Source organism: Azospirillum oryzae (assembly GCF_008364795.1).
Classification (GTDB): domain Bacteria; phylum Pseudomonadota; class Alphaproteobacteria; order Azospirillales; family Azospirillaceae; genus Azospirillum; species Azospirillum oryzae.
Genome location: NZ_VTTM01000007.1, coordinates 165,022 through 221,442, shown reverse-complemented (window position 1 = coordinate 221,442; position 56,421 = coordinate 165,022). Strand labels below are relative to the sequence as shown.

The following is a 56,421-nucleotide window of genomic DNA, read 5'->3' as shown; positions in this document are numbered from 1 at the left end:
GTGTCGGCCGCCTCCGAACAGGCCAGCGCCAACGCCCAGTCGGTCGCCGCCGCGACGGAGGAGCTGAACTCCGCCGGGCACGAGATCGCCCGTCAGGCGGCGCGCTCCAGCGAGGTGGCGCGGCGCGCGGTGGACAGCGCCCGCAGCTCCGCCACCGCCATCGGCCAGATGGAGGTCGCGACGGAGGAGATCGCCAAGGTCGCCAACCTGATCAACTCCATCGCCGGCCAGACCAATCTGCTGGCGCTGAACGCCACCATCGAGGCGGCGCGGGCGGGAGAGGCCGGCAAGGGCTTCGCCGTCGTCGCCAGCGAGGTCAAGACGCTGGCCAATCAGACGGCGAAGGCGACCGAGGACATCGCCCGCCAGATCGAGCAGCTGAAACAGGCGGTGGGCGGCAGCGTCACCGCGATCCAGACCGTCATCTCGGTGATCGAGGAGATCGACGAGGCCGCCGCCGCCACCGCCGCCGCGGTGGAGGAGCAGTCGGCCGCCAACGCCGAGATCGGGCGCAGCGCCACCAACTCGGCCGGTGGCGCCTCCCAGGTGTCGGGCAGCGTGCTGCACATCCGCGACCAGACCGACGAGATCACCGGCATCGCCACCGACGTCAGCCGCCGCATGACCGATACCCAGGGCGCGGTGGCCGACCTGAAGCGCCGGCTTGTCATCGCGCTGCGCCAGTCGGTGGCGGGCGACCGCCGCGTCTCCGACCGCATCCCGTGCGAGGAGCCGATCGGCCTGGCCGTTGCCGGCGACCACCGCACCGTCACCATGCTCGACCTGTCGCTGGACGGCCTGCTGGTGGAGAGCAAGGGGCTACCGGAACTGGCCGAGCAGACGCGGCTGATCGTGACGCTACGCGACGTCGGCGACCTGCCGGCCATCGTCGCCGGCACCAGCGACCTTGGCCTGCATCTGGCTTTCGACGAGCTGTCGGACGCGCAAACCGACCGGCTGCAGCGTGCCTACACCGCGATGATCGAGGCGGATTCGTCCATCATCCGCACCGTGCAGGACACCGCGGCGGCCTTGGGCAAGGCGCTGGACGGCGCGCTGTCCAACGGCAGCATCGGCGAGGAGGCGCTGTTCTCGACGGAGCTGTCAACCATTCCCGGCACCGAGCCGGAACAGTGCCTCGCCCCCTTCACCGAGCTGACCGACCGGCTGTTCCCGGCGATCCAGGAGCCGGTCCTGGCCTCCAACCCGCGCTTCCAGTTCTGTGCCGCGGTCAACGCCATCGGCTATCTGCCGACCCACAACGCCCGCTATTCCGAGCCGCAGCGGCCGGGTGACGCCGCCTGGAACGCCGCCCATTGCCGCAACCGCCGCGTCTTCGCCGACCGCTCCGGCCTTGCTGCCGCCCGCAACACCCGCCCGTTCCTGCTGCAGGCCTACCGTCGCGACATGGGCGGCGGCCAGATGGTGCGCCTGAAGGAGATCGACGCGCCGATCGTCGTGCGCGGCCGTCACTGGGGCAATCTGCGGCTGGCCTTTATGCCGTAGGCGCCCCAGGGCGCGAGGCAAGTGTCCGGGCGGCCGCGTGGCTGCGGGAATTGACCGAACTTGCGACATTGGGACGCATTTTGGCCGGCAAGATTGCTTTTGACTAACGGGATTGCATTTCGCACCATCCGCAAGTTGCGGAAATAATTGAAGAATAAGTTATGAATTGAGTGGGACCATTCCCGCAGGGTCAGGAGCCGGCCTTGTCCGCCACGGAGGGGGCCTTCCCCTTCAACCGGCCATCCTGCCGCACCCGCCACCCGCTCCCGATTTGACCGGGCCTGTCCCGGAAGGACACGCGATGCCGATCAGCACCGCCGGCCGTGCCGGCATTCTTCTCGCCCTTGCCTGCAGCCTTCCGCTGCTGGCGTCCTGCCAGACCGGCCGCGGCCCCGTCTACCCGAGCAATTTCGTGCCGACGGCCATCTATGCCCAGCAGCGCGGCTGGCTGGTCGAGCGCTACACCCCGACCAATCCCGGCGCCGTGCCCTATTGCGTCGCGTCGAAGCAGTCGCCCGCCCAGGAGCTGGCCTTCATCGCCACCCGGAGCAACACCGGTCTGGCGATGAACAAGACGGGCGTGCCGGTGATGGCGGGGGCGGCCTATCCGATCGAAGTCGTGTTCGACAGCGGCAACATCCATCATGTGCAGGCGAGGCCGGGCGGATTCGGCATGCTGATCGCGCCGCTCGGCGGGCCGGACGTCGGGTCGGTGCTGTCCCGCTTCGCCTCGGCGGACACGGTGGCGCTGGCGGTGCCGGGGCTCGGTATCCGCAAGCTGTACGAGCTGGACGGGTCGAGCTGGGCCATCGGCAAGCTGGCCGAGTGCATCGGCGCGCCGTCGCGGCCCAAGCATGCGCCAAAGCCGACGCCCGGACCGGCGCAGCCCGGCCCCTCCGCGCCGGGCAAGGCGCCATCCGCCGGCCCCGCCCCGCAATTGGAACCCATCGCGCCCCAGACGCCCGCGCCCGCCTACAGCCCGGCCCCGCCCCAGTCGGCGCCCCCGGCTCCGGCAGCCCCGGCCAGCGGCGGCATCGACCTCGACATGCAGATCGACCAGCCCATCGATCTCGACGAACCGAAGCGCTGATCGGTCCGCCCGCCGGACGGCGGCCTTGCCCGAACTCGCGGAAATACGCCTGACCCGGACGCCGCCCCTTCGCGGGCGGCGACGGACATGCAGTGGGGATGTCTCGTGAAACAGCTTTTGATTCCGCCCCTGGCGCTCGGCCTGCTGCTCTCGCTCGCCCCCGCGGCGGGTGCGGCGGAAGACGGCCGGCGCCTTGCCTTCTCCGGAGCCCTGAAGGTCGAGGTCTTCGCCGACGGACCGTCCTGGTGCGCCGACCGCGCCGCGTTGAAGGTGGTGGCGGAAGATAGAGGGTTGTTCGCGACGGACGGTTTCACATCGCTGGTGCGCCGCATCGGTTCCGTGGTTCTGTCGAAGGAATGCCCGGCCGCCGGCCGCGCCGCGCTCGTCGGGGTGGAGAAGGCCAGCGGCGCCGTGGTCTGGCGGGGCGAGGCCGCCGCGGCCAGCGACTGGACGGTGGTCGCCGCCGCCCCGGCCGCCCCCGCGCCGGTGCTGCAGCCGGCGCCCCAATCGGCACCCCAATCGGCATCCCAGCCCGCGCCTGCCCCCGCACCGGCCTCCGTCGCGGCACTTGCTCCGGCTCCGGCTCCGGCACTGGCGCCCACGCCGCCTTCCCAGCCGGTCCTTGAGATCGGCAGGAACTATCCCGGCATGCTTCTGCTTCTGCTGCGCCGGAACGCGGCGCTGGCGGAGGACAACGGAACCCTGGCCTGGTGGGCCGGACATCGGTTCAACCGCGAGTTCCAGCAGGTCCGCTACCAGGAATTCAAGCTCCAGCCCCTGCTGGAACGGGCCAGGGCCGATCTGTTCACAGAGATGAGCCGTGCCGATCCCGACCGGGTGACCATCGTCTACCGCACCGAATTCCAGGCCTACGACTTCGCCACCCAGCGGTTCCCGGTCACGCAGAAGTCCACCTCGCTGTCCGTCCAGCCCAGCTGGTGCTGCACCGACTCCAAGCTGCCGAACAACATCACCGTCGAGATCGACGGGCTCGACGCGATCACCGGCATTCCGATGGACCGGTCGGCGGCCCAGTCCTTCGCCGAGGGCCGCACCCGCTACGGGTCGGTCGACCGCACGCTGATGATCGGGGCGACGCTGAAGATCGACCCGGCCGGCGTCAAGGTCGACAACTGGCGCGGAGCGACGGCCAAGGCGAAGCTGGAGAGCGCCGTCATCTATGCCGACCGCGAGGCCACCAGCGTGCTGTACCGCCTGGACGAGCGGACGCTCGCCGGCCTGTTTGCCGAGCGGGACGCCCGCAAGGCCGCTGCCGCCAAGGCGGAGCAGGAACGCCAGCGCGAACAGGAGCGCCAGCGGATGGCCGCCCAGCGCGAGCAGAACATCAGCATACTGGCCTCCCTGCCGCCCGGCGCCCGCCTTGCCAACCTGATGCAGCCCGGCGGGATCGCGTATGGCGCCCGGCTGGACACCCTGCGCGCCGCGCGCACCGACGCCGTGCTGCAGGGCGGGGCGGTTCCCGTCACCATGCTGATCCAGGCCGGATCGGACGGGCGCAGCGCCGTCGCCACCCGCTGGCCCGGCAAGCTGCAGGTCACCGTGCCGGAGGCGGGACCGGCGCTGAAGGCCGACGGCTGGTACGTGGTCCGCGGCGCGCTGTCGGTCGCCGACGGCGACGACGCGCTGCCGCCGGCCAAGCTGGAGGCTGCTGTCGTCCATGCCTGCGGCAAGGCGGAATGCGCCGATGCGGCCGATCCCGTCTTCATCGTCGACCAGAAGCTCGCCGCAGCGGGCCTGTCCAAGGGAGCCCCGTGATGAAAGTCAGCAACAAGGTCGCCTCGGCGCTCGTCCTCGGCGCCCTGGTCGTAGTCGGCGGCGGCTGGACCCTGGCGAAGCGGCACGCCACCGCCCAGGCCCGCGATCTGGTCGACGGCTTCCTGATCCGTGAGGGGCTGAACGGCCGGATCAACTATGCCGATTTGTCGGCTTCGCCCTTCGGGTCGGTCAGCCTGCAGGGGGTGACGGTCACCCTGTCGCCCGACGCCTTGGTCCGCGCCGCCAGCGTGGACGTGTCCGACATCGCCCTGCAGAACGGCGAGATTCGCAAGGCCCGCCTGTCGGCCAGCGGTGCCGACGTGCCCGTCCTGGCGATGGCGCGGGCCGACCGCTACAACCACGCCCTGCGCGACATGGTCAGCCTCGGCTACACCAGCCTGCGCGGCGACGTCTCGCTGGCGCTGGATTATGACGACCAGCGGCAGTCGCTGTCCCTGGAGACCAGCGGCACCGTGCGGGATGCCGGCGGCTGGAGCGCGCGGCTGCGGATGGAGGGGATCGACCCGGCGATGGTGGCGACCGCCCGCCGACTGGCCTCCGGCAATTTCAACCCGCTGGAGCTGATGGGCGCCGCCGCGCAGAACATGGACATGCTGTTCCGCCTCGCCCTGGCCGAGGCCGACGTTACGGTCGACAACAGCGGCATCCGGCGCCGCGAGCGCGAGATCGTGGCGACCGATGTTCCGCAGAAGCAGGACCCGTCGGCCCGGCAGGCGGCGCCGCTGGACCCCACCGCGCTGATCCGCGCCGGCATGGCGCCGGAAGCGGCGCGGACGTCGGCCGCCGCCGTGGATGCCTGGGCGAAGGACGGCGGCAAGCTGCGGGTGGCGACCGGCCTGACCCGGCCGATGCCGGTGTTCAAGCGGGGCGCGGGCTTCGCGCCGATCCTGCCCGCCTTCGACAGCCCGGAAGGCTTCCTGGCCGTCACCAAGGCGACGATCAGCAACTGACCGAGGCCGGCCGGGCCGGGCGGGAGCGCCCGCCCGGTCAGGCCGCCGGCACCAGCACGTCGGCGCAGATCGCCCGCACCACCTCGGCGCGGTCGGCGGCTGCACCGGGGGCGAGAAGGCCCTGGCCGAAGGCGAAGGCGTAGAACAGGTAGGCGCGGGCGAAAGCCTGGTCGGGGGGCAGGTCCAGTGCCACGAACAGGCCGGCGACGCTGTGCAGGCGCTCGCGGTCGACCTCGGCGATCACGCTTTCCGCCTCGGGATCGCGACGGGCCCAGTCGCGCACCGCCAGTTCTATCGCCATGCCCCGCGGCTTGCTGCCGCCATAGAGCGCCAGCAGGTCGCGCAGCTGTTGCGCCGGCTCGCGGCCGTCCAGCCGGGTCTGTTCCTTGATGGCGGCGATGCGGCCCGTCTTCCAACTGTCCAGCAGGGCGTTCATCAGGTCGGTGCGGTCGCGGAAATGCCAATAGAAGCTGCCCTTGGTCACCTTCAGGGCCTTGGCCAGCACCTCCACCCGCACCTTGTCGACGCCGCCTTCGGCCAGTGCCGCGAAGGCGGCGGCCAGCCAGGATTCGCGGTTCTTCGTCTTGGATTCCATACCCGTCCTTCGCGCTTTCCCGGCTGCCGCATCCTTGGAGGCGATCTATACCCGAAAAGGAGGGCCGCTGACTATTCGCCCTGCTGCATCTGGATCGCGTCGGATGCCCGGCCGCGATAATGGATGTTGCCGTCGGCATCGAGGAAGGCGCGGTCGCCGGTCAGGTAATAGCGCCGGCCGTGGCGGAAGCGCCGGGCGGTGCGTTCCGGGTTGTTGGCGTAGGATTCGAACCAGAACAGCGGGGAATGGTCGACGTCGATGGCGATCTCGCCGGCGCCGCCCACCGGCGCCTCGCGCCCGTCGGGGTCGAGGATGACGACGCGGAAGCCCGGCATCGGCCGGCCGAGCGAGCCGCTGGGCGGCTGGACCGCATCGCCGTCTTCCGGCGCGTCGGAGTCGTAACGGCCGATGCCGTCGGGGTCGTAGCGGTTCACGATGAAGATGCCGGTCTCGCGCTGGCCATACTGGTCGAGCAGCGGGACCTTCACCGTCCGGTTGGCCCAGGCGATCAGGTCGGGCGGCAGCGGCTCGCCCACCACCGACAGGATGCGCAGGGCGAACTGGTGCGAAACGCCGGGGTCGGCGCCGTGCCACGCGCGGATCTGCGAGGGCGCCGCGGTCAGGTTGGTCACGCCGAACTTGGTCAGCATCCGGTAGCCCTGCCGCACGTCGTAGGGACCGTCGCAGAAGATCGTCGTCCGCCCCAGCAGCAGCGGCCCGACCAGACCGTAATAGGCGCCATAGGCCCAGCCGGGATCGGCCATGTTCCAATAGATGTCGTCGTCGCGCAGGTCGAGGCCGATGCGCATGTACTGCTCGATCCCCGACAGCGCCTTGACCGGCAGCGACACGCCGAGCGGAGTCGGTTCCGATTCCGACGTGTAGATCAGGGCGAAGGCGTCGCCCTCGCGGTAGCGCGCCACTTCGGCCAGCGGGGCTGCCTCGTGCAGCGACGACCAGAAGGGCACTGCGTCGGGACCGAAGGCCTCGTCGCCCTCCACCGTCACCACCGGCCGGGTGTTGTCGCGCGGCACCTTGCGACGCAGGAAGCCGTTGGTGACGATGGCGCGCGCGTCGCTGTCGGCCAGCCGGTAGGCGACGGCAGAAGCGGTGTAGGTGGTGAACAGCGGCATATAGACGCCGCCCAACCGCCAGATTGCCAGCGCCGTGATCAACAGCTCCGGCCCCTTGGGCAGCAGCACCGCCACCCGGTCGCCCGGCCCCACCCCCATGCCGGCCAGCACCGCGGCGAAACGCGCCGAATCGCGGGCCAGCCGGGCGAAGCTCAGCTCCGTCGTCTGGCCGGCCACGCTCTCATGCAGCAGCGCCGCCCGCGCGCCGTCGGCGGCGCGGACATGGCGGTCGCACAGCAGCGTCGCCAGCGCGATGGAATCGCCGCGATATTCCGCACGCAGGAAGGCTGACGGCCGCACCATCAGGGCGGGCGGCGAGGGCAGCGCCGGCGGGGGAGATGCCGCCTCCGGCGGCTGGGGCAGGGCGGGGGAGGGGAGCGGGGCGGCAGGGGGAGGCGCAGGGGGGCGGTGGCGCAGCGCCGCCAGATCGCCGAGCGCCACCAGATCGGGACCCAGGTGATAGCGCTTGCTGCGGGCGTCCTGCTCCACCAGCCCCTCGCGTGCCAGCGCCATCAGCAGCCGGTGGGCGGTCGCCTTCGACAGCCCGACCCCCATCATCAGGTCGGCCAGCCGCGCGCCGTCGCTTTCGGCGTCGGCGACCGCGCGCAGCAGGGCGATGGCGCGCTCCAGGCTCTGGGTGCCGCCCGCCGCGTTGGGAGCGGTCGGGGAGGGGGCGATGTCGGCTGGGCTGTTCATGAGGTCCATCATATGGACCGTGCGGCGCCTTATCGCAACAAAAAACATGCATTGGCGGAATGTCAGTGTTGAAAACAGACGGAGGCCCGGTATATAGTGCGGAAGTTGCTCATGAAACGGTCCACAATATGGACCCCGCCGGCCCCCAAGAGCCGGATCGTGACCCCGAGAAGCGGTACCAACAGCAACGGAGGAGGAAATGTCAGGCGCGCCCGTCGCACCACACCCCGGCCCTGCCCAGAATTCGCCGACAACCCAGGCAGAGACCATTTTCGAGGCTCGGGGTGTCAACCTGCGCTTCGGGGGCGTCCATGCGCTGACCGACGTCAGCTTCGGCATCCGCAGGGGCGAGCTGTTCTCGATCATCGGTCCCAACGGGGCCGGCAAGACCTCCATGGTCAACTGCATTTCCGGCCGCTACCGGCCGACCGACGGCAAGGTCTACTTCAAGGGCCGCGACGTAACGGGGATGACCCCGAACCATCGCGCCTCGCTCGGCATCGGCCGCACCTTCCAGAATCTGGCGCTGTTCGGGCACATGACCGTGCTCGACAACATCATGGTCGGCCGCCACCACCTGCTGAAGAACAACTTCCTGACCGGGTCGCTCTATTGGCTGACCGGCGCCAGGAAGGAGGAGCTGTCCCACCGCCGCGAGGTGGAGGAGATCATCGACTTCCTCGAAATCCAGCATGTGCGCAAGGCCACCGCCGGCACGCTGTCCTACGGACTGCGCAAGCGGGTTGAACTGGCCCGCGCCATCGCGCTGAAGCCGGACCTGATTCTGCTGGACGAGCCGATGGCCGGCATGAACCTGGAAGAGAAGGAGGACATGGCCCGCTACATCGTCGACCTGAACGAGGAGTTCGGCATGACGGTGGTCATGATCGAACACGACATGGGCGTGGTCATGGACATCTCGCACCGGGTGATGGTGCTGGAATTCGGCAAGAAGATCGCCGAAGGCAAGCCGGAGGAGGTTCTGGCCGACCCCCGCGTCCGCCGCGCCTATCTGGGCGAGGACGACGAGGAAGAGGCGCCCGCCGCCGCTGTTCCTCCGGCCCGGAAGGAGGTCGCGTGATGTCGAGCCTCAATCTGCCCGATCTGGCCCTTCCTGATCTGGTGGCCAACGACACCTTGCCGAAGCTGCTGGCCCTGCATGCCCGCGACCACGGCGGCGACATCGCCATGCGCGAGAAGGATTTCGGCATCTGGCGCACCTTCACCTGGAGCCAGGTCCATGCCCGCGTCCGCGCCTTCGCGCTGGGCATGACCAAGCTCGGCGTCGTGCCGGGCGAGGTCGTCGGGCTTCTCGGTGACAACCGTCCCGACTGGGTGATGGGCGAGATCGCGACCCACGCGGTGCGCGGCTACAGCCTGGGCATCTACCGCGACGCGCTGGACGAGGAGGTCGCGTACCTCATCACCTATGCCGACGTGAAGGTGGTGTTCGCCGAGGACGAGGAGCAGGTCGACAAGCTGCTGAACCTCGCCGACCGGCTGCCGACGCTGCAGCACATCATCTATTCCGACCCGCGCGGCATGCGCAAATACGACGATCCGCGCCTGATGCCGGTCACCGATCTGGTCCGGATGGGCGAGGAGCTGCACGCGCAGCAACCGGACCTCTACGACCGCATGGTCGCCGCGACGAAGGGGGAAGAGGTCGCCATCCTCTGCACCACCTCGGGCACCACGTCGAACCCGAAGATGGCGATGCTGCCGGCCGGCCGCCTGATCCGCCATGTCGCCAGCTACCTGTCCGCCGATCCGAAGGGACCGGAGGATGAGTATGTCTCGGTCCTGCCGCTGTCCTGGATCATGGAACAGGTCTATGCCGTCGGCATGGGCATGGTGTCGCGGATGCGCGTGAACTTCGTCGAGGAAGCCGAGACGATGATGCACGACTTCCGCGAGATCGGGCCGACATTCGTGCTGTTCGCCCCCCGCCTGTGGGAGCAGATCGCCGCCGACGTGCGCGCCCGCATGATGGACGCCTCGCCTTTCAAGCAGAAGATGTACGATCTCGGCATGAAGCTGGGGCTGGAGGCGCTGACCAAGGGGCAGCGGTCGGCGATGGCCGACGCGATCCTGTTCAAGGCTCTGCGCGACCGGCTGGGCTTCACCAACCTGAAATCGGCGGCGACCGGCGGCGCGGCACTCGGTCCCGACACCTTCAAGTTCTTCCAGGCGCTGGGCGTCCCGCTCCGCCAGATCTACGGCCAGACCGAGACGATGGGCGCCTACACCGTCCATCGCGGCACCGACGTGGATTTCGACACGGTCGGCGTGCCGTTCGACGGCGGCATCGAGGTGAAGGTGATCGACCCCGACCACAACGGCGTCGGCGAGATCGTCACGCGCCATCCCAACATGTTCGCCGGCTATTACCGGAACGAGAAGGCGACCGTCGCCGACATGCGCGACGGCTGGATGCACACGGGTGACGCCGGCTTCTTCGACAAGAAGGGCCATCTGGTCATCATCGACCGCATCAAGGACATCGCCACCACCGCGCACGGCGACCGCTTCAGCCCGCAATACATCGAGAACAAGCTGAAGTTCTCGCCGTACGTGGCCGAGGCGGTGATCCTGGGCGACAAGCGCGAGTATCTGTCGGCGATCATCTGTATCCGCTTCCCCATCGTGTCGAAGTGGGCGGAGAAGAACCGCATCGCCTTCACCACATATTCGGACCTGTCGTCGAAGCAGGAGGTCTACGACCTGCTGCGGGCCGAGGTGGAGCGGGTCAACCAGACGTTGCCTGAGTACCAGCGCATCTCCAAGTTCCTGCTGCTCTACAAGGAGCTGGACGCCGACGACGGCGAGCTGACCCGCACCCGCAAGGTGCGCCGCGGCGTCATCGGCGAGAAGTACGGCACCATCATCGACAGCATCTATGCCGGCCAGCCGAAGATCGACGTGGACACCACGATCGCCTTCCAGGACGGCACCAAGCAGCGCATCCGCACGACGCTGACCGTCATCGATCTGGCTCCGGCCGCCGCGGTGAAGAAGCCGCAGCCGGTTGCGGCGTGAGGAGAGCGCGTAGCAATGCAACCGCTGAAAACCCCTCTCCCCCCCGCTCACGCGCAAACGAAGTTTGCGCTGACGCGACAGGCGGACCTTTGGTCCGCCGAAAGTGGGGAGAGGATGGGTGAGGGGGATCCGCCTGCCGGACGCTCCTCACCACGCAACCCCCTCACCCCGACCCTCTCCCCGCCTTTCGGCGAAGCTGCGCTTCGCCTGTCGGCATCGCAAGCGCAGCTTGCGATGGGGGGGATCGGGGGATTTGGATCCCATATCGGCGAGGCCACGCCATGACCCTTCTGTTTCAGCTTCTCGTCAACGGCCTGATCGTCGGCGCGCTGTATGGCGTGGTCGCCATGTCCTTCGTGCTGATCTACAAGGCCAGCCGCATCGTCAACTTCGCGCAGGGCGAATTCCTGCTGATCGGCGCCTGGACTTGCTGGTGGCTGCTGACCAGCTGGCAGCTGCCCTTCTGGATCGGCTTCCCGATCACGCTGGTCTTCATGCTGGCCTTCGGCGTCATCCTGCAGATCGTCGTCTTGAGGCCGATGATCGGCGAGCCGATCATCTCCGTCATCATGGTGACGATCGGCCTGTCGATCGTCTTCCAGGCGGCGATGAAGTGGATGTTCGGCGTCTTCGCCAAGCCCTTCCCGCCGATCTTCGCCAGCCCCACCATGAACCTGTTCGGGCTGGAGGTGCAGACCGTCTACGTGATGTCGCTGTTGATCTCGATCCTGATCATGGCGGGCTTCGGCTGGTTCTTCAAATACTCGCGGACCGGTCTCGCCATGCGGGCCACCGCCTTCGACCAGCAGGTGGCGCAGTCGCTGGGCATCTCGGTCCGCCACATGTTCGCGATGAGCTGGGCGATCTCCGCCATGGTGTCGGCGGTGGCCGGCGTCACGGTGGGCGTGGTCAACGGCGTGTCGTCGGCGCTGTCCTTCTTCGGCATCAAGGTGTTCCCGGCGGTGATCCTGGGCGGTCTCGACAGCGTCATCGGCGCGGTGGTCGGCGGCCTGATCGTCGGCGTGCTGGAGAACATGGCGCACTACCTGGACAGCCAGTGGCTGAACTGGGGCAACATGTACGAGATCGCCCCCTTCTACGTCCTGATCGCCATCCTGATGATCAAGCCCTACGGCCTGTTCGGCACCAAAGACATCGAGCGCGTGTGAGGCCCCCATGGCATCCGTCAGCATCATCCCGAGCGGCGATTACAAGACGTCCTACGGGACCGACACCACCATCTTCCCGACCAAGACCAGCCGCAACTTCGCGATCCTGGGCGTGGTCCTCCTGCTGGCCTGCCCGGCCTTCATGGACCGCTACTGGCTCAGCCTGCTGATCCAGATCAGCTATCTCGGCATCGCCGCGCTGGGTCTGAACATCCTGGTCGGCTTCACCGGCCAGATCTCCATCGGCCATTCGGCCTTCTTCGGCTTCGGCGCCTTCGCCTCGGCCTGGCTCAGCAACAGTGTCGGCGTCCCGGTGGCGTTGGCCATCCCGCTGGCGGGGGTCATCACCACGCTGGTCGGGCTGCTGTTCGGCATGCCGGCGGCGCGGCTGAAGGGCCTGTACCTCGCCATCGCCACGCTGGCGGCGCAGTACATCCTGCAGGACTTCTTCGCCCGCGCCGACTGGTTCACCGGCGGCACCGCCGGCACCATCGCCGAGCCGCTGACCATCTTCGGCTTCGCCTTCGACACCGACGAGCGCTTCTTCTACGTGGCGCTGGTGGCGCTGGTGGTGATGTACATCCTGGCCACCAACCTGATGCGGACCCGCGATGGCCGCGCCCTGGTGGCGGTGCGCGACCATTATCTCTCCGCCGAGATCATGGGCATCAACCTGACGAAGTACCGGACGATGTCCTTCGGCATCTCCGCCTTCTACGCCGGCATCGGCGGTGCCCTGTACGCCCATTACCTGCAGTTCGTGTCGGTGGAGGGCTTCACCATCCTCTTCTCGATCCAGTTCCTGGGCATGATCATCATCGGCGGGCTGGGCTCGATCATGGGCACGCTGATGGGCACCGCCTTCATGGTCTTCCTGCCCGAGGCGATGCAGGCGCTGACCAAGCTGGTCAGCGGCACCGCCATCGATACCGCGCTGAACCTGAAGGACAACATCGCCTTCCTGCGCGAAATGTCGATCGGCCTCGTCATCATCCTGTTCCTGGTGTTCGAGCCCGACGGGCTGGCCCACCGCTGGAAGCAGATCAAGGCCTATTGGAAGCTCTATCCCTTCTCGCACTGAACCCAGCGCTTTTGCCGATCAACAAACAGAACAGAATGGGGAGTAAACGCACCATGTCGATCAAGACCGCGCTCTTCGCGACCTCTGCGCTCCTGCTGGCGACCTCCGCCACCGCTTACGCCGACATTCCGGTCGGTCATCTGGCGGACCAGTCCGGCGCCACGTCGGACGTCGGCGTGCCCTATGCGCAGGGCGTGTCGGACGCGCTGGCCTACATCAACGCCCATGGCGGCGTCAACGGCACCAAGCTGGCGGTCGACACCGTCGACTACGGCTATCAGGCGCCGCGCGCCATCAGCCAATACAAGAAGTGGTCGTCGGGCAGCGACAAGATCGCGGCGCTGCAGGGCTGGGGCACCGCCGACACCGAGGCGCTGACCGGCTTCGTCGGCAAGGACGAGATCCCGGCCTATTCCGGCTCCTACTCCGGCCACCTGACCGACCCGACCGGCAAGGGTCCGCACGGCTCCAAGCCGGCGCCCTACAACTTCTTCTACGGCCCGTCCTATTCCGACGCGCTGCGCGGCATGCTGATGTGGGCGGCGGAGGACTGGAAGAAGCAGGGCGGCCAGGGCAAGCCGAAATACGTCCACATGGGCGCCAACCACCCCTATCCCAACGCGCCGAAGGAAGCCGGCGAGCAGCTGGCCAAGGAACTGGGCTTCGAGGTGCTGCCGGCCGTGCAGTTCGCCCTGACCCCCGGCGACTACACCGCCCAGTGCCTGACGCTGAAGGAATCCGGCGTCAACTACGCCTATCTCGGCAACACCGCCGGCTCCAACATCTCGGTGCTGAAGGCCTGCCAGACGGTCGGCGCCAAGGTGCAGTTCATGGGCAATGTCTGGGGCATGGACGAGAACGCCGCCAAGGCCGCCGGCGCCGCCGCCGACGGCGTGGTGTTCCCGATGCGTACGTCGGTGACGTGGAACGGCGATGCGCCGGGCATGAAGACGCTGATGGAAATCTCGAAGCTCTCCGATCCGTCGGGGAACGCCTATCGCCCGGTGCATTACATGGCCGGCGTCTGCACCGCCTTCTACATGAAGGAGGCGATGGACTGGGCGTCGAAGAACGGCGGCGTCACCGGTCCGAACATCCGCAAGGGCATGTACCAGAAGAAGGACTGGGTTCCGGCCGGGCTCGAGGGCGTCTGCGTTCCGTCGACCTGGACCGAGAACGACCACCGCGGCATGACGGCGGTCAACATCTACCGCGCCAAGGTGTCGGGCGAGACCGGCGCCAGCGTCGCCGATCTGGTCAAGGCCGGCACCATCAAGCTGGACAAGCTGACCACCGTCGACGTCCCGCGCAAGCCGGAATGGCTGGGCTGGTAAGCCGACAAGTACCCGGCGCCTCCGCCCATCGCGGCGGGGGCGCCCCCCTTCTTCCGACCAGCCCAATTTCCGAAAAGCTCAGGTGCCGCATGCTGACCACCGCCACGGCCGCTTCGACCAACGCTCCAGTTGTACCGCCCGTCACGGCTGCGAAGCGGATGATGCTGTCCGTCAACAACATCGAGGTCGTCTACAACGACGTGATCCTCGTGCTCCGCGGCCTCAGCCTGGAGGTGCCGGAGGGCGAGATCGTGGCCCTGCTGGGCGCCAACGGCGCCGGCAAATCGACGACGCTGAAGGCGATCTCCGGCCTGCTGAAGACCGAGGACGGCGAGGTCACCCGCGGCGACATCACCTTCAACGGCGAGCGCATCAACGGCATCGACCCCGACCGGATCGTCCGCAAGGGCATCTTCCAGGTGATGGAGGGCCGGCGCATCATCGCCGACATGACCTGCCTGGAAAACCTCCGGCTCGGCGCCTACACCCGCCGCGACAACGGGGTGAAGGACGACCTGGACATGGTCTTCAGCTATTTCCCCCGGCTGAAGGAGCGCACCGGCCTTGCCGGCTATCTGTCCGGCGGCGAGCAGCAGATGCTGGCCATCGGCCGCGCGATGATGGCCCGGCCGAAGCTGATCCTGATGGACGAGCCCAGCATGGGCCTGTCGCCGCTGATGGTGAAGGAGGTGTTCAGCATCGTCCAGCAGATCAACAAGGACCTTGGCGTCACCATCCTGCTGGTGGAGCAGAACGCCCGCATGGCGCTGCAGGCGGCATCCCGCGGCTACATCATGGAGAACGGCAAGGTCGTGCTGGACGGCACCGCCGAAGAGCTGCGCAACAACGAGGACGTGAAGGAATTCTACCTCGGCGGCGGCAACGAGGAGCGCAAGAGCTTCAAGAACCTGAAGAGCTTCAAGCGGCGCAAGCGCTGGATTTGAGCGGGGAGGCGTCGGCTTCGATGCCCCCTCCCTTACCCTCCCCCGCTTTGCGGGAGAGGGGACTGCCGCCACTCCTTTGCGACACTCCTGCGAGCGTCCTGCCCCCTCTCCCGCGGAGCGGGGGAGGGATGGGGAGGGGGCAAAACTGGCGATGATCGGCCGACCCCTGAACGGACGAACGACCATGACCGATTTCTACGACGACCTCGAAACCCGTTCCTCCGACCGGCGCGAGGCCGAGCAGTTCGCGGCGCTGCCCGTCCATCTGCACCACGCCAAGGACGCGGCGCCCTATTTCCGCCGGCTGCTGGCCGACATCGACCCGGCGTCGATCCACGACCGCAACGCGCTGGCCACCCTGCCGGTGACGCGGAAGTCCGACCTGATCGCCTTGCAGCAGGAGAGCCCGCCCTTCGGCGGTCTGGCGGCGGTGGAGATCGGCCGGCTGGCCCGCGTCTTCGCCTCCCCCGGCCCGATCCACGATCCGGAGCCGCATGGCGCCGATCCCTGGCGCAGCGCCCGCGCGCTGTTCGCCGCCGGCTTCCGCGCCGGCGATCTCGCCCACAACTGCTTCGCCTATCACCTGACCCCCGCCGGCTCGATGTTCGAGACCGGGGCGCACGCCGTCGGCTGCGCCGTCATCCCCGCCGGCACCGGCAACACCGAGATGCAGGCCCAGGTCGTCGCCAGCCTGAAGCCGCGCGGCTACATCGGCACGCCCGACTTCCTGAAGATCATCCTGGAGAAGGGCGACGCGCTGGGGCTGGACGTGTCGTCGATCCGCATCGCCAGCGTGTCGGGCGGCCCCTATCTGCCCGACGCCCGCGCCTTCTACGAGGCGCGCGGGCTGGAGGTCTACCAATGCTACGGCACCGCGGATCTCGGCATCGTCGCCTATGAGACTGAGGCGCGGTCCGGGCTGGTGGTGAACGAGGGCTGCATCGTGGAGATCGTCCGCCCCGGCACCGGCGACCCGGTTCCCGACGGCGAGGTCGGCGAGGTGGTGGTGACCATCTTCAACCCGGCCTATCCGCTGATCCGTTTCGCCACCGGCGACCTGTCGGCGGTGCTGCCGGGGACCAGCCCCTGCGGCCGGACCAACATGCGGCTGAAGGGCTGGATGGGCCGCGCCGACCAGACCACCAAGGTCAAGGGCATGTTCGTCCACCCGAGCCAAGTGGCCGAAGTGCTGCGCCGCCATCCCCAGATCGGCCGCGCCCGTCTGGTGGTGGGGCGGCAGGATGCCAGCGACACGATGACCCTTCGCTGCGAAGCGGAGGAAACCGGCGAGGCACTGTCCGCCGCCATCCGCGAGACGCTGGCGTCGGTGACCAAGCTGAAGGGGGCGGTGGAGTTCGTGGTGCCGGGGAGCCTGGCGAACGACGGCAAGGTGATCGACGACGTTCGGGGGTGAGTGGGTGCGAAGTTAGACCCCCACCCTAACCCTCCCCCGCTGGGCGGGGGAGGATAGGTGGGGGTCTAACTCCGCAAGAATACCGCCCTCAGCACTCCGCGTCCGCCTGCGGCATCAGCTCGTACTGCGGCTTGTAGCCCGGCTGGGCGCGGAAGCGGTCGGCCCAGGCCCGGACATTGGGGTAGTCCTTGGCGTCGATCCCCGATTCATTCAGCAGGTCGATCCAGGGGAAGGCGAAGATGTCGGCGATGGTCAGCCGCTCGCCCTCGATGAAGCTGCGGCCGGCCAGATGCTGGTCGAACAGCTTCATGCCGCTGGCCGCCGAGGCGTCGATCCAGGGCAGGGCGTTGGCATCGCCGTTGAACTTGCGCACGGCGCGGGCGCGCTGGACCGGCAGCAGCACGTCGGCCAGCCAGCTCAGCCACTCGGCGAGGCGGATCTTTTCGAGATCGTCACGGCCGCCGAACTGGCCGGTCTGTTCGGCCAGATATTGCAGGATCACGCTGGATTCGGAAATCGACCGGTCGCCATGCACCAGCGTCGGCACCCGGCCGAAGCGGTTGATCGCCTGATACTCGGGCGATTTCTGCTGGCCGTTGCGCAGGTCGACATGGCGGTACTGGAACGGAATGTTGCCCAGCCGGAAGAACAGCGCGATGCGGGTCGCGGGCTGGGAATTCACGTTGCCGTAGAGGATGAAGGGCGCGGTCACGATGCTCTGTCTCCCTGAAGTGCGGACACCGGATCGACCGGTGTCCGGCATTTCCGGGAGCATGGCCTCAACCGCCCTGGCCGCGCCAGCGGAAACCGCGCCCACCTCCTCTCGGCATCACACGTCGGTGGTCGCCGGCTCCTGCACCCGCTTCACGCCGAGCAGCTTCAGCACATAGCGTTCGTACACCGGTTCGCTGATGCCCTTGCGGACCTTGCGCAGGAAATAGCGCTCGAACCCGATCTTGGCGAAATGGACCCAGCGTCCATGCGACGACCAGTTGACGTTGCGCGGCGGAATCTGCGGCATGGCGATGAAGGCGACGCCGCTGTCGCCGAAATCGGCGAGGCACAGCGCGCTCCAGGTCGCTTCCTCCACCGGCTCCTTGCCGTCGAGCAGGGAGCGGATGTTGCGGGCGGCGGCGGTGACCATCGTTTCGATCATATAGCCGGTCTTCGGCACGCCGACCGGCACCGGCGTCTTTTCCACCGGCGGGATGGCGATGCAGACGCCGACGCCGAAGACGTTGCGGTGGGTCGGGTTGCGCTGGTGCTTGTCGGCCAGGACGAAGCCGCGCGGGTTGACCAGCCCCTCCGCACCGCGCAGGGCGGCGATGCCGCGGAAGGCCGGCAGCATCATGGTCAGGCGGCTTTCGACCACATGCGCCGCCTTCTCCCGGCCGTTCTCGTCCATCTCCGTGACATGCACGGCGTCGGGGGTGAAACGGTCGGTGCGGGCGTTGACGATCCACTTGATGTGACGCTCGCGCAGCGCCGATTCCAGCAGCCCCTTGGTGTCGCCGACGCCGCCCAGCCCGAGATGGCCGACATAGGGTTCCGAACTGATGAAGGTGATGGGGACCTTGTGGCGGATCTTCCGGCGCCGCAGGTCGGCGTCGGCGATCATCGCGAACTCATAGGCCGGGCCGAAGCAGGAGGCGCCCTGCACCGCGCCGATCACCAGCGGGCCGGGGTCGCGGCAGAACGCCTCCCACCGCTCGGCCGCCTCCACCGCATGGTCGACATGGCAGATGGAGATGGTGTTGGCCCGCGGACCGAAACCCTCGATCTCGTCGAAGGCCAGTTCGGGGCCGGTGGCGATCACGAGATGGTCGTAGTCGAGGCTGGTGCCGTCGTTCAGTTCCAGCCGGTTCTCCTCCTGCCGCACCTGACGGCAGCCGACGGGGGTGAAGGCGATGCCCTTGCGGGCGAAAGGCTCGGCAAGCGGGACGGTGATGTCCTCCCGCTTGCGCCAGCCCACGGCCACCCAGGGGTTGGACGGCACGAACTGGAAGCTGTCGCTGTTCGACACGACGGTGATCCGGTCGCCCGGCCGTGCCAGTTCCTTCATTTCGTAGGCCATCGGGATGCCCCCGATGCCCGCCCCCAGGACGACGATATGCGCCATTGCTGTTTCCTCTCCTAAGGCAGGCCTTCTTCTCGGTCATCTCGACGGATCGACCGGCGGGCCTTGCGTTTGTGGAAGATGTGCGCCGCCGCTCCCTCAGGAGAAGGCGACGCCGGAGCGCGCGCCCAGCCGCTTCAGGATCATCGCCAGCGGGCAGAAGCCGGTGAAGGAGGCCTGCAGCAGGTTGGCGCCGACGAAGGCGGTCAGCCAGAGCCACTGCGGGCTATGCAGTTGCGACAGCGCCAGACTGACCAGGATCATGGTCCCGGCGAAGGCCATCACGATACGATCGATGCTCATGTCCGTGTCTCCGGTGGAGAGGGAGGGGTTGATGACGAATGGTCCGGCGGCGGCCCGTCGCAGTAGAAGCCCTGCAGCACCCCGATCACCGCGGCTGCCTCGGCACTTGCCAGCGCGTAGACGATCGAATGCCCGTTGCGCCGGGTGCGGACGAGGCCGTCGGCGCGCAGCCGGGCCAGATGCTGCGACAGGGCCGATTGGCTGAGACCGATGGCGGCCACGAGCGCGCCGACGCACATCTCCCCGTGCGCCAGATGGCAGAGGATGGAAAGGCGCCGTTCGTTGGCGATCGCCTTCAGCAGGCGCGCCGCGGAGCGGATATGGCGGCCATCCGAATCATTCATTGACACTAAATTAGAGTACTCTAAATTAAAGGTCAACAGGCGTCCGCCGCACCTATCCGTCCGTTCCTCCCGTCCGAGGTGGCCCAATGTCCCGTCGATCCTCTCCAGCCCATCTGGCCGCCCCCCTCGCCCTGGCCCTGCTGTGCGTCGCCGGCTTCCCGTCGCTGTCGCACGCCCAGCAGCCGGCCCCGCAGGCGGAGGTGCAGGTGCCGGCCAGCATCACCATCCAGCCCCGCCCGGTGGAGGATCTGAAGGCCGTCTTCGCCACGGTGGAAAGCGTCCACGAGACGCTGGCCCGCACCCGCATCGGCGGCACCATCGCCGAGCTGAAGGTGAAGGAGGGGGACAAGGTCACCACCGGCCAGCTGCTCGCCACCGTCCGCGACCCGAAGCTGCCCCTGCAGATCGTCTCGCTGGACGCCCGCATCCAGGCTTTGCAGGCGCAGCAGCATCAGGCCGAGCTGGAGCTGGACCGGGCGCAGCGCCTGCGCGCGAGCGGGACGGGCACGCAGCAGCGGCTGGACGACGCGCAGTCGGCGGTGGACGTCGCCCGCGCCCAGATCGCCGCCATGAAGGCGGAGCGGGCGGTGGTCGAGCAGCAGCTGCGCGAGGGGGAGGTGCTGGCCCCGGCCAACGGCCGCATCTTGCAGGTCAAGGTGATCGACGGCGCGGTGGTGGTCCCCGGCGAGACGGTGGCGAGCATCGCCACGGAGACCTACGTGCTGCGCCTGCACCTGCCGGAGCGCCATGCCCGCTTCATGCATGAAGGCGACCCGGTGCTGGTCGGCAACCGCGGGCTGGCGCCGGCCACTCCGCAGGCCACGGCGTTGGCAAATGATACCGCGCTGAAGCGCGGCACCGTGCGGCAGGTCTATCCCGAACTGTCGGGCGGGCAGGTGGTCGCCGACGCCACCGTCACCGGGCTGGGCGACTTCTTCGTCGGTGAACGGGTGCGCGTCTATGTGGCGACCGGCACGCGGCAGGCCATCGTGGTGCCGCCGGACTGGATCGTCCGCCGCTTCGGCACCGATTTCCTGCGGCTGGCCGACGGCAGCGAAACGCCGGTCCAGGTCGGCGGGCCGATCCCCGCGCTGGACGGCCAGCCCGGCGGGATCGAGGTGCTGTCGGGATTGAAGCCGGGCGACGTGATCGTCCGGCCGGAGGGCGTGTGATGAAGCTCGGCATTTCCGGGGTGTTGACGCGGACCTTCATCCGCTCGCCCCTGACCCCCCTGCTGCTGCTGGCCTCGCTGGTGGTCGGCGCCGTCGCGCTGATGTCGCTGCCGCGCGAAGAGGAGCCGCAGATCAGCGTGCCGATGGTGGACATCCTGGTCCGCGCCGACGGGCTGAAGGCCGACGATGCGGTCGAGCTGGTGACCAAGCCGCTGGAGGAGATCGTCAAGGGCATCGACGGGGTCGAGCACACCTATAGCCAGACCATGGACGACCGGGTGGTGGTGACCGCCCGCTTCCTGGTCGGCACCTCGTCCGACGATGCCATCCTGCGCGTGCACGAGAAGGTGCGCGCCAACATGAACCGCATCCCGCTCGGCATTCCCGAACCGCTGATCGTCGGGCGCGGCATCAACGACGTGGCGATCCTGACCCTGACGCTGGCGCCCAAGCCGGACGAGGCGGGGCGCTGGACCGACACCGCGCTGCACGGCGTCGCCGACGAACTGCTGGCCCAGCTGGTCCAGGTCGAGGATGTCGGCAAGAGCTATATCGTCGGCGGCCGGCCCGACCAGATCCGGGTGGAACCCGACCCGGAAAAGCTGGCGCTGTTCGGAGTGACGCTGAACCAGCTGGTCGACAAGGTGAAGAACGCCAACCGGTCCTTCATCGTCGGCTCGGTGCGGGCGCAGGGCGGCAGCCTGCCGGTGGTGGCGGGCCAGACCTTGCAGGGCACCGCCGACATCGGCCTGTTGCTGGTGACCACCCGCGACGGACGCCCGGTCTATGTCAAGGACGTGGCCGACATCGTCGTCGGCTCGCGGCCCGACGACAGCATGGCCTGGACGATGACGCCGGACGGCAAGGGCGGGCTGGTCCGCACGCCGGCCGTCACCCTCGCCATCGCCAAGCGGGCCGGCGCCAACGCCGTCACCATCGCCGAACGGGTGCTGGAGCGCGTCCACGCCATCGAGAAGGAGTCGCTGCCGAAGGGACTGACGCTGACCGTCACCCGCAATTACGGGGAGACCGCCAACGAGAAGGTGAACGAGCTGCTGTTCCATCTGGCGCTCGCCACCGTCACCATCGTCGCGCTGATCGTGCTGGCCATCGGCTGGCGCGAGGGCATTGTGACGCTGATCGTCATCCCGACGACCATCCTGCTGACCATGTTCGCGTCCTGGCTGATGGGCTACACCATCAACCGGGTCAGCCTGTTCGCCCTGATCTTCTCCATCGGCATCCTGGTGGACGACGCCATCGTCGTGGTCGAGAACATCGACCGGCATTGGGCGATGAAGGACGGCCGGTCCAAGGTGCAGGCCGCCATCGAGGCGGTGGCCGAGGTCGGCAACCCCACCATCGTCGCCACGCTGACCGTCATCGCCGCCCTGCTGCCGATGATGTTCGTGTCCGGCCTGATGGGGCCGTACATGAGCCCGATTCCCGCCAACGCCTCCGCGGCGATGGTGTTCAGCTTCTTCGTCGCCATGGTTCTGACCCCCTGGCTGATGGTGAAGCTGCGCCCCAGCGAGACGCCGGCTGCGGGGCATGGCGGCGATCATGGTGGAGGCCATGAGGGCGGCGGCGCGCTGGGACGGATGTATCTGGCGGTGGCGCGTCCGCTGATCCGCAGCAAGCGGCGGGCCTGGACCTTCCTGCTGGTGGTCGGCGTCGCGACGCTCGCCTCGACCACGCTCTTCTACACCAAGGACGTGGCGGTGAAGCTGCTGCCCTTCGACAACAAGTCGGAACTGCAGGTCGTCGTCGATCTGCCGCGCGGCGCCTCGCCGGAGGAGACCGAGCGCGTGCTGCTGACCGCGGCGCGGGCGATCGCCGATCTGCCGGAACTGGAGAGCGTCCAGGCCTACAGCGGCACCGCCTCTCCCTTCAACTTCAACGGTCTGGTCCGGCATTACTACCTGCGCGACCAGCCGGAGCAGGGCGACCTGCAGGTGAACCTCGCGCCGAAGGGCGAGCGCAGCCGCAGCAGCCACGAGATCGCACTCGACGTCCGCGCCCGGCTGAAATCCGTGGCGGTGCCGGACGGCACGACGGTCAAGGTGGTCGAGGTGCCGCCCGGCCCGCCGGTGCTCTCCACCCTGCTGGTCGAGGTCTATGGCCCCGACGCGGCGACGCGGCAGAAGGCGGCGCACATCGTCGAGGACGCCTTCCGCAGCGTCGACTTCATCGTCGATGTCGACAACACCGTCCGTCCGCCCGGCGAGCGGCTGCGCTTCGCGCTCGACCATGAAAGCCTGGAGTTCAACGGCGTCGAGGAACAGGCGGTCTACGACACGCTGCAGGCGCTGGTCGGCGGCGTGCCGGTCGGCTATTCCCACCGCGGCGCCGGGCGCAATCCCATCGAGATCGCGGTGCAGCTGCCGAAATCCGGCCTGTTCCTGTCGGAACGCATCCTGGCCACCCCGGTGCCGGGCGCGCGCGGCACCGTGGAATTGGGCGATCTTGTCACCATGACGCGGGAGCCGGCCTCCTACCCGCTGTTCCGCCGCAACGGCCGCTATGCCGAGATGGTGATGGCCGACCTCGCCGGCCGGTTCGAGGCGCCGATTTACGGCATGCTGGCGGTGCAGGACCGCTTGAAGCAGGTCGATTGGAAGGCCGCCGGTCTGGGTGCGGAGCCGGAAATCCTGCTGCACGGCCAGCCCGAGGACCAGAGCAAGCCGGCGCTGCTGTGGGAGGGCGAATGGGAGATCACCTATGTCACCTTCCGCGACATGGGGGCGGCCTTCGGCGTGGCGATCCTCGGCATCTATCTGCTGGTGGTCGGGCAGTTCGGCAGCTTCAAGCTTCCGCTGGTGATCCTGGTGCCGGTGCCGCTGACGCTGATCGGCATCGTGCTCGGCCACTGGCTGTTCGGCGCGGCCTTCACCGCGACCTCGATGATCGGCTTCATCGCGCTGGCCGGCATCATCGTCCGCAACTCCATCCTGCTGGTGGACTTCATCCGTCACCTGCGGGAGCGCGGGATGAGCGTGCGCGAGGCGGTGCTGGAGGCCGGGGCGATCCGCTTCAAGCCGATCCTGCTGACGGCGGTGGCCGCGATGATCGGCGCCGCCTTCATCCTGACCGACCCGATCTTCCAGGGGCTGGCGATCTCGCTGCTGTTCGGGCTGCTCAGCTCCACGCTGCTGACCGTGCTGGTGATCCCGGCCATCTACGTCGTGCTGCGCGGCGACGCGCCCACCCTGCCGCCGCAGCGGGGGGAGAGGGTGGAGGAAAAGGCCGTGGTGGTCGGGGAACTGGTGGGGACGTGAGGGGAGATAAATGCCCTCTCCCGGGGTGGGAGAGGGAGGTCCCTACGCCTCTGAATCTCCCGACGCGCAGAACAGGTGGTAGAGGTCGCCCAGGATCGGGCGCACCCGGTCGGACCCGATGCGGTAATGGATCGCGGTGCCCTGTCGGCGGGTGGCGACCAGCCCCTCCTCGCGCAGCTTGGCGAGATGCTGGGACAGGTTGGATTGCGACAGGCCGAGGCGGCGCACCAGCTCGCCCACCTGCATCTCGCCCTCCAGAAGGCTGCACAGGATCATCAGCCGGTGGCGGCTGGCGATGGAGCGCAGGAAGCCCTCCGCCTCCGCGGCGCGCGCTTCGAAATCGGCGGCCCCGAAATCGGCGGTGTCGAGAGTTGAGTCGCCCAGCGTTGAGGTCATCGCCTGGACCATCCTGATACCGGAAATCGCAAAATTAGCTTAATCTAAAATACCTGCTGTCCCCACCGGTTCAAGGGATTTGTCGGCCGCATGGCGACTCAGGCGATCCGCCGCAGCGACAGTCCCGACGTGGCGATGCGGAAGCCGCCGTCCGGTGTCTGCTCCACCGCCTCGCCGCCGTCCAGGCGATAGCTCTTGCCTTCCGGAACCCAGCCGGCGGGGCCGCGGAAGGTCACCATCTGGATGAAGCTGGTCGTCTCGACCACGGCATGGGTGCTGCCGTCCTCGGCCGTCGCCTCGAAGCGGTCCGTTTCCATCTCCTGACGCAAAGGCATCGGCCTGTTCCCTCCCACATCCGCAGCGGCCCATAGCCTGCCACGGGGCCGCCGAAGCAAGGCATAAGTTTAATTTTGGTCTTCCGCGAGGAAAGCTCGTTTGTTCGCGCACTTCCGGCTTTCTATCGTCCGGCCATCGCAACAGCGGAAAGCGGGGTTGGAGATGATCGGAAGACGGAGATTCCTGGCGGCGACGGGCGGGGTTCTGCTGCTGTCGGCGGCCGGGGCGCAGGCTGCGGAAAGCAGCAAAAACAAGGTCGGCAGCGCGTCTAACAGCGATGCGCTGGCCGGGAAGATGACGGAGCTGGAGGCGCGCAGCGGCGGCCGGCTCGGTGTCGCGGTGCTCGATACCGCAAACGGCAAGCTGCATGGCTGGCGCGGGGACGAGCGGTTCCCGATGTGCAGCACCTTCAAATTTCTATTGGCTGCCGCCATCCTGAAGACGGTGGACCAGGGCAAGGACCGGCTGGACCGGCGGATTCCGGTGACCAAGGCCGATCTGGTGCCCTATGCGCCCTTCGCCGAAACCCGGCTGAACGGCACGCCGCCGACGGTGGCCGAACTGTGCGAGGCGGCGATGACGCTCAGCGACAATGTCGCGGCCAACCTGCTGCTGCCGGGTATCGGCAACCCGGCCGGCCTCACCGCCTTCATGCGGGGCATCGGCGACAAGACCACCCGGCTGGACCGCAACGAACCGACGCTGAACACCGCCATCCCCGGCGATCCGCGCGACACCACCACGCCGGCCGCCATGGTGCGCAGCATGGAGCGGATCCTGGTCGGCGACGTGCTGCGGCCGGACTCCCGCCGGCAGCTGATCGATTGGATGGTCGCCAACAAGACCGGCGACAAACGCCTGCGCGCCGGGCTGCCGGCCGGCTGGCGGGTGGGGGACAAGACGGGGACCGGCACCAACGGCACCGCCAACGACATCGCCATCGTCTGGCCGGAGGGCCGTGCGCCGCTGCTGGTCGCCTGCTACCTGACCCAGACGGCGGAGGGCTTCAAGCAGCAGGACTCCATCCATGCCGAGGTGGCGCGGACGGTGGCAGGCCTGATCGGCTGAGACATTTCAAACGGGTTGCGTCAGGCGGGAGAAGCGGGCGCCGGCTGCGGCGGTTGCAAAGGCTGCGCCCATCGCACGATGGACCGCACGGCGTTCAGGGCGTTCACATTGTCCTGAATGTGAAAATGCCGCCGCAACTCTGCGACCGCCGCCCACTCGCCGCTCTCGTGAAACGCCTTCTGGATTGCGGCGGCTTCATCCTGGCTGACGCTGAACATCCGAACCTCATGGCCGACCTTGCGACCTTCGCCGCCGATCATGCACCGGCGAGGAACAAGGTTGCAAGGCCACCGATGGTCGAGTCTCGTCAGCGGGCGGAAAATGGATGGGCGGCGGCATAGGCGGCGATCCGGCCGGCCAGATGGTCGGCCAGCGCGTCGACCCGCAAGGGGCGGCGGCGGCCGGAGGCGAACAGGAGCTGGAGCGGGGTGTCCTCGTCGCTCCAGTCCGTCAGCAGCGGGCGCAGGCGTCCGGCGGTGACGTCGGCCGCGACATCCAGCCAGGATTTGTGGGCGATGCCGCAGCCGGCCAGCGCCCAGTCGCGCAGCACGGCGCCGTCGTCGGTGGCGCGGTCGGCCTCCAAGACGATGCTGCGTTCGCCCGCCGGCCCGGCGAAGCGCCAGCGGTTCAGCGGCTCCCGGCCGCGCAGCAGCACGAGGCAGCGGTGGCCGCGCAGATCCTCCGGCACGGCGGGGGTGCCGTGCGCCTCCAGATAGGCGGGCGAGGCCACCGGCACCCGGCGCGACGGCGCCATCCGCCGCCGGACGAAGGCGGAATCCGGCAGGGCGCCATAGCGCAGCGCGCAGTCGAGGTCGTCGCGCAGCAGGTCGGCCAGATGATCGCCCAGCAGCAGGGTGATGCGGATGGCCGGATGCCGGTCGTGGAACTCGTCGAGCCACGGGCGCAGGACCGTCCGGCCGAAGTCCGACGGCGCCGCCAGCCGCACCGGCCCGGCAAAGCGGCTGCGGTCGCCGGCCAGCCGTTCGGCCGCCGCATCCAGCTGTTCCAGCGCCTGCCGGCAACTGGCGAGATAGGCGGCGCCGGCATCGGTCGGGCGGACGCTGCGCGTCGAGCGTTCGAACAGGCGGGCGCCCAGCGCCTGCTCGATCCGCTTCAGCGCCGCGCTGGCCGTCGCCGGCAGCAGGCCGAGCTGCCGCGCCGCCGCCGACAGGTTGCCATGCTCCGCGACGGCAAGCAGCAGGCGAAGGTCGTCGAGCGCGATCATTGTCAAATCCCAATTGGCAATATGTCAAAAACTCCTGGGATTATCTGCCGGGGTGCCGAGGGACACAATCGGGTTCAAGGCAAGAGGGACGGCAAACGCCGTCCGGCCTCCGGAGATTTTCCCATGACAGACCCGATCGCCACCAGACCAAGACGGCGGATCGCCGGCGGTGCGCTGTCGCTTTTCATCGCTTTGGCCGCCGCTTCCGTGCCGATGGGGCAGGGGCGGGCGGCAGAGGCATTGCCGCAGCCCGCCCATCTGGCCGGCAATGCCGCATCGCCGACCGTGTTGGCCGCGCGCCGCTATGCCGCCTTCTGGAACAACGGGGACGAAGCCTTTGCCCGCGCCGCGCTGGCGCCGGGCTTCACCGACCGCACGCTGCCGCCGGGTCGTCCGCAGGGCATCGACGGGCCGTTGCAGGCCTCCCGCGCCTTCCGCGCCGCGGTCCCCGATTTGACCGCCGCGATCGAGGACATGGTGGCGGACGGCGACCGGGTGGCGGTGCATCTGCGCTTCCGCGGCCATTTCACCGGGCGCTTCGGCGAGGCCCAGGGCAGCGGCCAGACGGTCGATTTCCAGGCCTTCGACCTCTACCGCGTCGCGGACGGCCGCATCGCAGAGAACTGGCATCTGGAAGACAACCTGACGCTGCTGCGGCAGCTCGGCATCGTCACGCAGTGAGGGCGGGCATCATGGACAGGAACGAAAAAGCGGCGGGTGCGGCATCGCTGGCGGATCGCAGCGTGGTCGTCATCGGCGGCGGCTCCGGCATCGGCCGGGCGGTGGCCGCCGCGGCGCGCGGGCAGGGGGCGCGGGTGGTCATCGCCGGCCATGATGCGGTGAGGACCCGCATCGCCGCCGAGGCTTTGGGGGTCGAGGGGCTGGCCGCCGACCTGGGCAACCGCGGCAGCCTGGACGCCCTGTTCCGCAGCGTCGGCAGCCTCGACCATCTGGTGGTGACCGCAGGGCCGCAAATCGGCTCCCCGGCCTTTGCGCAACTCGACCTCTCCGCCGCCCGGCGGGCTTTCGAGGTGAAGCTGTGGGGTGCGGCCGACGCGGTCCAGGCGGCGCTGCCGCATCTGGCGCGGGACGGGTCGGTGACGCTGACCTCCGGCCTGTTGTCGCGCAAGGCGAGCGTCGGGTCGCTGGCCAAGACGGTGATGAACGCCGCCGTCGAGGCGTTGGGCAAGTCCCTGGCGAAGGAACTGGCGCCGCTGCGGGTCAATGTGGTGTCGCCGGGCGTGACGGCGACGGAGAACTGGCGGGCCATCCCACCGGCCGGGCGCGACGCCTTCTATGCGAAGGTCGGCGACGGGCTGCCGGTCGGCCGTGTCGGCCGCGCGGAGGAGGTGGCTGCGGCCTTCCTGTTCGCGATGACCACGGGTTTCGTCACCGGATCGGTGATCGACGTCGATGGCGGAGGCTTGCTGTGAGCGGATCCCTGTTCTCCCCCTACCGGCTGGGCGGTCTGGAGCTGTCCAACCGCATCGTGATGGCGCCGATGACCCGTGCCCGCGCCGGCGAGGACGAGGTGCCGTCGGATCTCGCCCCGGCCTATTACGCGCAACGGGCCGGCGCCGGGCTGATCGTGACCGAGGCGACCCAGATCGGTCCCGGCGCCAAGGGCTACTCGCGGACGCCGGGGATTTACACGCCCGCGCAGATCGCCGCCTGGAGCGCCGTCACCGATGCCGTGCACCGGCGCGGCGGGCGCATCGTCGCGCAGCTGTGGCACACCGGGCGGGTGTCGCATCCCATGTTCCATGGCGGGGCGAAGCCGCCGGCTCCCTCGGCCATCCTTCCGGCGGACACCGCGATCTGGGCGGTGGGGCCGGACGGGACCGGCGGGATGGTGCCCTGCGTCGAGCCGCGGGAGATGGACGGGGCGGAGATCGCCGCGACCGTCAGCCGGTTCGCCGCCGCCGCCGCGAATGCGGTTGCCGCCGGATTCGACGGGGTCGAACTGCATGCCGCCAACGGCTATCTGATCGAACAGTTCCTGCGCGACGGCAGCAACCGGCGGACCGACCGCTATGGCGGGTCGGTGGACAACCGCCTGCGTTTCCTGACCGAGGTGGTGGAGGCGGTGACCGCCGCCATCGGGGCGGAACGCACCGGCGTGCGCCTGTCGCCGCTGATCACGCTGAAGGGGATGAGCGACGGCGATCCCTACGGCCTGTTCACCCGGGTGGTCGAGCGGCTGGATGCGCTGGGCGTCGCGCGGCTGCATTTCGCCGAGGATGACTGGGACAACGGCACGCCCCTGCCGATGGAGTGGCGCAAGGTCTGGCGCGAGCGCTTCCGCGGCACCATCATCGTTGCCGGACGCTATACGGTGGAGCGGGCGGAGGCGCTGCTGGAGGCCGGGCTGGTCGATATGGTCGCCTTCGGCCGGCCTTTCGTCGCCAACCCGGACCTGCCGGAGCGCCTGCGCCGCGGCCTGCCGCTGGCGGAGTTTCGCGCCGACAGCCTGTTCGGCGGCGGGGCGGCGGGCTACACCGATTATCCGGCGGTCGATTCCACCGGTTGAGGGTCAGGCGCCTTCCATCTCGGCGTCGGGCTCCATGCCGCCGGACTCGTCGAAATAATCGCCGGCGACGTCCGGCCCCCATTCCTGGACCAGCGCCACCTTCTTCTGCTTCAGCACCTCCACCCGCTTTTCGGCGCGGGTGACCTCCATCCCGGCGACCAGCGGCGGGATGCCGTAATAGAGGCCCCAGCCGACGGCGGCGGCGCTGTACATCACCAGCCAGGCCAGCGGGTCGGCGAACACCTTCGCGGCGGCGCCGATGGTGTGCTGGTGCTTCCACAGGTCGATGGCGAAGGGCATGCAGCCGCAGAAATTCAGCCCGCCGACGGTGATCGGCGCCGATTTGTCGGGATCGCGGTCGACGACATAGGCGACGATGGTCGGGATCATGCCGATGCCGAACAGGATGGTGGTCGGCAGCACGATCAGCGCCGCCGGGATGATCAGCAGGATCAGCGTGAGGCCGCCGCCCTTTTTCTTCTTCTTGCGCGCCATGGCGATCCTCCCGTCGATTGACTTTATGCGATCCGGTCAGAAGGCGAAGAACAGGATGATGCCGGCGACCAGCACGGTCGACAGCAGGCTGGACGCGATGGCGGCGACCTGCCGGCCCGAAGTTTCGATGATGGAATTGCGGTCGGCGATGGTGTGGCGGATCTTGTCCATCTCCGCATCGGCCTCGCGATAGGCGATCTGCGCCGCTTCGAATTCCAGCCGGTCGCGGCGCAGCGCGTCGGGATCATCGACCACCTTCAGCAGCTCGGTCAGCCGGCCGTTGTGCGCGGCGGCGTCCGCCATCTTGCGCACCTCCTGCTGCTGGGGCCGGTTGTGGAAGCGGCGGAAGGCGGGGTCGAGCAGAGCCACCACCCAGCTGGCCAGATGGGTCAGCCCATCGACCCCGGTGCGGGCCTGGATGTCGGACAGGATGGTCAGCATGGCGATGATGCGCCGCATCGGCTCCACCCCGCTGCCGAGCTGGGTGTAGAGCAGCTCGTCGCCGCGCTTGTGGCGGGCGCCCAGGAAGGCGGCGATCTGGCGGTCGATGGGGTCCTTGTGCCGCTCGCCCCCCGCGGCGATCCAGTCCAGTGCCCGCAGCAGCTCCGCCGGGTTGGTCGGCAGCTGCTTGGCGACCAGGCTGCTCATGCAGGGCATGGTCGGGTTCATCTCGTACAGCACCCGCTCCACCCCCAGCCCATGGCTGGAGCGGTCGAGGAAGCCGCGCAGCTGGTCGAAGCTCTGCACCAGCGGCACGAATTCCGGCTTGAAGTCGGTCTGGACATTGACCCAGAACATCGGCAGCTGGTTGGCGATCACCTCCGCCACCGCCTGGGGGGATTCGCCGCGCATGAAGGCGTCGGCCAGCATGGTGGCGATGCCGTCCGGCATCATCGCCCGGCCGCGGTAGCGGATGGGGGCGGCCGGGTCGAGCGCGATGCAGACGCGGGCCACCAGCCGGTCGCCCTGGGTGCCGCCCTTGCCGCTGGAGGCGGTCTGGATGGCGTTGTTGACCGCCTCCGCCCGCACGTCGTCGCCCATCGACCGGCGTAGCCACTTGTCCAGCTCCCCGCTTTCGATGACGGAGGCGGCGGCGGGGGCATGGCGGGCGAAGGCGCGGGCCAGCGTGCGGCAATGCCAGTATTCCGACCCCTGGAATTCCAGCGGCCGGGCGGCGCGGCGGGAAATCTGCGGCTGTTTCGGGCTGAGCCGGCGGCCGGCCACCCACAGGTCGAGGTCGTTCAGGGTCCAGCGCTGCTTGGGATCGTCCACCAGCAGGCCGCGCACCACCTCGTTGATCGCCAGCGGCAGCCGGTGCTGCTGGACCAGCGCCGGATAGGATCCGCGCTCCAGCTTCGCCTGCAGCACCGCCTCGTCGTCCAGGCCGGACAGCGGGTTGCGGCCGAGCGCCAGGATCAGCAGGGTGACGCCCAGCGAATAGAGGTCGTCCGCCATGGTGCCGGTGCCGCGCCCGGCCGGGTTGGCCATGCCGCGCTCGATCGTCTCCAGCAGGACCGGCTGGCCGTAGCCGGGCTGGGCCGACACGCAATCGCCCAGCATCAGCCCGCCGCCGGCGAGATCGCGGTAGAACAGGTTGGTCGGGCGGATCGCGCCATGGACGACGCCGCGGCTCGACAGCTCCTTCAGCGCCGAGACCAGCGGGTGGATGATCTGCCGGGTCAGCTGGTCTTCCGGCATCGGGTCCAGCGTGTCGGTCAGCGACCCCATCAGCCGCTTGCCGCCCGGCCGTTCGAACACCAGGCAATAGCGCCGCCCGCGGTCCTGCGGCCAGTCCACCAGCCCCCAGTCGAGCAGCCGCATGTGGGTGGCGTTGTCGAGACTGCCGACGGTGGAGCAGATATCCATCCGCGGCAGGATCGAGCCATGGCAGATGATGGCGAAGGGTTCGATCCGCTTTTCGCGCAGCGCCTTGGCTGTGAAGGCATTGCCGCCGACGGCGTTCAGCAGCGGGATCGGCGCGCCCGGCTGGATTTCGTAGCGTTCGGCGAGCTTGACCGGTTCGGCGTTCGCCATCGCCGCCGCGGCGGCTCCCATCATTCCTGTCTGGGCGTCGGATGGCATGAACGGCGGATCCCCGGGGCGTGCGAATGTGCGCAGGCCTTAGGTGGCGTGAAAAGGGCAAACAAACCCTTAACGTGCGCGTGCGTAACACTATCGGATTGGACCGGAAAGGAAAACCCCCGCCGGGAAGGGCGGGGGTTTTCCGTAGGGATAAGCGGCCGAACTCTGCCTTACCCGTTCTTGACCTTGACGTAGGACCCCGGCGCGTCTTCCAGGGCGGGCAGGGCGCCGTCGCCGGGCTGGCGGGCGGGAACCTTGCCGTTGGCGTACTGGCCGACCCACTTGTTCCATTCCGGCCACCAGGAGCCGGGGGTCTGGGTCGCCTTCTCCAGCCACTCGTCGGAGGTCTTGGCCAGCTTGTCGCTGGTCCAGTAGCAGTACTTGTTGGCCGCCGGCGGGTTGACGACGCCGGCGATGTGGCCCGAGGCGCCGAGCACGAACTTCACCGGGCCGCTGAACAGCTGGGCGCCGCTGTAGGTGCTCTTCCACGGCGCGATGTGGTCCTCGCGCGCCGACAGGAACAGCGTCGGGACCTTGACCTTGCCGAGGTCGATCGGCACGCCCTTCAGCGTCACCGCCCCCGGCTGCGCCAGCATGTTCTTCTGGTACATGTTGCGCAGATAGAAGCTGTGCATCGCCGCCGGCATGCGGGTGCTGTCGCCGTTCCAGTACAGCAGGTCGAACGGGAACGGGTCCTTGCCCAGCAGGTAGTTGTTGACGACGAACGACCAGATCAGGTCGTTGGCGCGCAGCATGTTGAAGGTGGTCGCCATCTTGGAGCCGTCGAGATAGCCCTGCTCGGCCATCTGCCCCTCGATGAAGGTCAGCTGCTCCTCGTCGATGAAGACCGACAGTTCACCGGCCTCGGTGAAGTCCAGCATGGTGGTGAAGAAGGTGGCCGACTTGATGCGGTCGTCCTTCTTGGCCGCCATGTAGGCCAGCGTGGAGGCCAGCAGCGTGCCGCCCAGGCAATAGCCGATGGCGTTCACGTCCTTCTCGCCGGTCGCCTTCTCGATGGCGTCCAGCGCCGCCAGCGGGCCTTCGACCATGTAGTCCTCGAAGCCCTTGGCCGCCAGCGTCTCGTCCGGGTTGACCCAGGACAGGACGAAGACGGTGTGGCCTTGGTCGACCGCCCACTTGATGAAGCTGTTCTTCTCGCGCAGGTCGAGGATGTAGAACTTGTTGATCCAGGGCGGCACGATCATCAGCGGGCGCTTGTTCACGTCCGGCGTGGTCGGCGTGTACTGGATCAGCTGCATCAGGCTGGTCTGGAAGACGACCTTGCCCGGCGTGACCGCGATGTTCTTGCCCAACTGGAAGGCGTCGTAGTCGGTCATGGAGATGCGCAGCTCGCCCTTGCCGCGCTCCAGGTCCTTCAGCAGATGCTCCAGCCCCTTGACCAGATTCTCGCCGCCGCTCTCGATGGTCGCGCGCAGCACCTCCGGATTCGTCATGACGAAGTTGGAGGGCGCCATCGCGTCGACGAACTGGCGGGTGTAGAAATCGACCTTCTTGGCGGTGTGGTCGTCCAGCCCGTCGACCTGATTGACGGTCGACTGCATCCACCGGGCGCTCAGCAGGTAGGACTGCTTGATGAAGTCGAACAGCGTGTTCTCGTCCCAGGCGGCGTCCTTGAAGCGGCGGTCGTCCTTGGCCGGCGCGATGACCGGCTGCGTCTCCTGCCCGAAGAAGCGCTGGGTGGTGCGCTGCCACAGGGTCAGGTAATCCTGCCACAGCGACATCTGCGCCTGCATCAGCTTGGCCGGGTCGGCCATCATGCGGGTGGTCATCTCGAGGAAGGCATGGCCGACGCCCATCGGATCCGGGCTCTTCGGGCCGGCGCCGTCGGAGGCCTGGCGCGCGAGGAACTCGGAGACCAGCCGCTGGCTCTGCTCGGCGATGCGGGTCATCGCCCGCGACATCTCGACCGGGTCGGGCAGCTTGACGTCGGGCACCTGGGGGGAAGCCGGGGTGGAAGCCTGGGGGGGGGCCTTGGTCTCGGCCATGAGCACGGTCCTTCTTCTTTGGGCGGGTGTCGCGTCGTCTCGGTCACATCGTGTCGACCACCTTGGTCCTCATGGCCCGGCTTGCGCCAGATTGGGCTTTGGGCCTTGCGGACGGGCGGCTATACAGGCTTGCGGGCGATGAATTCTGGGGGGTCTGCACCATGTCGCTGTTGGTTGCGTGCGGCGGTCCGGCCATCTGGTGCGGTGCGGGAGAAATCCTGGACCTCTCATACACCGCTGATGTGAACATTTCATTTCGCGGATCGTCGCACAAGTGTGGCGTGGCGGCCAGACACGGGGAAGGATGATGGTGACGGGCAGTCAGGACAGCGTTCGGGGCATCGCGGCGGCCGGGCGGGCGGTCGGCGCGCTAATCGTAGCGATGCCAATGGTTTTCGGGCTGTCGGCCTGCAGCGACCGGGCGCTGGACACCGGCCTTCTGGGGGCCGTCACCGGCGAGCCCTCGCCGGTCAGCGACAATTCGTCGCCCATCCGCGGCATGACCGGGGAGCGCACCGATTACCCCAATCTGGGTACGGTCCCGCCGCGCCCGACCGATCTGAGCACCGAGGCGCAGCGCCAGCAGGCGATGGACCGCCTCGCCGAGGACCGTGCGGCATCCCGCCGCACGCGGGAGCAGACGGAAGCGATCCAGATGCCGGAGCCGCTGCCCGTGCCGCCGAAGCCGGACCTGCGGCCGGGGCGCAGCTGAGGAACTTGGGTAAAGAAAAAGCCCCCGGCCGGATGGCCGGGGGCTTTTTGCGTTTTGGCGGGGGATGGCTTCGGGTGCCGCCGTCACTCCTGGATGAACGCCTTCACATAGGACTGGCGCAGCGGCTGGATCAGATAGTCCAGCGGGGTGCGGGCGGAGAGCACGATGCGGGCTTCCACCGGCATGCCGGCCTTGATCTTCAGGTTGCGGACCTCGTGGCTGTCGGCGTCCTTCAGGCGGATGCGGGCCAGATAATATTCCTGACGGGTGGCGTTGTCGGTCAGGCGGTCGGCCGAGACGTAGGACACGGTGCCGTCGATGGTGCCGACGACGCGGCTGTCATAGGCGGTCAGCTGCACCTTCACCGGCAGGTCGACGGCCATCGACTTGATGTCCTTCGGCTGGATGCGGACCTCGGCCAGCAGGGCCTTGTCGTCGGGGACGATGTCCAGCACCGGTTCGTTGGCGGTGATGGTGCCGCCGACGGCCGGGTGGCCGTACATCACGACGTTGCCGGCGTCCGGCGCCTTGATGGTGCGGTTGTCCAGGCGGTTCTTGGCGTCGCGGATCTGCTCGGCCAGCTTCTGGGCGTCGCCGCGCGCCTTGTCCAGCTCGACCAGCACCTTTTCGCGGAAGTCGCTGCGACGGCGGACCAGGTCGCCCTGGGCGTCGACCGCCTGCTGGCGCGACTGCGACATGCGGGCTTCCAGCTCGTGGTCCTGGGCGTGGAGCTGCGCGTTCTCCTTCTGCGCCGCCACCAGCTTGGTACGGGTGGAGTTGCCGCGGTCCAGCAGTCCCTGGGTGATCTGGATGTCCTCGTCCGACAGCTTGATCTCGCGGTTCAGGAAGGCGCGCTGCTGCTCCAGGCTCCTCACCTCGTCGCCCAGCGTGGCGATGCGGTCCTGGGTCAGCTTGGCCTCGGTCTCCAGCTGGTTGCGGCGGACCTGGAACAGCTTTTCCTGGTTAAGCATGGCGTTGTCGACCGCCGGCTCCTTGCCGCGGCGGGCGGTCAGTTCGGCCGGCCATTCGATGGCGGGCTTCTCGAACAGCTCGGCCGACAGGCGCGCTTCGGAGGCCAGCGTGTCGAACAGCGCGGCGTTCAGCATGTCCAGGCGGGTCTGCGCCTCGGTGTTGTCCAGCCGCATCAGGACCTGACCGGCTTCGACGCGGTCGCCCTCATGGACCAGGATGGCGCTGATGACGCCGCCCTCGGTGTTCTTCACCACCTTGCGGCCGGTTTCCGGCGCCAGCGAGCCCGACGCGCTGATCGCGCTGTGCAGCGGAGCCACCGCCGCCCAGCCGGTCATGCCGCCGAAGCCGACCGCCAGGACCAGGAAGCCGCCCAACAGCAGGCCGCGCACGCCGGTTTCCGGCATCGTCGCCCGCAGCGCATGGATCGAGGTGATGGTCGCCGTCTTGCGCGACGGCTTGCCGGCGGGGGTTTCGGAGCCGTTGTCACCGGACAGCGGGGTGGGGAAGGTCGTGGTCATCGTGGTCATGGGGCTTCCTTGGCTCTGTCGGGTCTGGCGTCGCTAACCGGATGGTCGGTCTTGGGGGCGGTGCCGGCGGTCAGCCGGTGGCCCCCGCCGTGGCGGCGGACGGACCCTGAGGGCCGAGATTGCGGAGGCGGGCAAGGTTGACGGCGCCGGGCTGGGCCTGCTGCTGGTCCGGACGCGGCAGCTCCATCGCCATGCCGTTCTTCAGGACATAGGTGTGGTCGGACATGTCGACGAAGATCGGGGCGTGGGTCATGACGATGGTGGTCGCCCCGCGCTCCTTGCAGGCCGCGACGAAGGCGCGGACCGCCTTGATGCCCAGCTCGTCCAGGCCGGCGGTCGGCTCGTCCAGCACCAGCAGCGGCGGCTGGCCGAAGGCGGCGCGGGCAAGGCCGATCAGGCGGGCGCTGGCGCCGGTGATCGGGGACAGCGGATCGTTGACCTCGGTCTCGTAGCCCATGGGCAGGCTTTCGATCCACTCGTGGATGCCGACGGCCTTGGCGGCCTCCTCCACCTGTTCGCGGGTGGCGGTGGTGAAGCGGGCGATGTTGTCGGCGATGCTGCCCGGCAGAAGATCGACCTGCTGCGGCAGGTAGCCGATGCCCTGTTCGGGGCTGTCGGGGGTCAGGGTGGCGACGGACAGGCCGCCCAGCCGCACCGTGCCGGCCGACGGCAGGGCGACACCGGCCAGCATGCGGGCCAGAACCGACTTGCCCGAGCGGTTGGGGCCGGCGATGCAGACGGTCTCGCCCGGCTCGACCGACAGGGTGACGCTGCGCAGGATCGGCTTCTGATCGCGGGGGGAGACGAACAGCAGGTTCTCGACGGTCAGGCGCTCGCTCTCGACGGGCACGGAGGGACGCTCCGGCTCACGCGACAGGCGCTTCAGCAGCGGCAGCAGGCGGCGGACGGCCTGGGCGGAGCGGACCAGCCCGCCCCAGGCGCCGGCGGTCTGCTCGATCGGGGCGAGGCCGCGGCCGACCAGCATCGATGTGGCGATCATGCCGCCGAAGGACAGGTGCTGCTCGATCACCAACCAGGCGCCGATGCCCGTCACGGCGATCTGCAGGACCATGCGGACCCACTTGGTGGCGGCGCCGATGGCGGCGCTGCGCTCATAGCCCTGGCCCTGCATGGCGCTGGCGGTCAGGAAGTCGCGGTTGACCGCATCCAGCGAGGCGTTGCCCATGCGCAGGCCGCGCACGGTGTCGGAACGGGAGGCCAGCGCTTCGAACAGCTTCTGGGCGCGGCCGGCCGGCAGCTTGCTCTCGTCGTTGATGTCCTTGACGGCCACATAGCCGATCCAGCCCATCACCGCCATGATCGCCATCGACACCACCAGCACCAGCGCCAGCATCGGGTGGATGACGTAGATGCCGATGACGTAGAGCGGAGCCCAGGGCAGGTCCATCAGCGCCGGAAGCGAGGGACGCGAGAAGGCGCCCTTCAGCTCCATCAGGTCGGCGAGCGGACCGTTGTCCGGACGGCCGCGGCCGGCGGCGTCCAGCGCGTCGGCGGTCAGCCGGCGGCGCCAGCGCACCTCCAGCGCATTGCCGGCACGGGCCAGCAGGCGGGAGCGCACCATCTCCAGCAAGCCGCTCAGCGTCAGCGCGAGGACGACGATGAGCGTCAGCATGATCAGGGTGTCGTAATTGCCCGACGGAATGGCGCGGCTGAACACCTGAAGCGAATAAAGCGGCATGGCCAACATCAGTGCGTTGATGGTGGCGCTGAAGACAAATGTACTAACGAGTATCCTGGTGAAATAACCGCGATTGAAAGCGGCTTCCGGCTTATTGTTGCCGGGCTGTTGCAAAGAGTTGGACTTGGTCGAAACAGGCATGAACAGCCCTCCAATTGTCACCGGTCGGCACAGTGCCCACTGGATGCAGGCGAGGTCAGAGAACGCCATCTTGGTAAATGGGACCTTAACATTCGGGGACGTCACAGGATTGCCACCGGATGCCACCACTTTTGCGCAAGACCACTCCGGTATTGTTTGTTCATTCGGGGTGATTTGCCCCGCCTGGCCAGCAGGGACGCATGACCTATGGCCGGTTGGAGGGGGCGGGCATTGCCGGTATCGTTGGCCGCGGCGGCAATTCCGCCGGTCCACCCCAACCACAGCCGGAGAAGATGATGGAAGGGCGCAAGGTCCCCTCGGTGGTGTTCAAGACCCGCGTGCGCGACGAGAGCGTCGGCGGACCCAACCCGTTCCGTTGGCAGGATGTGCGGAGCGACGAGCTGTTCCAGGGCAAGCGGGTGGTTCTGTTCTCCCTGCCCGGCGCCTTCACGCCGACCTGCTCCAACGAGCAGTGCCCGGCCTTCGAACGGCTCTATGACGATTTCAAGGATCTCGGCATCGACGAGGTCTATTGCCTCAGCGTCAACGACGCCTTCGTCATGTACCAGTGGGGCAAGAGCCTGAACCTGAAGAAGGTGAAGCTGATCCCCGACGGCTCGGGCCATTTCACCCGCCGGATGGGCATGCTGATCGACAAGGACCATGTCGGATTCGGCTTCCGGTCCTGGCGCTATGCCATGGTCGTGAAGGACGGCGTCGTCGAGAAGTGGTTCGAGGAGCCGGGCATCAACGACGAGGGCGAGAACGGCGATCCCTACGGCGAATCCTCGCCGGAGACCGTTCTGACTTATTTGCGGAGCTGAGACGCCCGATTCGGCACCCGGCGGGGGGCCGCAGAGCCGGGCGGGATGCAGGGTATTGGATGAAAGGCCGGCGGGGCGAAGGCTCCGCCGGCCTTTTCCATGACCGCTCCGCGCCTGCGGCACCGGCGGCGGCAGGGTGCGGCGTTGCGTATGGATGCGTGCATCGCGGCGGCTGATATTCTTTTTATTAGACAATCATCATTGCATTGCTACCTTCTGCGCAGGCTTCGGCCACGGTTTCAGCCCCCGGGCGGCCGGCAACAATCTGATCGTGCGCCGCCCGGCTTGCCGGGACCGGATCGGCACGGCGGGGATGGATGACGCGACGAAGGGGCGGGGCGCAGATCGCCGCTGTCCATGCGACGTTGACACCCTTAGCAGGGCAAAGGTGACCCTCCCATGAGCATTTCCAAGCAAGTCATTGCGAAAACCGCGCTGGCGGCGCTCGTCGTCCTGGCGCCGCTTCCCGCGGCGGCGCAAGTCAAGCTGTCGGATCTGAAGCTGAAGATCGACCCGGCGCAGACCACGGTGTCGGGCATCTCCTCCGGCGCCTACATGGCCGGGCAGTTCCAGGTCGCCTATTCGGGGCTGGTCAAGGCGGCGGGCCTCGTCGCCGGCGGACCCTATGATTGTGCCGAGGTGTCGGAGGGCGGCATCGCCCCGGCGGTGGTGGCGCTGAAGCGCTGCATGGACGTGGCGATGGGCGCCCCCAACGTCGACGCGCTGGTCGCCAACGCCAAGGCGCGCGAGAAGGCCAAGGACATCGATCCGCTGTCCAACATGGCGCAGTCGAAGATCTACCTGTTCAACGGCGACAACGACGTGACGGTGAAGCGCCCGGTCGCCGACGCCACCGAGCAGTTCTACAAGGCGCTGGGCGTGACGGCGGCGAACTTCACCTATGTGAAGCTGCCGAAGGCGGCGCATGCCTACATCACCGACGGCTATGGCGCCGCCTGCGACTTCATCCCGAAGGAGGATGAGAAGAGCGAATACATCAACAACTGCCAGTACGATCAGGCAGGCGCCATCGTCCGCTTCTTCTACGCCGATGCCAAGATCCCGAACGCTCCGGCCGCGGCCCGCCAGCCGCAGCTGTTCAACCAGGCGCCCTTCGTCGGCGACACCAGCCGCAGCGGCATGGCCAAGACCGGCTACGTCTATGTTCCGGAAGCCTGCGAGGGCGGCAAGCAGACCTGCCGCATCCATGTCGCCTTCCATGGCTGCAAAATGGCGTCGAACCTGATCGGCGACCATTTCGCCGTGCATGCCGGCTACAACCGCTGGGCCGACGTCAACAACATCGTCGTGCTGTATCCGCAGATCGACGGTGACGCCAAGCTGTCCTCCAACCCCAAGGCCTGCTGGGACTGGTTCGGCTACACCGGCTACGACTTCGCCCGCAAGGGCGGCTTCCAGATGACCGCCGTCCGCAAGATGATCGGCGCTCTCGTCGGGGAGTGAGCGTCCGCTCCGCATAAAAAAGCCCCTCTCCGGCAACCCGGAGAGGGGCTTTTTCACATCAGGACGATCAGGCCTTCAGGATGCCGCGGCCGGCGAAGCGGGCGGCGACGCCCAGCTGCTCCTCGATGCGGATCAGCTGGTTGTACTTGGCCAGACGATCCGAACGGCTCAGCGACCCGGTCTTGATCTGGCCGCAGTTGGTGGCGACCGCCAGATCGGCGATGGTGCTGTCCTCGGTCTCGCCCGAGCGGTGCGACAGGACGGCAGTGTAGCCGGCCTTGTGCGCCATATCCACCGCTTCCAGCGTCTCCGACAGCGTGCCGATCTGGTTGACCTTCACCAGGATCGAGTTGGCGACGCCTTGACGGATGCCCTGGGCCAGACGCTTGGGGTTGGTGACGAACAAATCGTCGCCGACCAGCTGCACCTTGCTGCCGATGGCGTCGGTCAGCGCCTTCCAGCCTTCCCAGTCGTCTTCCGCCATGCCGTCCTCGATCGAGATGATCGGGAAGCGGCCGACCAGATCGGACCAGTAGGACACCATCTGCTCCGGCGACAGCGACTTGCCTTCGCCGGCCAGCTCGTACTTGCCGTTCTTGAAAAACTCGGTCGAGGCGGCATCGAGCGCCAGCATGACGTCGTCGCCCGGCTTGTAGCCGGCGGCCTCGATCGCCTTCATGACGAAGCCGAGCGCCTCGTCGGTCGAACCGATGTTGGGGGCGAAGCCGCCCTCGTCGCCGACATTGGTGTTGTGGCCGGCGTCCTTCAGCTTCTTCTTGAGGGACTGGAAGATCTCGGAACCCATGCGGATGGCGTCGGCGCCGGTTTCGGCACCCACCGGCATGATCATGAATTCCTGAATGTCGATCGGGTTGTCGGCATGGGCGCCGCCGTTGATGATGTTCATCATCGGCACCGGCAGCAGCGAGGCGAAGGCCCCGCCGACATAGCGGTAGAGCGGCAGGCCGGCATCCTCGGCGGCGGCGCGGGCGACCGCCAGCGACACGCCCAGGATGGCGTTGGCGCCGAGCCGGCTCTTGTTCTCGGTGCCGTCCAGGTCGATCATGGCGAGGTCGATGGCGCGCTGGTCGTCGGCGTCCAGGCCGGCGAGCGCGTCGTAGATCTCGCCGTTGACGGACTCGACCGCCTTCAGCACGCCCTTGCCGCCGAAGCGGGCCTTGTCGCCGTCGCGCAGTTCGACCGCCTCGTGGGCGCCGGTGGAGGCGCCCGACGGCACCGCGGCGCGGCCGAAGGCGCCGCTGTCCAGCGCAACGTCGACTTCGACGGTCGGATTGCCGCGGCTGTCCAGGATTTCGCGGGCGTGAATCTCGGTGATGACGCTCATGGTCGGTCGATCCTTCGAGGAATGGCAGCCGCGTTGTCTCGCAGGCCGCGTTTTAAGGCGCGCAGGCTTGATAGCCCCGACGTCCGGGCGATGCAATATCTGCTTCGGCTTACAACCACGCGAAAATGCGGGGTTTTGCCGCGGAAATCAGAGGAATCCCTCCACCAGCGCCGCGAATTCGGCCGGACGTTCGGCATGCAGCCAATGACCGACCCCCTCGATCATGTGGATTTCCGCCTTGGGGAAATGACGGCGGATGGCGTCGTGATGCTCCGGCCGGATGTAGTCCGACGCACCGCCGCCGATGAAGAGGGTGGGGCCGTCATAATGGGCGCCGCCGAAATCGGGGAAGCCGATCAGTCCCGCCATGTTCGCCCCGATGGAGTCGAGGTTGATCCGCCAGGAGAAGACGCCGTTCTCCAGCACCAGATTCTGCATCAGGAAGGAGCGCAGCGGCGCCTCCGGCACGGCGTCGGCCAGCTGGGCCTCCACCTCCGGCCGGCGGGTGACGCCCTCCAGCTTCGCGGCCTTCATCGCGGCGACATAGGGGGCGTGGGTGTGGGTGTAGGCGACGGGGGCGATGTCGGCGACCACCAGCCGTTCCACCCGGTCGGGATGGGCCAGCGCCAGCGCCATGGCGGTCTTGCCGCCCATCGAATGGCCGACGACAGTGGCGCGGGCGAAGCCGCGGTCGTCGAGGAAACGCAGCACGTCGGCCGCCATCTCCGGATAGCTCATGCCGTCCGCCCAGGGGGCGCCGCCGTGGTTGCGCAGGTCAAGCGCATAGACCCGGTGCCGCTCACCGAAGCGGCGGGCCAGGGTCTGCCAGTTGCGGGCCGAGCCGAACAGCCCGTGCAGGACAAGCATCGGCGTTCCGCCATTGGCTTCGCCGGCTTCCAGATAGGTCAGGGGGAGGGCTTGCTGCGGCATGTCGGGGGCCTTCGACCGAATGGGTGATTGGAGATGCGTTCTGGACGAATGCGGGCGGCGATCCTATGACGAACGCGGCCGCATCGCTAGGATGCCGCCGGGCATCATCCGCATCACAGAAGCGACCCTGCCATCGTGTTCCGTCATATCCTGTCCGTCGGCGGCCTGACTTTGGCCAGCCGGGTGCTCGGTTTCCTGCGCGACGTGCTGACCGCGGCGCTGCTCGGCGCCGGGCCGGTGGCCGACGCCTTCTTCGTCGCCTTTCGGCTGCCGAACCACTTCCGCGCCCTGTTCGCGGAGGGCGCCTTCAACTCCGCCTTCGTGCCGCTGTTCTCGGGCAAGCTGGTGCAGGACGGTGCAGCATCCGCCCGCCGCTTCGCCGACGAGGTGATGACGCTGCTGGTCATCGTGCAGATGGTGCTGCTGCTGCTGGTGCTGGCCTTCATGCCGCAGTTCATGACGGTCTTCGCCCCCGGCTTCGCCGACGATCCGGAGAAGTTCCGGCTGGCGGTGCTGTTCACCAGCATCACCTTCCCCTACCTGTTGCTGATCTCGCTGGTCTCGCTCTATGGCGGCGTGCTGAACAGCATGAGCCGCTTCGGCTCGGCCGCCGCGGCGCCGATCCTGATGAACCTTTGCCTGATCGCGGCGCTGGTGGTCGGCACGCCGCTGATGCCGACGGCTGGACACGCGCTGTCCTGGGGCGTTCTGGCGTCGGGCGTCGCGCAGTATCTCTATCTGGCCTGGGACGCCCGGCGGGCCGACATGACCCTGCGGCCGGTGATGCCGCGCCTGTCGCCCGACGTGAAGCGCTTCCTCAAGGTGCTGGGGCCGGCGGCGCTGGGATCGGGGCTGACCCAGATCAGCCTGTTCGCCGACACGCTGATCGCGTCCGCCCTGCCGACGGGTGCGGTGTCCTACCTCTATTATGCCGACCGGCTGAACCAGCTGCCGCTGGGGGTGATCGGCATCGCCGTCGGGACCGTTCTGCTTCCGGAAATGTCCAAGCGGATCAAGAGCGGCGACGAGGCCGGTGCGGTCGACAGCCAGAACCGCGCCATCGAGCTGTCGCTGGTGCTGACCCTGCCGGCCGCCGTAGCCTTCCTGGTGGCGGGCACGCCGATCCTGTCCGTGCTGTTCCAACGCGGCGCCTTCGGCCCGTCCGACGCCGCCGCTTCGGCGCTGACCCTGCAGGCCTATGCGCTGGGCCTGCCGGCCTTCGTGGTGATCCGCAGCCTGGTCAACGGCTTCTACGCCCGCCACGACACGGCGACGCCGGTGCGGGTGGCGCTGGCGGCGGTCGCCATCAATGTGGCGCTGAAGCTGGTGCTGATGGGACCGCTGGCCCAGGTCGGGTTGGCGGTCGCCACCTCCGTCGGCGCCTGGGTGAATGCCGGGCTGCTGGCGCTGCTGCTGCACCGCCGTGGCCTGTTCCGCGCCGATGCGCGGCTGACCCGCAACCTGCCGCGCATGGCGATTGCCGCCGCCGTCATGGCCGGCGCCCTGTGGCTGGCGACGGAGCGGCTGGCCCCCTGGCTGGGCGCCATGGGCGTGGTGGAGCGGCTGGGCGGGCTCCTGGTGCTGGCAGTGGTTGGGCTGGCCGTTTATGCCGTCGCCGCCGTCCTGCTGGGGCTGGTGCGGCGCAGCGATCTCGGTCGTCTGCGCCGCCGCCGGGCGAAGGCGTAACTCAGCCTTCGGACTGCAACGGCCGCTGCGGATCGGCGCTCCATTCCGACATGGAGCCGTCATAGAGCCGCACCCCCGGCACGTGCGCGATCTCGCTCAGCGCGAACCAGGACACCGAGGCGAGGTGGCCGGTGTTGCAGAAGGTGATGGGCTGGTCGCGCAATGGCAGCCCGGCCTGATCGGCCATCGCCTTCACCGCCTCGGGCGAGGCGAAGCGGTGCTCCGCCGGGGAGAAGAGGGCGGCGATGTCGAGATTGACCGCGCCGGGGATGGTGCCGGCGGCACGGGCCTGCGGGCTCTTGGCCTTGCCGGCGAACTGCTCGGGCGAGCGGGCGTCGTGCAGCGGCGTGCCGCCGGCCTGCACCGCCGCCTCGACCTGCTCCAGGGTGGCGCGCAGGTCGGCGCGCGGGTGGACGGTGAAGCGGGTCGGCTGGCGAACCGCCGGCTGCGGTTCGACCGGTCCGCCGGCGGCGGTCCAGGCGGCGAAACCGCCGTCCAGCACCGATACCGCGTCGTGGCCCAGCATCTTGAAGGTCCAATAGACGCGGGTGGCGTTGCCCATGTCCGATGCGTTGGCGCCTGCCGCCACCAGAACGACATGGTCGCCGTTGCCGATCCCCAGCCTGCCGATCAGTCCCGCCAGCACATCCGGATCCGGCAACATCCCGGCCCCGCCGCCAACCACAGTCCGCCAGCCGGCCGTTGCGTAGTCGGAATGAACCGATCCCGAAACGAAGCCGCCGGTGGGCGGAGTCCGCACGTCGAGGACGACGATACCGGGGCTGTCGAGCCGGCTTTTCAGCCAGGAAGCGTCCACAAGCGGGGAAATGCTGCTGTCGGTCATCAGGATAAACCCGGTTCCGGTTGGTCGGTGCCCTGTCGTGCCTGGATTGTTGCGCATCGGCAACGAAAAGACCGACAAGCGGGCGGGCGGTCAGTGTGGGCGAAGCGCCGGTATGGGAAAAGCCCAATCTTGTCGCAATCCCCATCGGTCGGTGGCGTTGCCGGCTAACCCGTCCGGGGTGTAGGATGTCCCGTTCGTGTAAGAGGGCGCCATTTCCGGCGCGGGAGCTTGGACAGCCATGGCCAACATCGACGACCTGCTCGGCGCGGCCGATCCCAACGACGGCGACGCGTCGTCCTTCGCCATCGGCGATGCGCCGGTGGAGATCAAGGTCGTCATCGGCACCGCCATGCTCCGCGTCCGCGACCTGCTGAAGCTGGGCCGCGGCGCCGTGGTGGAACTCGACCGTCATCTGAAGGATCCGACCGACGTCTATGTCGAAGGCGTGCTGGTCGCCCGCGGCGAGGTGGCGATCATCGACGATAAGATCGGCGTCACCCTGACCGACTTCATCAAGTCCAGCCGCGAATGGAAGCGCTGACGGGGTCGTCCCGCCTTTGGGCCCGCCCTCCGGAATGCTTCATTCGGTAGCAGCCGCGTCCGCGCTGGCGTCTTGACGGCGGGCGGTGGCTTTTGGTCTCGTTATGGGTGGTCGTGGGATGTGCCGTCGCCGACGGCATCGCCGGCCCGGAGAGCGAAGCCATGCCCCACCACGCCGTCTCGCCATCCTCCTGCCTGCCGCGCCATTTTTCCAATCCGCATGCCGACCATGAACGGGTCTATGGCCCGTCGGAACGCGCGATCCTCAGCCGCGCCGCCTTCGAGGAGGCGATGGCGGAGATCGGCGCCTGGCCCGGCTATGCGCCCACCCCGCTGCGCTCCCTGCCGGGACTGGCGCGGGAGGCGGGGATCGACCGCCTCTGGTACAAGGACGAAAGCGCCCGCTTCGCTCTCGGCAGCTTCAAGGCTCTGGGCGGAGCATACGCCGTGCTGCGCCTGCTGGCGCGGGAGGTGACGGCGCGGGTGCCTGGCGTGCCGGTGACGGCGCTGGACCTCGTCGTCGGCCGCTATGCCAAGGTGACGCGGACGCTGACGGTCACCACGGCGACCGACGGCAACCATGGCCGGTCGGTGGCCTGGGGCGCGCAGGTGTTCGGCTGCAATTGCGTGGTGTACGTGCCTGCCGCCTGTACGCCCGGCCGCCGCGACGCCATCGAGGCGTACGGGGCGCGGGTGGTGGTGGTCGACGGGTCATACGACGACGCGGTGCGCCGGGCCGCCGCCGATGCGGCGGAGCACGGCTGGTTCGTCGTCTCCGACACCTCCTACACCGGCTATATGGATGTGCCGCGCGACGTGATGCAGGGCTACACCATGATGGTGGAGGAGGCGATCTCGCAACTGCCCGCCAGCGAGCGGCCGACCCATGTCTTCGTGCAGGGCGGCGTCGGCGCGCTGCCCGCCGCGGTCTGCGGCCACCTGTGGGAAAGCTGGGGCCGGCAGCGCCCGCGCTTCGTGGTGGTGGAGCCGCACAGCGCCGACTGCCTGTACCAGAGCGCGGTGGCCGGGCGTCCGGTGCGGTCGGAGGGCGATCTGGACACGGTGATGGCCGGGCTTGCCTGCGGCGAGGTTTCGCTGCTGGCCTGGGCGATCCTGGAGCGTGGTGCCGACGATTTTCTGACCATTCCCGACGAAGGGGCGATCGCCGCCATGCGCAAGCTGGCGGAAGGCAAGCATGGCGGCCGTCCGGTGGTGGCCGGCGAATCCGGCGTTGCCGGTCTGGCCGGTCTGCTCTGCGCCGCGGCACATGAGGAGACCCGGCTGGCGCTGGGCCTCGTGCCCGACGCCCGCGTGCTGGTGTTCGGGACGGAGGGGGCGACCGACCCGGAAGTTTACGAGCGGATCGTCGGCCGTACGCCGGAGGCGGTCGCAGAGGGGCTGGTCAGCGCAGCAGGTCGGTGACGATGTTGGCGCCGTCGGCGCTCAGCCGGTCGGCGGTCTCGCGGTAATCGCGGGCGCCGGAGAAGCCGCCCTCCGCAGTCACCCGCTGGATCCAGGCCGGGGAGGCGCCGAGCGACACCAGGCGGTCGACCATCATCTGGATGGAGCGGATCGTCATCCGGCCATTCTCGGCCATGCGCGGCGCATGCACCATGAACTCCGCCCGCGGGGCGGCATAGCGCGGATAACCGGCCAGATAGAGGCCGACGCACATGCTTTCGCAGGAGTCGCCGTCGCGCACCCGCGTGGCGACCGGCCGCCCGCCCTGGCGTTCGGCAAGCACGGCGTCGATCATCCGGTAGCCGGCGGCGGTGAAGCCGCCGGGGCTCGACAGTTCGATCACCAGCGGTCGGCGGGCCGGCAGGGCGCGCAGGGCATCGACGAAGTTGCGCTCCGCCCCCGGCGTGATGATGCCGTCCAGGCGCAGGACGGTGATGTCGCCCTGGTCGTTGCGGGACATCGCCGCATCGGGAAATTCGGACGAAGAGGGGGCGGCGGGTACCGGGTTCACGGTGACCGGGCTGAGCGACAGGTCGTCAGGGTGGGTGGCGGCATGGCCGAGTGCGGCGCCCGCCATCAGCAGCGCGCCCAGACCGACACCGAACCCGACCTTCCGCACCAGCTTCCGCACCGACATCATACCCTCCTGCGCTCGTCCTGTTCAGCGTGGCGGGCAAAGCTTGCCTGAGGGTTAACGGCGCGTCTGTGGCCGGCCGCACAATGGAGGTAGGGCGGGGGTAGGGCAGGGGTAGGAAAGCCGCGGCGCGATAAAGCGTGCGCGCGGGCGCAAAGGGCGTTAGAAGAAACAGGATTCCAAGGGTATGGCCGGGGCGCCCTTTTCCAGGGCGGCGCCCGTCCGGTCCCGTGCCGTGAACGTCGAAGAGCGGAACGATGTCGTACATCCAGGGTGAAACGGGCGATTGGGAAGTCGTGATCGGGCTTGAGGTCCATGCCCAGGTGATTTCGAACGCGAAGCTGTTCTCCGGCTCCGCCACCGAATTCGGGGCCGCGCCGAACAGCCAGGTCAGCTTCGTCGACGCCGCGTTCCCCGGCATGCTGCCCGTCATCAACGAATATTGCGTCGAGCAGGCGGTGCGCACCGGTCTGGGCCTGAAGGCGCAGATCAACCTGAACTCGGTCTTCGACCGCAAGAACTACTTCTACGCCGATCTGCCGCAGGGCTATCAGATCAGCCAGTTCCTGCAGCCGATCGTCGGCAAGGGCGAGATCGTGCTGGACCTGCCGGACGGCACCAGCCGCACCGTCGGCGTCACCCGCCTGCATCTGGAACAGGACGCGGGCAAGTCGCTGCACGACCAGCACCCGTCCAAGACCTACATCGACCTGAACCGGTCGGGCGTGGCGTTGATGGAGATCGTGTCGGAACCCGACATGCGGTCCTCGGAGGAGGCGGGCGCCTACGTGCGCAAGCTGCGCTCCATCCTGCGCTATCTCGGCACCTGCGACGGCAACATGGAGGAAGGCTCCATGCGCTGCGACGTCAACGTGTCGGTGCGCAAGCCGGGCGACCCCTTCGGCACCCGCTGCGAGATCAAGAACGTCAACTCGATCCGCTTCGTCATGCAGGCGATCGAGTATGAGGCCCGCCGCCAGATCGAGATCATCGAGGAAGGCGGCAAGATCGACCAGGAGACCCGGTTGTGGGACACGACGAAGTTCGTGACCCGCTCCATGCGGTCGAAGGAAGAGGCGCACGACTACCGCTATTTCCCCGATCCCGACCTGCTGCCGCTCGAACTCGATGCGGACTGGGTGGAGGACATCAAGAAGACGCTGCCCGAACTGCCGGACGACAAGAAGGCCCGCTTCATCGAAGACTACAAGCTGTCGGTCTATGACGCCGGCGTGCTGGTCTCGGAGAAGTCGAAGGCCGACTATTTCGAGGCGGTGGCCAAGGGCCGCGATCCGAAGCTGGCCTCCAACTGGGTCACCGGCGAGCTGTTCGGCTATCTGAACAAGGCCGGCAAGGAGATCGAGGAGAGCCCGGTGTCGGCCGAGAATCTCGGCGGCCTGATCGACCTGATCGCCGACAACACCATCTCCGGCCGCATCGCCAAGGAAGTCTTCGAAACGATGTTCGAGACCGGCGAGAAGGCCGCCGACATCGTCGAGAAGAAGGGGCTGCGCCAGGTCACCGACACCAGCGCCATCGAGGGCTCGATCGACGCCGTTCTGGCCGCCAACCCCGACAAGGTGGCGGAATTCCGCAGCGGCAAGGACAAGCTGTTCGGCTTCTTCGTCGGTCAGGTGATGAAGGCGACCCAGGGCAAGGCCAACCCGGCCATGGTCAACGAAATCCTGACCAAGAAGCTGAAAGGCTAAGCGGCCACAGCCTGTTGGCGGGGCGAAATCCCCGCCCTGTCCGAAAGAAAGCCTCTCCGCCCGGCGGAGGGGCTTTTTTCTTGGGTACTGTCCGTCTGTACGGTAAAGCCACAGTTGAATTTTCCCGGTTTCCATCGCCACAGTGCTGGAAACGGTGGAGGAACCATGGCGGCGGAGCCGGTGATGGTGGCGCTGGCGGCTGGGGCTGTCGGCGGTCTGCTCGGGGTGCTGCTGGGCCGGTATGCCGGGCGCCGGACGGCCGTCCGTCCGCCGGCCCTGTCGGGCATGTCCGGCTCCGGGCCCGGCAAGGTCGCGGCGCCGCCCCTTCATGAACCGGAGATCGGCGAGCGGCTGGAGATGGCGCTGGAGGCGACCGGGGCCGCGGTGTGGGACGCCGATCTGGTGGCCGGCACATGCTGGTGGTCGGACACCTTCCCGCGCATGCTGGGCTATCGCAGCCGGCCGGCCATGCCCCCCGATTTCTGGGAACGCCGGCTGCATGCGGAGGACCGCGACCGGGTGCTGGCCCACATCGCCTCGCATCTGGCGGGGGAGACCTCGGCCTACGCCTATTCCTACCGCCTGCGCCACGAGGCCGGCGGCTGGGTGTGGATCGCCGCCAAGGGCCGCGCCTTTCGCGACAAGACCGGCCGGGCGGTGCGCTATGCCGGCATCATGACCGACATCACCGAGGCCCGTCGGCAGGAAGAGCGGCTGCGCGCCAGCGAGGAACGGCTGCTGAAGATCATGGAGGCGGCGCCGATCGCGGTGAACGTCACCACCCGCGATGGCCGCTGGTTGTTCTGCAACGCCCAGTCCGTGCGGCTGATGGGGCGCGACCGGGCGGAGCTGATGCGCTCGCCGGTGGCGGACCTCTATGCCGACCCAGCCGACCGCGAGGCGCTGATCGCCCGATTCGACCGCGAGGGCGCCTTCCGCAATGCAGAGATCCGCTTCCGCCGGCCGGACGGCAGCATCGTCTGGGTGCTGTCCTCGTGGAACAGCATCGAACTGGACGGCGAATCGGCGCTGCTGACCTGGCTCTATGACATCACCGACCGCAAGGCCGCCGAGTCGGCGATGATCCAGGCCAGGGAGGAGGCCGAACAGGCGCTGGCCGACCTGCGCGAGGCGCAGGAAAGCCTGATCCAGGCCGAAACCATGGCATCGTTGGGCCAGCTGGTGGCGGGGGTGGCGCACGAGATCAACACGCCCATCGGCATCGGCCTGACCGCCGCCAGCCACATCGGCGAACAGGCGCAGTCCCTGCGCGACCGCTTTGCCGGCAACGCGTTGCGGCGTTCCGATTTCCTCGAATTCCTGGATGGCCTGAGCGAAAGCAGCCGCCTGCTGATGGCCAACATGGACCGCGCGGCGTCACTGGTGCAGAGTTTCAAGCAGGTGGCGGTCGACCAGTCGTCCGGCGACCGGCGGGTGTTCGAGCTGGGCAGCTATATCCGCGAACTGCTGTTCTCCCTGCGGCCCCGCCTGAAGCGCACCAACCTGAAGATCGCGGTGGAGTGCGACGACGAGCTGACGATGGACAGCTTTCCCGGCGCGCTGGGGCAGGTGCTGACCAATCTGGTCATCAACGCCGTCGTCCACGCCTATGGCGACGGCGAGCGCCTGTCGGAGAAGCCGTCCGGCACGATCAGGATCACCGCGCAGCCGGACGGGTCCGACAAGGTGCGGATCGACTTCATCGACGATGGCGTCGGCATCGCGCCGGAACATCTCTCGAAGGTCTTCGACCCCTTCTTCACCACCAAGCGCGGGCAGGGCGGGTCAGGCCTTGGGCTGCACATCGTGTTCAACACCGTCACCGGCCCGCTGGGCGGCACCGTGTCGGTGCAGTCCTGGCCGGGGCAGGGCACCCGCTTCACCATCCTGCTGCCCCGCGAGGCGCCGGCCATGCAGCCGGCCCTGGCGGAGGAGCCGGCATTGGGGTGAGGCGGTCCCGCGGCCCCGCGGACAGCGGATCAGGCGACGTGCAGTTCGTGGAATTGCAGATGCTTGGGCCGCCGGCCACGGCGCTTGGGCGCCGCGAAGTCGGCGAGCGCACCGTTTTCCCCGCGCAATTCGGCGTTGAGTTCCTGCACGCAACGCTGCAGCAGTTCTTTTTCGCGCTGGTCCTCGCGGTCGGTGATCTCCAGGCAGCTCAGCTTGATCTCGACAAGGTCGATCAGCGTTTCCGCGCAACGGCGTGACAGGGTCATGGCATCCTCCACGGCGACGGGGTGCGGCGTCACTGTCCGGCGGGGCGGGCCTTCGCGATACCCCCGCGCGACCGAGTTGTGCGTCACCCAGGCTTTTTATTGCTCATGGTGGCATCATATCCGCCTTCCGTTAAAAAGTACCTAAAATTTTATACAGATTTGTCCTTCTCTGCCGATTTTCGGGAAAAGCGGATTTGTGTCTCCGTAAGCGTTGACAAGGCTACGGCCGGCCGTTAGAACCCTCCCCACGCCAGCGATGCCCCACGGGCAACCGCACTGGCTGGAGGGGTGGCCGAGTGGCTGAAGGCAACGGTTTGCTAAACCGTCATAGGGTTTAAAGCCCTATCGTGGGTTCGAATCCCATCCCCTCCGCCATCTTGCTTGGCAGGCGCCAAGCCATTGAATTTCCCAAATAATTGATGCGTTTGACGTGCCCGACAGCGCACGGCCGATTGGTGCGCCGATGGAGAAAATCGGGGCACAATCATCTTTCCAATGTTCAGCAAGCCACTCCACAATCTCCCACCCTCGGGAGGAAGGCACAGTGCCGCCTCTTAGGGCCAGGGCAGGGAGAACCGGATCGCGGCGCACAAGCTGCCCCTTGCTTCTGACCGAACCGGGGGCGGCAAGGCCACCGCCAGCCAGTTCCGGCTGATCATCCACACCGCCGCCTATTGGCTGCCGTCGGCCCTGGGTTGTTCCCATCCGGGTGGTTGGCTGCCGCGGGACCGTGGTATCCACGGGGCATCGTCAAACCGATGGCAGATCGCGGGGCCTTCCATGCCGTTTCCTTTCCAGGCGCTTGTCTTCGACCTCGACGGAACGCTGATCGATAGCGCGCTCGACATGACCCGCGTGTTGAACCGCACACTGGCCGAGTTCGGCCGCCCGGCGCTGACCGAGGCGCAGGTGCGGACGATGGTCGGCGACGGGTCGGCGATGCTGGTGCGCCAGGCCTTCGCCGCGACGGGCGCCCCGCTGGGGGACGAGGCGGTGCAACCGGTGCTACGCCATTATCTCGACACATATTATGACGACGCGGAGCCGCCGGTGCTTTATGCCGGCGTGGCTGAAACGCTGGCGGCGCTGGCCGGGCGGGGTGTGCGGCTGGGGCTGTGCACCAACAAGCCGGAGCGGATCACCCGGAAGTTGCTGGGCATACTGGGGCTGGAGGGGCTGTTCGGCGCCGTGGCCGGCGGGGACACGCTGGCGGTGAAGAAGCCGGACGGACGCCATCTGACCTGGGTGCTCGAGCGGCTGGACGCGTTGATGCCTGCGGGGGCGGTGTCTGCGCGGGCGGCGATGGTCGGCGACAATGCCAACGACGTGAAGGCGGCGCGGTCTGCCGGCGTGCCGGTGGTCGCCATGAGCTACGGCTATCCCCGCATGCCGGTGGAGGAATTGGGCGCCGACATGATCCTGGACCGCTTCGCCGACCTGCCGGACGGGCTGCTTCGGTTGGCGGCTGCCGATTGAGCGGCGGCCGGTACCGGATGCGGTACGGACGGTCGCATACACTGATACTATCCCTTTGGACAGCAGGGGTATCCCTCAGGACCCGCGTGCCGGCTCGACAAAGCCCCTAAACTGTTAGGGTCGATCCGGCTCCGCCGGGCGATAGGACGCCGATCCGGGGGAGGACGCGCCATGATGCAGGATGATGCCCTGATGGTCGGTCCGCTGACCTTCATCGCCACCATCCTGCTGCTGACGCTGGCCGTAACCGGCAGGCACAACAAGCAATCAAGAACCTGCCGGTTGCGGGTCGGGCGGCGGCGCGCCATGCCGCCGCCCGGCCGGCGTCACGGCGGTCGCCGATGGGAAGGAACTCCACCATGGTTTCTCGCATGGCTCGGATCGTTCATATGGGCAAACTGGGCGGCTATGCGGCGCTGCTGGACGGTGCGCTGCTGGAACCCGATGGCCGCATCCTCTGGCCGTCGGTCTCGGCGTTGACGGAGGCTCTGCGGCGGGCCGGCATCACGCCGTCCGACATGATCCTGGACACCCGGTCTCCCGCCGGTGTCCGGCCGGCCGCCGCGGTCAGCGGGCCGGCGGCCGCATCGCCCCGATCTGTCGGTCTGCCGCTGGCGGCGTGACGGCGGTCAGGTGGACCACCACGCTGCCGAAATCGCTGTCCGTCTCCAGCCGCACCGGCAGGGGCGGATAGCCGGCGGCGACAGGGGCCAGCCACAGATCGACGGGGGGCCTGTCCGCCGGATCGCTGCGCTGCCAAAAGCGGCCTGCCGGTGATGACCGGGCATAGCCGGCCACCGGCTTGTAGGTCACCCGGCATTGCTGGGCCACGCCGGCGAAGACCGAGTAGCGTGACGGGTCGACGATGCGCCGCCCCACCTCGCTGAACACCATGTCGTAGCGGCGGCGTCCGTCGAACACCGGCAGCGACCGGTCGCAACCTTGGCTCGCCCCCACCGCGAACAGCAGGTCCAGCACGGCGCTCAGCGGGTCCAGCGTGCCGCGCTGCAGTGCCGGCGGCACCGGTTCGCGGTCGTCCTTCTCCGGTGGCGGCGAGACGCTGGCGGCGACATCGCCCTGGGGCCCGTAGGTCAGAGTGACGTTGCGCGGCTCGCCGCGAAGCTGGCTGGTCTGGTGGTGGTTGGCCGGCCGCAGGTCGCCGCCGCGGACATAGCCGTCGGTCAGCGAATCCGTGCGCCAGCTGAACAACCGGCCGATGGTGCCGCCGGTGACCGCCGACACCTCGATCCGGTAGCGGTCGCCGGTCACCTCCAGCATTGCTTCCACGTCGAGCGCGGTGATGCCGCCGACGAAGACACGGTAGGTCGCCTTCACCGGCTCCGCCGACGCCATGGCGGTGGCGAGGGGGAGCAGAGCAAGGGACAAGCCGGCCGCCATCAGGGCTGCCCGGGCAGGATTGGGAAGGCGGCGGGGGCTGGGCTGGGGCACGGTCCGGGGGCTCCTGCGGTCGGCTGATCTTTTTTAAGATGGGGATGAATCTGGTGCTTGACACCCGGTGGGGAAGGCCGTAGAAACCCGCCCACCGCAGCGGCGGGGCCGACGAAAAACGGTCGCGACGCACAAGAGTTTCGGTAAAGAGTTTCAAGGTTCGGGCGCGTAGCTCAGCGGGAGAGCATTCGCTTCACACGCGAAGGGTCACAGGTTCAATCCCTGTCGCGCCCACCATCACAAAAAGGCTTCGGACGAACGTCCGAGGCCTTTTTGCTTTCCGGCATCGGCGGCCTTGGGACGCGTGAAAAACGTGTATCATATAACGCTTATATGATTGGCGAATCGCGGTCGATTGACGCAGATCAGCCCTCTTCGCGCTGCAATGCGGTATTAGGGGGGCCATCCCTGTCACCCGCTTCGGAAAGCCAATCAGATGGACGATACCCGTATCGCTTTGCTCTCCCTCGGCCTGCTGGTCGCCGTGCTCGCCGTCATCATCGGTTCGGTGGTCTTCGTCCCGTCCTTCACCGCCCTGCTGGCCACGCTGCTGGCCTGGGCCAATCTGGCCTATCTGGTCGGCATCACGATTAAGCGCTGATGGCCAAGCGCTGATCAAATTCCGCGGCGGGGCACAGCCTGCCCCGCTGCGGATGCTGAACCTTCAGGGTCCGGCAACAGTCTGTCCTGCGGAAAGCTTTTCTGGACAGGAACGGTCCGTCGGGTTATCCAGCGCCCGGTTTCGCTGCGCCCCCGATCTTGCTGCGCCCCCGATCTCGCTGTGCCAAGGACCGACGCCATGACGCCGACCACTCCCCAGACCTCCAGTCCGCTGCCGATCCTGAGGACGGTGGAGGACCTGAGAGCCCAGGTTGCGGCCTGGCGGCGGGAGGGGCTGACCGTCGCGCTGGTGCCGACCATGGGGGCGCTGCATGACGGGCATCTGGGCCTGGTGCGGCGCGGTCGCGAACTGGCCGACCGGGTGGTCGCCAGCGTCTTCGTCAACCCGACCCAGTTCGCCCCGCACGAGGATTTCGACCGCTATCCCCGCGACGAGAGCGGCGATTCCGCCAAGTTGGCCTCGGCCGGCTGCCACGCGCTCTATGCGCCGACCGTGCGCGCCATGTATCCGGAGGGCTTCGCCACTGCTATTTCAGTCGGCGGCCCGGCGGAGGGGCTGTGCGGCGCCTTCCGGCCGCAGATGTTCGGCGGCGTCGCGCTGGTGGTGACCAAGCTGTTCCTGCAGGCCCTGCCCGACGTCGCGGTGTTCGGCGAGAAGGATTACCAGCAGCTGATGGTGATCCGCCGCTTCACCCGCGACCTCGACATTCCGGTCCGGGTCGAAGGGCTGCCGACGGTGCGTGAGGCGGACGGGCTCGCCATGTCGTCGCGCAACGCCTATCTCAGCGCCGACGAGCGCGCCCGCGCGCCCGAACTGCACCGGGCGCTGACCGCGGCGGCAGAGGCGCTGGCGCGGGGGGCGGAACCCGACGGCGCCCTGACCGGTATCCGTGGCCGCATCGCCGAGGCTGGGTTCGGCACCATCGACTATGTCGAACTGCGCGATGCCGAAACGTTGGAGCCGGTGACCGCCGTCACCCGTCCCGCCCGCCTGCTGGCCGCCGCCTGGATGGGCAAGGCCCGCCTGATCGACAATGTGCCGGTGATTCCCGCCGGTTGACATACAGGGGAA

General features: G+C 68.2%; 50 protein-coding genes and 2 tRNA genes (1 of these 52 only partly in view). 31 read left to right on the top strand and 21 right to left on the bottom strand.

What is annotated here, in order from left to right:
* The 4 genes from FZ938_RS19930 to FZ938_RS19915 form a co-directional block, all read left to right on the top strand.
* Nucleotides 1-1,506 carry the 3' portion of a methyl-accepting chemotaxis protein gene (locus FZ938_RS19930; RefSeq protein ID WP_149200182.1) on the top strand. 1,473 nt of this gene lie to the left of the window's left edge, so only the last 1,506 of its 2,979 coding nucleotides appear in the window; the start codon falls outside the window, past its left edge; it ends in the stop codon at nt 1,504-1,506.
* 301 nt (nt 1,507-1,807) lie between these two features.
* Nucleotides 1,808-2,596, top strand: coding sequence for a hypothetical protein (locus FZ938_RS30660; protein WP_174757512.1), 789 nt, complete (start codon nt 1,808-1,810; stop codon nt 2,594-2,596).
* 105 nt (nt 2,597-2,701) lie between these two features.
* On the top strand, nt 2,702-4,372 hold the full coding sequence (locus FZ938_RS19920; RefSeq protein WP_149200181.1) for a DUF4852 domain-containing protein: 1,671 nt from the start codon (nt 2,702-2,704) through the stop codon (nt 4,370-4,372).
* The gene (locus FZ938_RS19915) at nt 4,372-5,343 is read left to right on the top strand and encodes a hypothetical protein (protein WP_149200180.1); all 972 of its coding nucleotides are present in this window, start codon (nt 4,372-4,374) and stop codon (nt 5,341-5,343) included. The genes FZ938_RS19920 and FZ938_RS19915 overlap by 1 nt, the downstream gene beginning before the upstream one ends.
* A 37-nt stretch (nt 5,344-5,380) precedes the next feature.
* On the opposite strand, the gene FZ938_RS19910 is transcribed toward FZ938_RS19915, so the two are convergent.
* Both FZ938_RS19910 and FZ938_RS19905 read right to left on the bottom strand, forming a co-directional pair.
* A complete protein-coding gene (locus FZ938_RS19910) occupies nt 5,381-5,938 on the bottom strand; it encodes a TetR/AcrR family transcriptional regulator (RefSeq protein WP_149200179.1) in 558 nt (185 codons plus the stop codon).
* 71 nt (nt 5,939-6,009) lie between these two features.
* Nucleotides 6,010-7,767: an AMP-binding protein gene (locus tag FZ938_RS19905; RefSeq protein WP_246458019.1), complete on the bottom strand. Its 1,758-nt coding sequence runs from the start codon at nt 7,765-7,767 to the stop codon at nt 6,010-6,012.
* A gap of 199 nt (nt 7,768-7,966) precedes the next feature.
* On the opposite strand from FZ938_RS19905, the gene FZ938_RS19900 reads away from it, so the two are divergent.
* The 7 genes from FZ938_RS19900 (at nt 7,967) to FZ938_RS19865 (ending at nt 16,748) form a co-directional block, all read left to right on the top strand.
* Nucleotides 7,967-8,848 (top strand): ABC transporter ATP-binding protein, encoded by an 882-nt coding sequence (locus tag FZ938_RS19900; protein ID WP_211101122.1) that lies wholly within the window; start codon nt 7,967-7,969, stop codon nt 8,846-8,848.
* On the top strand, nt 8,848-10,806 hold the full coding sequence (locus FZ938_RS19895; RefSeq protein WP_149200178.1) for a long-chain fatty acid--CoA ligase: 1,959 nt from the start codon (nt 8,848-8,850) through the stop codon (nt 10,804-10,806). The genes FZ938_RS19900 and FZ938_RS19895 overlap by 1 nt, the downstream gene beginning before the upstream one ends.
* A gap of 281 nt (nt 10,807-11,087) precedes the next feature.
* A complete protein-coding gene (locus tag FZ938_RS19885; protein ID WP_014187949.1) occupies nt 11,088-11,975 on the top strand; it encodes a branched-chain amino acid ABC transporter permease in 888 nt (295 codons plus the stop codon).
* A 7-nt stretch (nt 11,976-11,982) separates the two neighbouring features.
* The gene (locus FZ938_RS19880; protein WP_149200177.1) at nt 11,983-13,056 is read left to right on the top strand and encodes a branched-chain amino acid ABC transporter permease; all 1,074 of its coding nucleotides are present in this window, start codon (nt 11,983-11,985) and stop codon (nt 13,054-13,056) included.
* Nucleotides 13,057-13,109: 53 nt separating this feature from the next.
* Nucleotides 13,110-14,390, top strand: a complete 1,281-nt coding sequence (locus tag FZ938_RS19875; protein WP_149200176.1) for an ABC transporter substrate-binding protein — start codon at nt 13,110-13,112, stop codon at nt 14,388-14,390.
* A gap of 89 nt (nt 14,391-14,479) precedes the next feature.
* Nucleotides 14,480-15,334, top strand: a complete 855-nt coding sequence (locus FZ938_RS19870; protein ID WP_425492024.1) for an ABC transporter ATP-binding protein — start codon at nt 14,480-14,482, stop codon at nt 15,332-15,334.
* Nucleotides 15,335-15,518: 184 nt separating this feature from the next.
* Nucleotides 15,519-16,748, top strand: a complete 1,230-nt coding sequence (locus FZ938_RS19865) for a phenylacetate--CoA ligase family protein (protein ID WP_149200175.1) — start codon at nt 15,519-15,521, stop codon at nt 16,746-16,748.
* Nucleotides 16,749-16,836: 88 nt separating this feature from the next.
* On the opposite strand, the gene FZ938_RS19860 is transcribed toward FZ938_RS19865, so the two are convergent.
* The 4 genes from FZ938_RS19860 to FZ938_RS19845 form a co-directional block, all read right to left on the bottom strand.
* Nucleotides 16,837-17,460 (bottom strand): glutathione S-transferase family protein, encoded by a 624-nt coding sequence (locus FZ938_RS19860; protein WP_149200174.1) that lies wholly within the window; start codon nt 17,458-17,460, stop codon nt 16,837-16,839.
* Between the two features lie 117 nt (nt 17,461-17,577).
* Nucleotides 17,578-18,867, bottom strand: coding sequence for an NAD(P)/FAD-dependent oxidoreductase (locus FZ938_RS19855; RefSeq protein WP_149200173.1), 1,290 nt, complete (start codon nt 18,865-18,867; stop codon nt 17,578-17,580).
* 96 nt (nt 18,868-18,963) lie between these two features.
* Nucleotides 18,964-19,167 carry a YgaP family membrane protein gene (locus tag FZ938_RS19850; RefSeq protein WP_109152792.1) on the bottom strand — a complete coding sequence of 68 codons (204 nt, stop codon included), beginning with the start codon at nt 19,165-19,167 and terminating at the stop codon, nt 18,964-18,966.
* Entirely contained in the window at nt 19,164-19,511 is a 348-nt protein-coding gene (locus FZ938_RS19845; protein ID WP_149200172.1) for an ArsR/SmtB family transcription factor, read from the bottom strand. Before FZ938_RS19845 ends, FZ938_RS19850 begins: the two co-directional genes overlap by 4 nt.
* 86 nt (nt 19,512-19,597) lie before the next feature.
* Between FZ938_RS19845 and FZ938_RS19840 the strand changes: the two genes are divergently transcribed.
* Complete coding sequence (locus FZ938_RS19840; protein WP_149200171.1) at nt 19,598-20,683, top strand: efflux RND transporter periplasmic adaptor subunit; 1,086 nt, start codon at nt 19,598-19,600, stop codon at nt 20,681-20,683.
* Complete coding sequence (locus FZ938_RS19835) at nt 20,683-23,961, top strand: efflux RND transporter permease subunit (protein ID WP_149200170.1); 3,279 nt, start codon at nt 20,683-20,685, stop codon at nt 23,959-23,961. The genes FZ938_RS19840 and FZ938_RS19835 overlap by 1 nt, the downstream gene beginning before the upstream one ends.
* Nucleotides 23,962-24,003: 42 nt before the next feature.
* Here FZ938_RS19835 and FZ938_RS19830 read toward each other — a convergent pair whose 3' ends face one another.
* Nucleotides 24,004-24,357: an ArsR/SmtB family transcription factor gene (locus tag FZ938_RS19830; protein ID WP_149200169.1), complete on the bottom strand. Its 354-nt coding sequence runs from the start codon at nt 24,355-24,357 to the stop codon at nt 24,004-24,006.
* 98 nt (nt 24,358-24,455) lie between these two features.
* Entirely contained in the window at nt 24,456-24,692 is a 237-nt protein-coding gene (locus FZ938_RS19825; RefSeq protein WP_149200168.1) for a hypothetical protein, read from the bottom strand.
* A gap of 163 nt (nt 24,693-24,855) precedes the next feature.
* Here FZ938_RS19825 and bla point away from each other — a divergent pair, with 163 nt between their 5' ends.
* The gene (gene bla / locus FZ938_RS19820) at nt 24,856-25,761 is read left to right on the top strand and encodes a class A beta-lactamase (RefSeq protein ID WP_149200167.1); all 906 of its coding nucleotides are present in this window, start codon (nt 24,856-24,858) and stop codon (nt 25,759-25,761) included.
* 20 nt (nt 25,762-25,781) lie between these two features.
* Here the strand turns inward: bla and FZ938_RS19815 are convergent, their stop codons facing one another.
* Both FZ938_RS19815 and FZ938_RS19810 read right to left on the bottom strand, forming a co-directional pair.
* Nucleotides 25,782-26,021 carry a hypothetical protein gene (locus FZ938_RS19815; protein WP_149200166.1) on the bottom strand — a complete coding sequence of 80 codons (240 nt, stop codon included), beginning with the start codon at nt 26,019-26,021 and terminating at the stop codon, nt 25,782-25,784.
* Nucleotides 26,022-26,068: 47 nt separating this feature from the next.
* The gene (locus FZ938_RS19810) at nt 26,069-26,986 is read right to left on the bottom strand and encodes a LysR family transcriptional regulator (RefSeq protein WP_149200165.1); all 918 of its coding nucleotides are present in this window, start codon (nt 26,984-26,986) and stop codon (nt 26,069-26,071) included.
* 123 nt (nt 26,987-27,109) lie between these two features.
* Here FZ938_RS19810 and FZ938_RS19805 point away from each other — a divergent pair, with 123 nt between their 5' ends.
* From FZ938_RS19805 to FZ938_RS19795, 3 genes are read left to right on the top strand one after another with little or no spacing between them, the layout of a single operon-like run.
* Nucleotides 27,110-27,667: an ester cyclase gene (locus tag FZ938_RS19805; protein ID WP_149200164.1), complete on the top strand. Its 558-nt coding sequence runs from the start codon at nt 27,110-27,112 to the stop codon at nt 27,665-27,667.
* 11 nt (nt 27,668-27,678) lie between these two features.
* Nucleotides 27,679-28,419: an SDR family oxidoreductase gene (locus FZ938_RS19800; protein ID WP_149200163.1), complete on the top strand. Its 741-nt coding sequence runs from the start codon at nt 27,679-27,681 to the stop codon at nt 28,417-28,419.
* A complete protein-coding gene (locus FZ938_RS19795; protein ID WP_149200162.1) occupies nt 28,416-29,516 on the top strand; it encodes an alkene reductase in 1,101 nt (366 codons plus the stop codon). Before FZ938_RS19800 ends, FZ938_RS19795 begins: the two co-directional genes overlap by 4 nt.
* Before the next feature lie 3 nt (nt 29,517-29,519).
* Here the strand turns inward: FZ938_RS19795 and FZ938_RS19790 are convergent, their stop codons facing one another.
* From FZ938_RS19790 to FZ938_RS19780, 3 genes are all read right to left on the bottom strand, one after another.
* A complete protein-coding gene (locus FZ938_RS19790; protein ID WP_109152802.1) occupies nt 29,520-30,011 on the bottom strand; it encodes a hypothetical protein in 492 nt (163 codons plus the stop codon).
* A gap of 36 nt (nt 30,012-30,047) precedes the next feature.
* A complete protein-coding gene (locus tag FZ938_RS19785) occupies nt 30,048-32,093 on the bottom strand; it encodes a protein kinase family protein (RefSeq protein WP_246458023.1) in 2,046 nt (681 codons plus the stop codon).
* 170 nt (nt 32,094-32,263) lie between these two features.
* Nucleotides 32,264-34,099 (bottom strand): PHA/PHB synthase family protein, encoded by a 1,836-nt coding sequence (locus tag FZ938_RS19780; RefSeq protein WP_109157371.1) that lies wholly within the window; start codon nt 34,097-34,099, stop codon nt 32,264-32,266.
* A gap of 307 nt (nt 34,100-34,406) precedes the next feature.
* On the opposite strand from FZ938_RS19780, the gene FZ938_RS19775 reads away from it, so the two are divergent.
* Nucleotides 34,407-34,811 carry a hypothetical protein gene (locus tag FZ938_RS19775; RefSeq protein WP_149200267.1) on the top strand — a complete coding sequence of 135 codons (405 nt, stop codon included), beginning with the start codon at nt 34,407-34,409 and terminating at the stop codon, nt 34,809-34,811.
* 83 nt (nt 34,812-34,894) lie between these two features.
* Here FZ938_RS19775 and FZ938_RS19770 read toward each other — a convergent pair whose 3' ends face one another.
* Nucleotides 34,895-36,310 (bottom strand): HlyD family type I secretion periplasmic adaptor subunit, encoded by a 1,416-nt coding sequence (locus tag FZ938_RS19770; RefSeq protein WP_149200161.1) that lies wholly within the window; start codon nt 36,308-36,310, stop codon nt 34,895-34,897.
* Nucleotides 36,311-36,380: 70 nt separating this feature from the next.
* Complete coding sequence (locus tag FZ938_RS19765; RefSeq protein ID WP_246458027.1) at nt 36,381-38,009, bottom strand: type I secretion system permease/ATPase; 1,629 nt, start codon at nt 38,007-38,009, stop codon at nt 36,381-36,383.
* Between the two features lie 341 nt (nt 38,010-38,350).
* On the opposite strand from FZ938_RS19765, the gene FZ938_RS19760 reads away from it, so the two are divergent.
* Together FZ938_RS19760 and FZ938_RS19750 are read left to right on the top strand one after the other, a co-directional pair.
* Nucleotides 38,351-38,974, top strand: coding sequence for a peroxiredoxin (locus FZ938_RS19760; protein WP_246799067.1), 624 nt, complete (start codon nt 38,351-38,353; stop codon nt 38,972-38,974).
* A gap of 399 nt (nt 38,975-39,373) precedes the next feature.
* Nucleotides 39,374-40,438 (top strand): extracellular catalytic domain type 2 short-chain-length polyhydroxyalkanoate depolymerase, encoded by a 1,065-nt coding sequence (locus tag FZ938_RS19750; RefSeq protein ID WP_149200159.1) that lies wholly within the window; start codon nt 39,374-39,376, stop codon nt 40,436-40,438.
* 67 nt (nt 40,439-40,505) lie between these two features.
* Here FZ938_RS19750 and eno read toward each other — a convergent pair whose 3' ends face one another.
* Both eno and FZ938_RS19740 read right to left on the bottom strand, forming a co-directional pair.
* Nucleotides 40,506-41,783, bottom strand: a complete 1,278-nt coding sequence (gene eno, locus FZ938_RS19745) for a phosphopyruvate hydratase (RefSeq protein WP_149200158.1) — start codon at nt 41,781-41,783, stop codon at nt 40,506-40,508.
* A gap of 147 nt (nt 41,784-41,930) precedes the next feature.
* Nucleotides 41,931-42,713, bottom strand: a complete 783-nt coding sequence (locus FZ938_RS19740; RefSeq protein WP_149200157.1) for an alpha/beta fold hydrolase — start codon at nt 42,711-42,713, stop codon at nt 41,931-41,933.
* Between the two features lie 135 nt (nt 42,714-42,848).
* Here FZ938_RS19740 and murJ point away from each other — a divergent pair, with 135 nt between their 5' ends.
* Nucleotides 42,849-44,399, top strand: a complete 1,551-nt coding sequence (gene murJ, locus FZ938_RS19735) for a murein biosynthesis integral membrane protein MurJ (protein WP_149200156.1) — start codon at nt 42,849-42,851, stop codon at nt 44,397-44,399.
* A gap of 1 nt (nt 44,400) precedes the next feature.
* Here the strand turns inward: murJ and FZ938_RS19730 are convergent, their stop codons facing one another.
* On the bottom strand, nt 44,401-45,243 hold the full coding sequence (locus tag FZ938_RS19730; RefSeq protein WP_149200155.1) for a sulfurtransferase: 843 nt from the start codon (nt 45,241-45,243) through the stop codon (nt 44,401-44,403).
* A gap of 238 nt (nt 45,244-45,481) precedes the next feature.
* Here FZ938_RS19730 and fliN point away from each other — a divergent pair, with 238 nt between their 5' ends.
* A complete protein-coding gene (gene fliN / locus FZ938_RS19725; protein WP_085084056.1) occupies nt 45,482-45,784 on the top strand; it encodes a flagellar motor switch protein FliN in 303 nt (100 codons plus the stop codon).
* Between the two features lie 161 nt (nt 45,785-45,945).
* The gene (locus tag FZ938_RS19720) at nt 45,946-47,205 is read left to right on the top strand and encodes a diaminopropionate ammonia-lyase (RefSeq protein WP_149200154.1); all 1,260 of its coding nucleotides are present in this window, start codon (nt 45,946-45,948) and stop codon (nt 47,203-47,205) included.
* Here the strand turns inward: FZ938_RS19720 and FZ938_RS19715 are convergent.
* Nucleotides 47,186-47,881 (bottom strand): Clp protease/crotonase-like domain-containing protein, encoded by a 696-nt coding sequence (locus tag FZ938_RS19715; RefSeq protein WP_149200265.1) that lies wholly within the window; start codon nt 47,879-47,881, stop codon nt 47,186-47,188. The two genes, FZ938_RS19720 and FZ938_RS19715, sit on opposite strands and share 20 nt — an antisense overlap.
* A 254-nt stretch (nt 47,882-48,135) precedes the next feature.
* Here FZ938_RS19715 and gatB point away from each other — a divergent pair, with 254 nt between their 5' ends.
* Together gatB and FZ938_RS19705 are read left to right on the top strand one after the other, a co-directional pair.
* Nucleotides 48,136-49,587, top strand: coding sequence for an Asp-tRNA(Asn)/Glu-tRNA(Gln) amidotransferase subunit GatB (gatB, locus tag FZ938_RS19710; protein WP_149200153.1), 1,452 nt, complete (start codon nt 48,136-48,138; stop codon nt 49,585-49,587).
* Nucleotides 49,588-49,752: 165 nt separating this feature from the next.
* Nucleotides 49,753-51,537, top strand: coding sequence for a PAS domain-containing sensor histidine kinase (locus FZ938_RS19705; RefSeq protein WP_149200152.1), 1,785 nt, complete (start codon nt 49,753-49,755; stop codon nt 51,535-51,537).
* A gap of 29 nt (nt 51,538-51,566) precedes the next feature.
* On the opposite strand, the gene FZ938_RS19700 is transcribed toward FZ938_RS19705, so the two are convergent.
* Nucleotides 51,567-51,803: a hypothetical protein gene (locus FZ938_RS19700; RefSeq protein ID WP_149200151.1), complete on the bottom strand. Its 237-nt coding sequence runs from the start codon at nt 51,801-51,803 to the stop codon at nt 51,567-51,569.
* A 282-nt stretch (nt 51,804-52,085) separates the two neighbouring features.
* On the opposite strand from FZ938_RS19700, the gene FZ938_RS19695 reads away from it, so the two are divergent.
* From FZ938_RS19695 to FZ938_RS19685, 3 genes are all read left to right on the top strand, one after another.
* Nucleotides 52,086-52,178: transfer RNA gene (locus FZ938_RS19695), tRNA-Ser, on the top strand.
* A gap of 405 nt (nt 52,179-52,583) precedes the next feature.
* The gene (locus FZ938_RS19690; RefSeq protein ID WP_149200150.1) at nt 52,584-53,279 is read left to right on the top strand and encodes an HAD family hydrolase; all 696 of its coding nucleotides are present in this window, start codon (nt 52,584-52,586) and stop codon (nt 53,277-53,279) included.
* 371 nt (nt 53,280-53,650) lie between these two features.
* A complete protein-coding gene (locus FZ938_RS19685; RefSeq protein WP_246458031.1) occupies nt 53,651-53,902 on the top strand; it encodes a hypothetical protein in 252 nt (83 codons plus the stop codon).
* On the opposite strand, the gene FZ938_RS19680 is transcribed toward FZ938_RS19685, so the two are convergent.
* Nucleotides 53,847-54,728 (bottom strand): DUF3108 domain-containing protein, encoded by an 882-nt coding sequence (locus FZ938_RS19680; protein ID WP_149200148.1) that lies wholly within the window; start codon nt 54,726-54,728, stop codon nt 53,847-53,849. The genes FZ938_RS19685 and FZ938_RS19680 overlap by 56 nt on opposite strands.
* Before the next feature lie 162 nt (nt 54,729-54,890).
* Between FZ938_RS19680 and FZ938_RS19675 the strand changes: the two genes are divergently transcribed.
* The 3 genes from FZ938_RS19675 to panC all read left to right on the top strand — a co-directional run bounded on the left by FZ938_RS19675 (nt 54,891) and on the right by panC (nt 56,409).
* Nucleotides 54,891-54,965, top strand: a tRNA-Val gene (locus FZ938_RS19675).
* Nucleotides 54,966-55,164: 199 nt separating this feature from the next.
* Nucleotides 55,165-55,329 (top strand): sugar tyrosine-protein kinase, encoded by a 165-nt coding sequence (locus FZ938_RS19670; RefSeq protein WP_085084036.1) that lies wholly within the window; start codon nt 55,165-55,167, stop codon nt 55,327-55,329.
* Nucleotides 55,330-55,527: 198 nt separating this feature from the next.
* Nucleotides 55,528-56,409 (top strand): pantoate--beta-alanine ligase, encoded by an 882-nt coding sequence (panC, locus tag FZ938_RS19665; RefSeq protein ID WP_149200147.1) that lies wholly within the window; start codon nt 55,528-55,530, stop codon nt 56,407-56,409.
* Nucleotides 56,410-56,421: the final 12 nt, after the last annotated feature.

Coding starts and splice junctions, on each gene's coding strand:
- FZ938_RS19760 (WP_246799067.1), top strand. CDS start 38,351: ATGACCTATGGCCGGTTGGAGGGGGCGGGCATTGCCGGTATCGTTGGC.
- FZ938_RS19830 (WP_149200169.1), bottom strand. CDS start 24,357: ATGACCTCAACGCTGGGCGACTCAACTCTCGACACCGCCGATTTCGGG.
- FZ938_RS19905 (WP_246458019.1), bottom strand. CDS start 7,767: ATGAACAGCCCAGCCGACATCGCCCCCTCCCCGACCGCTCCCAACGCG.
- FZ938_RS19775 (WP_149200267.1), top strand. CDS start 34,407: ATGGTGACGGGCAGTCAGGACAGCGTTCGGGGCATCGCGGCGGCCGGG.
- FZ938_RS19875 (WP_149200176.1), top strand. CDS start 13,110: ATGTCGATCAAGACCGCGCTCTTCGCGACCTCTGCGCTCCTGCTGGCG.
- FZ938_RS19865 (WP_149200175.1), top strand. CDS start 15,519: ATGACCGATTTCTACGACGACCTCGAAACCCGTTCCTCCGACCGGCGC.
- FZ938_RS19810 (WP_149200165.1), bottom strand. CDS start 26,986: ATGATCGCGCTCGACGACCTTCGCCTGCTGCTTGCCGTCGCGGAGCAT.
- FZ938_RS19880 (WP_149200177.1), top strand. CDS start 11,983: ATGGCATCCGTCAGCATCATCCCGAGCGGCGATTACAAGACGTCCTAC.
- FZ938_RS19685 (WP_246458031.1), top strand. CDS start 53,651: ATGGCTCGGATCGTTCATATGGGCAAACTGGGCGGCTATGCGGCGCTG.
- panC (WP_149200147.1), top strand. CDS start 55,528: ATGACGCCGACCACTCCCCAGACCTCCAGTCCGCTGCCGATCCTGAGG.
- FZ938_RS19850 (WP_109152792.1), bottom strand. CDS start 19,167: ATGAGCATCGATCGTATCGTGATGGCCTTCGCCGGGACCATGATCCTG.
- FZ938_RS19705 (WP_149200152.1), top strand. CDS start 49,753: ATGGCGGCGGAGCCGGTGATGGTGGCGCTGGCGGCTGGGGCTGTCGGC.
- FZ938_RS19915 (WP_149200180.1), top strand. CDS start 4,372: ATGAAAGTCAGCAACAAGGTCGCCTCGGCGCTCGTCCTCGGCGCCCTG.
- FZ938_RS19910 (WP_149200179.1), bottom strand. CDS start 5,938: ATGGAATCCAAGACGAAGAACCGCGAATCCTGGCTGGCCGCCGCCTTC.
- FZ938_RS19720 (WP_149200154.1), top strand. CDS start 45,946: ATGCCCCACCACGCCGTCTCGCCATCCTCCTGCCTGCCGCGCCATTTT.
- FZ938_RS19845 (WP_149200172.1), bottom strand. CDS start 19,511: ATGAATGATTCGGATGGCCGCCATATCCGCTCCGCGGCGCGCCTGCTG.
- FZ938_RS19770 (WP_149200161.1), bottom strand. CDS start 36,310: ATGACCACGATGACCACGACCTTCCCCACCCCGCTGTCCGGTGACAAC.
- FZ938_RS19730 (WP_149200155.1), bottom strand. CDS start 45,243: ATGACCGACAGCAGCATTTCCCCGCTTGTGGACGCTTCCTGGCTGAAA.
- FZ938_RS19885 (WP_014187949.1), top strand. CDS start 11,088: ATGACCCTTCTGTTTCAGCTTCTCGTCAACGGCCTGATCGTCGGCGCG.
- FZ938_RS19790 (WP_109152802.1), bottom strand. CDS start 30,011: ATGGCGCGCAAGAAGAAGAAAAAGGGCGGCGGCCTCACGCTGATCCTG.
- FZ938_RS19690 (WP_149200150.1), top strand. CDS start 52,584: ATGCCGTTTCCTTTCCAGGCGCTTGTCTTCGACCTCGACGGAACGCTG.
- FZ938_RS19855 (WP_149200173.1), bottom strand. CDS start 18,867: ATGGCGCATATCGTCGTCCTGGGGGCGGGCATCGGGGGCATCCCGATG.
- FZ938_RS19765 (WP_246458027.1), bottom strand. CDS start 38,009: ATGCCGCTTTATTCGCTTCAGGTGTTCAGCCGCGCCATTCCGTCGGGC.
- FZ938_RS19900 (WP_211101122.1), top strand. CDS start 7,967: ATGTCAGGCGCGCCCGTCGCACCACACCCCGGCCCTGCCCAGAATTCG.
- FZ938_RS19780 (WP_109157371.1), bottom strand. CDS start 34,099: ATGGCCGAGACCAAGGCCCCCCCCCAGGCTTCCACCCCGGCTTCCCCC.
- FZ938_RS30660 (WP_174757512.1), top strand. CDS start 1,808: ATGCCGATCAGCACCGCCGGCCGTGCCGGCATTCTTCTCGCCCTTGCC.
- fliN (WP_085084056.1), top strand. CDS start 45,482: ATGGCCAACATCGACGACCTGCTCGGCGCGGCCGATCCCAACGACGGC.
- FZ938_RS19840 (WP_149200171.1), top strand. CDS start 19,598: ATGTCCCGTCGATCCTCTCCAGCCCATCTGGCCGCCCCCCTCGCCCTG.
- FZ938_RS19750 (WP_149200159.1), top strand. CDS start 39,374: ATGAGCATTTCCAAGCAAGTCATTGCGAAAACCGCGCTGGCGGCGCTC.
- FZ938_RS19825 (WP_149200168.1), bottom strand. CDS start 24,692: ATGCCTTTGCGTCAGGAGATGGAAACGGACCGCTTCGAGGCGACGGCC.
- gatB (WP_149200153.1), top strand. CDS start 48,136: ATGTCGTACATCCAGGGTGAAACGGGCGATTGGGAAGTCGTGATCGGG.
- FZ938_RS19895 (WP_149200178.1), top strand. CDS start 8,848: ATGTCGAGCCTCAATCTGCCCGATCTGGCCCTTCCTGATCTGGTGGCC.
- FZ938_RS19715 (WP_149200265.1), bottom strand. CDS start 47,881: ATGTCGGTGCGGAAGCTGGTGCGGAAGGTCGGGTTCGGTGTCGGTCTG.
- FZ938_RS19700 (WP_149200151.1), bottom strand. CDS start 51,803: ATGACCCTGTCACGCCGTTGCGCGGAAACGCTGATCGACCTTGTCGAG.
- FZ938_RS19740 (WP_149200157.1), bottom strand. CDS start 42,713: ATGCCGCAGCAAGCCCTCCCCCTGACCTATCTGGAAGCCGGCGAAGCC.
- bla (WP_149200167.1), top strand. CDS start 24,856: ATGATCGGAAGACGGAGATTCCTGGCGGCGACGGGCGGGGTTCTGCTG.
- eno (WP_149200158.1), bottom strand. CDS start 41,783: ATGAGCGTCATCACCGAGATTCACGCCCGCGAAATCCTGGACAGCCGC.
- FZ938_RS19670 (WP_085084036.1), top strand. CDS start 55,165: ATGGACGATACCCGTATCGCTTTGCTCTCCCTCGGCCTGCTGGTCGCC.
- FZ938_RS19800 (WP_149200163.1), top strand. CDS start 27,679: ATGGACAGGAACGAAAAAGCGGCGGGTGCGGCATCGCTGGCGGATCGC.
- FZ938_RS19870 (WP_425492024.1), top strand. CDS start 14,480: ATGCTGACCACCGCCACGGCCGCTTCGACCAACGCTCCAGTTGTACCG.
- FZ938_RS19785 (WP_246458023.1), bottom strand. CDS start 32,093: ATGCCATCCGACGCCCAGACAGGAATGATGGGAGCCGCCGCGGCGGCG.
- FZ938_RS19815 (WP_149200166.1), bottom strand. CDS start 26,021: ATGATCGGCGGCGAAGGTCGCAAGGTCGGCCATGAGGTTCGGATGTTC.
- FZ938_RS19835 (WP_149200170.1), top strand. CDS start 20,683: ATGAAGCTCGGCATTTCCGGGGTGTTGACGCGGACCTTCATCCGCTCG.
- FZ938_RS19805 (WP_149200164.1), top strand. CDS start 27,110: ATGACAGACCCGATCGCCACCAGACCAAGACGGCGGATCGCCGGCGGT.